General features: G+C 73.8%; 57 protein-coding genes (1 of these 57 only partly in view). 31 read left to right on the forward strand and 26 right to left on the reverse strand.

The features are described from left to right. From ACGIF2_RS13990 to ACGIF2_RS14000, 3 genes are all read left to right on the forward strand, one after another. Positions 1-1,085, forward strand: partial view of a heavy metal translocating P-type ATPase gene (locus ACGIF2_RS13990; protein WP_396047628.1) — the 3' portion only. Its footprint begins 856 nt before the window's first position; only the last 1,085 of its 1,941 coding nucleotides appear in the window; its start codon lies beyond the left edge, outside the window; the stop codon is at positions 1,083-1,085. Between the two features lie 139 nt (positions 1,086-1,224). Then, positions 1,225-1,542 carry a type B 50S ribosomal protein L31 gene (locus tag ACGIF2_RS13995; protein ID WP_396047630.1) on the forward strand — a complete coding sequence of 106 codons (318 nt, stop codon included), beginning with the start codon at positions 1,225-1,227 and terminating at the stop codon, positions 1,540-1,542. Positions 1,543-1,682: 140 nt separating this feature from the next. Further along, complete coding sequence (locus ACGIF2_RS14000) at positions 1,683-2,630, forward strand: phosphodiesterase (protein WP_396047632.1); 948 nt, start codon at positions 1,683-1,685, stop codon at positions 2,628-2,630. Here the strand turns inward: ACGIF2_RS14000 and ACGIF2_RS14005 are convergent. The 3 genes from ACGIF2_RS14005 to ACGIF2_RS14015 form a co-directional block, all read right to left on the reverse strand. Then, the gene (locus ACGIF2_RS14005) at positions 2,617-4,272 is read right to left on the reverse strand and encodes a stealth family protein (protein ID WP_396047634.1); all 1,656 of its coding nucleotides are present in this window, start codon (positions 4,270-4,272) and stop codon (positions 2,617-2,619) included. The genes ACGIF2_RS14000 and ACGIF2_RS14005 overlap by 14 nt on opposite strands. Positions 4,273-4,376: 104 nt before the next feature. After that, positions 4,377-5,369 carry an ornithine cyclodeaminase family protein gene (locus ACGIF2_RS14010; protein WP_396047636.1) on the reverse strand — a complete coding sequence of 331 codons (993 nt, stop codon included), beginning with the start codon at positions 5,367-5,369 and terminating at the stop codon, positions 4,377-4,379. 87 nt (positions 5,370-5,456) lie between these two features. Then, the gene (locus ACGIF2_RS14015; protein WP_396047638.1) at positions 5,457-6,401 is read right to left on the reverse strand and encodes a LysR family transcriptional regulator; all 945 of its coding nucleotides are present in this window, start codon (positions 6,399-6,401) and stop codon (positions 5,457-5,459) included. Between the two features lie 102 nt (positions 6,402-6,503). On the opposite strand from ACGIF2_RS14015, the gene ACGIF2_RS14020 reads away from it, so the two are divergent. The 3 genes from ACGIF2_RS14020 (at position 6,504) to ACGIF2_RS14030 (ending at position 10,704) form a co-directional block, all read left to right on the forward strand. Then, the gene (locus ACGIF2_RS14020) at positions 6,504-7,679 is read left to right on the forward strand and encodes an NAD(P)/FAD-dependent oxidoreductase (protein ID WP_396047640.1); all 1,176 of its coding nucleotides are present in this window, start codon (positions 6,504-6,506) and stop codon (positions 7,677-7,679) included. Between the two features lie 89 nt (positions 7,680-7,768). Next, complete coding sequence (locus ACGIF2_RS14025) at positions 7,769-9,130, forward strand: 2-oxoadipate dioxygenase/decarboxylase family protein (protein ID WP_396047642.1); 1,362 nt, start codon at positions 7,769-7,771, stop codon at positions 9,128-9,130. Continuing rightward, the gene (locus tag ACGIF2_RS14030) at positions 9,127-10,704 is read left to right on the forward strand and encodes an aldehyde dehydrogenase family protein (RefSeq protein ID WP_396047644.1); all 1,578 of its coding nucleotides are present in this window, start codon (positions 9,127-9,129) and stop codon (positions 10,702-10,704) included. The genes ACGIF2_RS14025 and ACGIF2_RS14030 overlap by 4 nt, the downstream gene beginning before the upstream one ends. Before the next feature lie 20 nt (positions 10,705-10,724). On the opposite strand, the gene ACGIF2_RS14035 is transcribed toward ACGIF2_RS14030, so the two are convergent. From ACGIF2_RS14035 to purT, 3 genes are all read right to left on the reverse strand, one after another. Then, positions 10,725-11,129 (reverse strand): carboxymuconolactone decarboxylase family protein, encoded by a 405-nt coding sequence (locus ACGIF2_RS14035; RefSeq protein WP_396047646.1) that lies wholly within the window; start codon positions 11,127-11,129, stop codon positions 10,725-10,727. Continuing rightward, positions 11,122-11,559, reverse strand: coding sequence for a MerR family transcriptional regulator (locus ACGIF2_RS14040; protein ID WP_396047648.1), 438 nt, complete (start codon positions 11,557-11,559; stop codon positions 11,122-11,124). The genes ACGIF2_RS14035 and ACGIF2_RS14040 overlap by 8 nt, the downstream gene beginning before the upstream one ends. Positions 11,560-11,652: 93 nt before the next feature. Beyond that, positions 11,653-12,852 (reverse strand): formate-dependent phosphoribosylglycinamide formyltransferase, encoded by a 1,200-nt coding sequence (gene purT, locus ACGIF2_RS14045; RefSeq protein WP_396047650.1) that lies wholly within the window; start codon positions 12,850-12,852, stop codon positions 11,653-11,655. Positions 12,853-13,051: 199 nt separating this feature from the next. Here purT and ACGIF2_RS14050 point away from each other — a divergent pair, with 199 nt between their 5' ends. From ACGIF2_RS14050 to ACGIF2_RS14065, 4 genes are read left to right on the forward strand one after another with little or no spacing between them, the layout of a single operon-like run. Continuing rightward, on the forward strand, positions 13,052-14,395 hold the full coding sequence (locus tag ACGIF2_RS14050) for an ABC transporter substrate-binding protein (protein ID WP_396047652.1): 1,344 nt from the start codon (positions 13,052-13,054) through the stop codon (positions 14,393-14,395). A gap of 33 nt (positions 14,396-14,428) precedes the next feature. Continuing rightward, positions 14,429-15,403, forward strand: a complete 975-nt coding sequence (locus ACGIF2_RS14055; RefSeq protein ID WP_396047654.1) for a carbohydrate ABC transporter permease — start codon at positions 14,429-14,431, stop codon at positions 15,401-15,403. After that, positions 15,396-16,235 carry a carbohydrate ABC transporter permease gene (locus ACGIF2_RS14060; RefSeq protein ID WP_396047656.1) on the forward strand — a complete coding sequence of 280 codons (840 nt, stop codon included), beginning with the start codon at positions 15,396-15,398 and terminating at the stop codon, positions 16,233-16,235. The genes ACGIF2_RS14055 and ACGIF2_RS14060 overlap by 8 nt, the downstream gene beginning before the upstream one ends. Positions 16,236-16,263: 28 nt before the next feature. Then, positions 16,264-17,535: an MFS transporter gene (locus ACGIF2_RS14065; RefSeq protein ID WP_396047658.1), complete on the forward strand. Its 1,272-nt coding sequence runs from the start codon at positions 16,264-16,266 to the stop codon at positions 17,533-17,535. Positions 17,536-17,577: 42 nt separating this feature from the next. Here ACGIF2_RS14065 and ligD read toward each other — a convergent pair whose 3' ends face one another. The 4 genes from ligD to ACGIF2_RS14085 all read right to left on the reverse strand — a co-directional run bounded on the left by ligD (position 17,578) and on the right by ACGIF2_RS14085 (position 22,715). After that, positions 17,578-18,648, reverse strand: coding sequence for a non-homologous end-joining DNA ligase (gene ligD, locus ACGIF2_RS14070; RefSeq protein WP_396047660.1), 1,071 nt, complete (start codon positions 18,646-18,648; stop codon positions 17,578-17,580). Between the two features lie 63 nt (positions 18,649-18,711). Then, complete coding sequence (locus ACGIF2_RS14075; RefSeq protein WP_396047662.1) at positions 18,712-19,428, reverse strand: head GIN domain-containing protein; 717 nt, start codon at positions 19,426-19,428, stop codon at positions 18,712-18,714. 253 nt (positions 19,429-19,681) lie between these two features. Further along, positions 19,682-22,108: a hypothetical protein gene (locus ACGIF2_RS14080; protein ID WP_396047664.1), complete on the reverse strand. Its 2,427-nt coding sequence runs from the start codon at positions 22,106-22,108 to the stop codon at positions 19,682-19,684. Between the two features lies 1 nt (position 22,109). After that, on the reverse strand, positions 22,110-22,715 hold the full coding sequence (locus ACGIF2_RS14085; protein ID WP_396047666.1) for a hypothetical protein: 606 nt from the start codon (positions 22,713-22,715) through the stop codon (positions 22,110-22,112). 365 nt (positions 22,716-23,080) lie between these two features. Between ACGIF2_RS14085 and ACGIF2_RS14090 the strand changes: the two genes are divergently transcribed. The 6 genes from ACGIF2_RS14090 to ACGIF2_RS14115 are packed head-to-tail and all read left to right on the forward strand — an operon-like array spanning position 23,081 to position 25,619. Further along, positions 23,081-23,560, forward strand: coding sequence for an Asp23/Gls24 family envelope stress response protein (locus tag ACGIF2_RS14090; protein WP_396047668.1), 480 nt, complete (start codon positions 23,081-23,083; stop codon positions 23,558-23,560). Then, positions 23,557-23,898, forward strand: coding sequence for a hypothetical protein (locus ACGIF2_RS14095; protein WP_396047670.1), 342 nt, complete (start codon positions 23,557-23,559; stop codon positions 23,896-23,898). Before ACGIF2_RS14090 ends, ACGIF2_RS14095 begins: the two co-directional genes overlap by 4 nt. A gap of 24 nt (positions 23,899-23,922) precedes the next feature. Then, positions 23,923-24,102, forward strand: a complete 180-nt coding sequence (locus ACGIF2_RS14100) for a DUF2273 domain-containing protein (protein ID WP_396047672.1) — start codon at positions 23,923-23,925, stop codon at positions 24,100-24,102. Next, entirely contained in the window at positions 24,095-24,469 is a 375-nt protein-coding gene (locus ACGIF2_RS14105; RefSeq protein WP_396047674.1) for an Asp23/Gls24 family envelope stress response protein, read from the forward strand. Before ACGIF2_RS14100 ends, ACGIF2_RS14105 begins: the two co-directional genes overlap by 8 nt. Continuing rightward, complete coding sequence (locus tag ACGIF2_RS14110; RefSeq protein WP_396047676.1) at positions 24,466-25,044, forward strand: DUF6286 domain-containing protein; 579 nt, start codon at positions 24,466-24,468, stop codon at positions 25,042-25,044. The genes ACGIF2_RS14105 and ACGIF2_RS14110 overlap by 4 nt, the downstream gene beginning before the upstream one ends. Next, positions 25,041-25,619: a hypothetical protein gene (locus ACGIF2_RS14115; RefSeq protein WP_396047678.1), complete on the forward strand. Its 579-nt coding sequence runs from the start codon at positions 25,041-25,043 to the stop codon at positions 25,617-25,619. Before ACGIF2_RS14110 ends, ACGIF2_RS14115 begins: the two co-directional genes overlap by 4 nt. Before the next feature lie 38 nt (positions 25,620-25,657). On the opposite strand, the gene ACGIF2_RS14120 is transcribed toward ACGIF2_RS14115, so the two are convergent. Then, the gene (locus tag ACGIF2_RS14120) at positions 25,658-27,349 is read right to left on the reverse strand and encodes a DUF885 domain-containing protein (protein WP_396047680.1); all 1,692 of its coding nucleotides are present in this window, start codon (positions 27,347-27,349) and stop codon (positions 25,658-25,660) included. A 43-nt stretch (positions 27,350-27,392) separates the two neighbouring features. Further along, the gene (locus ACGIF2_RS14125) at positions 27,393-28,130 is read right to left on the reverse strand and encodes a YoaK family protein (protein ID WP_396047682.1); all 738 of its coding nucleotides are present in this window, start codon (positions 28,128-28,130) and stop codon (positions 27,393-27,395) included. Positions 28,131-28,405: 275 nt separating this feature from the next. On the opposite strand from ACGIF2_RS14125, the gene ACGIF2_RS14130 reads away from it, so the two are divergent. Then, complete coding sequence (locus tag ACGIF2_RS14130; protein ID WP_396047755.1) at positions 28,406-29,548, forward strand: LLM class flavin-dependent oxidoreductase; 1,143 nt, start codon at positions 28,406-28,408, stop codon at positions 29,546-29,548. Further along, positions 29,545-30,177, forward strand: coding sequence for an FMN reductase (locus ACGIF2_RS14135; RefSeq protein ID WP_396047684.1), 633 nt, complete (start codon positions 29,545-29,547; stop codon positions 30,175-30,177). The genes ACGIF2_RS14130 and ACGIF2_RS14135 overlap by 4 nt, the downstream gene beginning before the upstream one ends. Before the next feature lie 65 nt (positions 30,178-30,242). On the opposite strand, the gene ACGIF2_RS14140 is transcribed toward ACGIF2_RS14135, so the two are convergent. Then, the gene (locus ACGIF2_RS14140) at positions 30,243-31,070 is read right to left on the reverse strand and encodes an SGNH/GDSL hydrolase family protein (protein ID WP_396047686.1); all 828 of its coding nucleotides are present in this window, start codon (positions 31,068-31,070) and stop codon (positions 30,243-30,245) included. A gap of 146 nt (positions 31,071-31,216) precedes the next feature. On the opposite strand from ACGIF2_RS14140, the gene ACGIF2_RS14145 reads away from it, so the two are divergent. Together ACGIF2_RS14145 and ACGIF2_RS14150 are read left to right on the forward strand one after the other, a co-directional pair. Then, complete coding sequence (locus ACGIF2_RS14145; RefSeq protein ID WP_396047688.1) at positions 31,217-31,921, forward strand: YoaK family protein; 705 nt, start codon at positions 31,217-31,219, stop codon at positions 31,919-31,921. Then, on the forward strand, positions 31,918-32,658 hold the full coding sequence (locus tag ACGIF2_RS14150; protein ID WP_396047690.1) for a YoaK family protein: 741 nt from the start codon (positions 31,918-31,920) through the stop codon (positions 32,656-32,658). Before ACGIF2_RS14145 ends, ACGIF2_RS14150 begins: the two co-directional genes overlap by 4 nt. A gap of 3 nt (positions 32,659-32,661) precedes the next feature. Here the strand turns inward: ACGIF2_RS14150 and mqo are convergent, their stop codons facing one another. Further along, a complete protein-coding gene (gene mqo, locus ACGIF2_RS14155; RefSeq protein WP_396047692.1) occupies positions 32,662-34,149 on the reverse strand; it encodes a malate dehydrogenase (quinone) in 1,488 nt (495 codons plus the stop codon). Positions 34,150-34,284: 135 nt separating this feature from the next. Between mqo and ACGIF2_RS14160 the strand changes: the two genes are divergently transcribed. The 4 genes from ACGIF2_RS14160 to ACGIF2_RS14175 all read left to right on the forward strand — a co-directional run bounded on the left by ACGIF2_RS14160 (position 34,285) and on the right by ACGIF2_RS14175 (position 36,876). Then, entirely contained in the window at positions 34,285-34,488 is a 204-nt protein-coding gene (locus ACGIF2_RS14160; RefSeq protein WP_396047694.1) for a hypothetical protein, read from the forward strand. Positions 34,489-34,558: 70 nt separating this feature from the next. Then, positions 34,559-35,800: a gephyrin-like molybdotransferase Glp gene (gene glp / locus ACGIF2_RS14165; RefSeq protein WP_396047696.1), complete on the forward strand. Its 1,242-nt coding sequence runs from the start codon at positions 34,559-34,561 to the stop codon at positions 35,798-35,800. Then, positions 35,797-36,432, forward strand: coding sequence for a molybdenum cofactor guanylyltransferase (locus ACGIF2_RS14170; protein ID WP_396047698.1), 636 nt, complete (start codon positions 35,797-35,799; stop codon positions 36,430-36,432). The genes glp and ACGIF2_RS14170 overlap by 4 nt, the downstream gene beginning before the upstream one ends. 99 nt (positions 36,433-36,531) lie before the next feature. Continuing rightward, positions 36,532-36,876: a DUF6457 domain-containing protein gene (locus ACGIF2_RS14175; RefSeq protein WP_396047700.1), complete on the forward strand. Its 345-nt coding sequence runs from the start codon at positions 36,532-36,534 to the stop codon at positions 36,874-36,876. Between the two features lie 4 nt (positions 36,877-36,880). On the opposite strand, the gene moaA is transcribed toward ACGIF2_RS14175, so the two are convergent. Both moaA and ACGIF2_RS14185 read right to left on the reverse strand, forming a co-directional pair. Further along, positions 36,881-37,981, reverse strand: a complete 1,101-nt coding sequence (gene moaA / locus ACGIF2_RS14180) for a GTP 3',8-cyclase MoaA (RefSeq protein ID WP_396047702.1) — start codon at positions 37,979-37,981, stop codon at positions 36,881-36,883. Continuing rightward, complete coding sequence (locus tag ACGIF2_RS14185; RefSeq protein ID WP_396047704.1) at positions 37,978-38,460, reverse strand: molybdenum cofactor biosynthesis protein B; 483 nt, start codon at positions 38,458-38,460, stop codon at positions 37,978-37,980. The genes moaA and ACGIF2_RS14185 overlap by 4 nt, the downstream gene beginning before the upstream one ends. Before the next feature lie 62 nt (positions 38,461-38,522). Between ACGIF2_RS14185 and ACGIF2_RS14190 the strand changes: the two genes are divergently transcribed. Then, entirely contained in the window at positions 38,523-39,320 is a 798-nt protein-coding gene (locus ACGIF2_RS14190) for a helix-turn-helix transcriptional regulator (RefSeq protein WP_396047706.1), read from the forward strand. Here the strand turns inward: ACGIF2_RS14190 and ACGIF2_RS14195 are convergent. Beyond that, complete coding sequence (locus ACGIF2_RS14195) at positions 39,311-40,018, reverse strand: alpha/beta fold hydrolase (protein ID WP_396047708.1); 708 nt, start codon at positions 40,016-40,018, stop codon at positions 39,311-39,313. The two genes, ACGIF2_RS14190 and ACGIF2_RS14195, sit on opposite strands and share 10 nt — an antisense overlap. 129 nt (positions 40,019-40,147) lie before the next feature. Between ACGIF2_RS14195 and ACGIF2_RS14200 the strand changes: the two genes are divergently transcribed. Then, positions 40,148-40,639, forward strand: coding sequence for a DsbA family protein (locus ACGIF2_RS14200; RefSeq protein WP_396047710.1), 492 nt, complete (start codon positions 40,148-40,150; stop codon positions 40,637-40,639). Positions 40,640-40,660: 21 nt separating this feature from the next. Here the strand turns inward: ACGIF2_RS14200 and nhaA are convergent, their stop codons facing one another. Beyond that, complete coding sequence (nhaA, locus tag ACGIF2_RS14205; RefSeq protein ID WP_396047712.1) at positions 40,661-42,028, reverse strand: Na+/H+ antiporter NhaA; 1,368 nt, start codon at positions 42,026-42,028, stop codon at positions 40,661-40,663. A 102-nt stretch (positions 42,029-42,130) separates the two neighbouring features. Here nhaA and ACGIF2_RS14210 point away from each other — a divergent pair, with 102 nt between their 5' ends. Continuing rightward, on the forward strand, positions 42,131-42,934 hold the full coding sequence (locus ACGIF2_RS14210; RefSeq protein WP_396047714.1) for an SDR family NAD(P)-dependent oxidoreductase: 804 nt from the start codon (positions 42,131-42,133) through the stop codon (positions 42,932-42,934). Positions 42,935-42,953: 19 nt separating this feature from the next. Here the strand turns inward: ACGIF2_RS14210 and ACGIF2_RS14215 are convergent, their stop codons facing one another. Further along, the gene (locus ACGIF2_RS14215) at positions 42,954-43,397 is read right to left on the reverse strand and encodes an HIT family protein (RefSeq protein WP_396047716.1); all 444 of its coding nucleotides are present in this window, start codon (positions 43,395-43,397) and stop codon (positions 42,954-42,956) included. 26 nt (positions 43,398-43,423) lie between these two features. Beyond that, positions 43,424-43,984, reverse strand: coding sequence for a DUF1697 domain-containing protein (locus ACGIF2_RS14220; protein WP_396047718.1), 561 nt, complete (start codon positions 43,982-43,984; stop codon positions 43,424-43,426). A 183-nt stretch (positions 43,985-44,167) separates the two neighbouring features. Between ACGIF2_RS14220 and ACGIF2_RS14225 the strand changes: the two genes are divergently transcribed. Beyond that, the gene (locus tag ACGIF2_RS14225; protein ID WP_396047720.1) at positions 44,168-44,881 is read left to right on the forward strand and encodes an alpha/beta hydrolase; all 714 of its coding nucleotides are present in this window, start codon (positions 44,168-44,170) and stop codon (positions 44,879-44,881) included. 55 nt (positions 44,882-44,936) lie between these two features. Here the strand turns inward: ACGIF2_RS14225 and ACGIF2_RS14230 are convergent, their stop codons facing one another. Continuing rightward, positions 44,937-45,506 carry an NYN domain-containing protein gene (locus ACGIF2_RS14230; RefSeq protein WP_396047757.1) on the reverse strand — a complete coding sequence of 190 codons (570 nt, stop codon included), beginning with the start codon at positions 45,504-45,506 and terminating at the stop codon, positions 44,937-44,939. A 241-nt stretch (positions 45,507-45,747) separates the two neighbouring features. Here ACGIF2_RS14230 and ACGIF2_RS14235 point away from each other — a divergent pair, with 241 nt between their 5' ends. Next, positions 45,748-46,266, forward strand: coding sequence for a flavodoxin domain-containing protein (locus tag ACGIF2_RS14235; RefSeq protein ID WP_396047722.1), 519 nt, complete (start codon positions 45,748-45,750; stop codon positions 46,264-46,266). A 41-nt stretch (positions 46,267-46,307) separates the two neighbouring features. On the opposite strand, the gene ACGIF2_RS14240 is transcribed toward ACGIF2_RS14235, so the two are convergent. Then, entirely contained in the window at positions 46,308-47,213 is a 906-nt protein-coding gene (locus tag ACGIF2_RS14240) for a serine/threonine-protein kinase (protein WP_396047724.1), read from the reverse strand. Positions 47,214-47,475: 262 nt separating this feature from the next. Between ACGIF2_RS14240 and ACGIF2_RS14245 the strand changes: the two genes are divergently transcribed. Continuing rightward, on the forward strand, positions 47,476-48,642 hold the full coding sequence (locus ACGIF2_RS14245; protein WP_396047759.1) for a ferrochelatase: 1,167 nt from the start codon (positions 47,476-47,478) through the stop codon (positions 48,640-48,642). Further along, on the forward strand, positions 48,639-49,388 hold the full coding sequence (hemQ, locus tag ACGIF2_RS14250) for a hydrogen peroxide-dependent heme synthase (RefSeq protein WP_396047726.1): 750 nt from the start codon (positions 48,639-48,641) through the stop codon (positions 49,386-49,388). Before ACGIF2_RS14245 ends, hemQ begins: the two co-directional genes overlap by 4 nt. Here hemQ and ACGIF2_RS14255 read toward each other — a convergent pair. The 4 genes from ACGIF2_RS14255 to ACGIF2_RS14270 all read right to left on the reverse strand — a co-directional run bounded on the left by ACGIF2_RS14255 (position 49,370) and on the right by ACGIF2_RS14270 (position 53,605). After that, complete coding sequence (locus ACGIF2_RS14255) at positions 49,370-50,467, reverse strand: LLM class flavin-dependent oxidoreductase (RefSeq protein ID WP_396047728.1); 1,098 nt, start codon at positions 50,465-50,467, stop codon at positions 49,370-49,372. The two genes, hemQ and ACGIF2_RS14255, sit on opposite strands and share 19 nt — an antisense overlap. A gap of 77 nt (positions 50,468-50,544) precedes the next feature. Continuing rightward, positions 50,545-51,819 carry a Glu/Leu/Phe/Val dehydrogenase gene (locus ACGIF2_RS14260; RefSeq protein ID WP_396047730.1) on the reverse strand — a complete coding sequence of 425 codons (1,275 nt, stop codon included), beginning with the start codon at positions 51,817-51,819 and terminating at the stop codon, positions 50,545-50,547. Positions 51,820-51,950: 131 nt separating this feature from the next. Then, positions 51,951-52,742, reverse strand: a complete 792-nt coding sequence (locus ACGIF2_RS14265) for an aldo/keto reductase (RefSeq protein ID WP_396047732.1) — start codon at positions 52,740-52,742, stop codon at positions 51,951-51,953. A gap of 83 nt (positions 52,743-52,825) precedes the next feature. After that, positions 52,826-53,605, reverse strand: coding sequence for a helix-turn-helix domain-containing protein (locus ACGIF2_RS14270; RefSeq protein WP_396047734.1), 780 nt, complete (start codon positions 53,603-53,605; stop codon positions 52,826-52,828). Positions 53,606-53,737: the final 132 nt, after the last annotated feature.

Consider the following 53,737-nt stretch of genomic DNA (forward strand, 5'->3'; position numbering starts at 1 on the left):
CGGCCAAGGACGGCATCTTGATCAAGGGCGGGGAGCACCTGGAGCGGGCGGCGAAGATCACGGCGGTCGCCGTCGACAAGACCGGCACGCTGACGCGTGGTCGCCCGCTCCTGACCGACGTCGTCGTGCTCGCCACGGGGGCGGACCGCGCCGCCGTCCTACGCTGGGCTGCGCTGGCCGAGGCCGGCTCCGAGCACCCCTTGGCACGCCCGGTGCTGGACGCCGCCCGCGCCGAAGGGCTGCCCGTCGGTCAGCTCCCGGAGGTCGCTGAGTCCATTCCTGGGAAGGGCATCACCGCGACGAGCGGGGGGCATCGCGTCCTCGTCGGCAACGTCGCCCTGCTGTCCCAGTTCGGCATCGCCGATGCCCTGGGGAGCGATCGGGTCGCTGACGAGCTCGCTGCTGCGGGGCGCACACCGATGATCGTGGCGGTCGATGGCGTCGTCCTCGGCGTGCTCGCCGTCGCCGACGAGGTGCGGCCCGACGCCGCGGAGATGGTCGCCGAGCTGCACCGTGCGGGCGTGCGCACCGTCGTCATGCTCACGGGGGACGCCCTCCCGGTCGCCCTCGCCGTGGGCGAGGCGACCGGCGTCGACGAGGTGCGGGCCGGGCTGCTGCCGCAGGACAAGCACGACGCCGTCCGGGAGCTGCAGCGCGAGGGGTACGTCGTGGCCATGGTGGGCGACGGCGTCAACGACGCCCCCGCGCTGGCCGTCGCGGACCTCGGGGTGGCGATGGGCGCGGCTGGATCGGCCGTCGCCCTCGAGACGGCCGACATCGCGCTGATGGCCGACGACCTGCGGAAGCTGCCCCAGGCCATCCGGCTGGCGCGCCGCACCGTCGCGACCATGCGGCAGAACATCGCCGTCGCGCTTGTCACGGTGGCGCTGCTCCTGCTCGGCGTGCTGCTCGGCGGGGTGACCATGTCCGTGGGGATGCTCGTGCACGAGGTGTCGGTGCTGGTCGTCATCCTCAACGCCATGCGACTGCTGCGCAGGCGGGCACGGTCCTCCGCGGCTCCCGGCACCGCGGCGGTCGGCCCGCACCACGGCGCCGAGCGCGTGGCGGAACCCGCTCTGCTCTGACACGACGACGCCGGCCCGCGCCCCACCAGCGGCTGGAGGCGCCAGGCCGTCGCGGAGGGGAAGCACGTCCTCGGCCGGGGCGGGAGAGGTGACGCGCGCACCGGCTGCGCCTCTCAGCGTCCCGGCACATGCTGGAGGCATGAAGAAGGACATCCACCCCGACTACCACCCGGTCGTCTTCCGCGACGTGTCAGGCGAGTTCGCCTTCCTCACGCGGTCCACGGCCACCCCGTCGAAGACCGTCGTCTGGGAGGACGGCAACACCTACCCGGTGGTCGACATCGAGATCTCGAGTGCGACGCACCCGTTCTATACAGGGCAGTCGCGTGTGGTCGACACCGCCGGGCGCGTGGAGAAGTTCCGGCAGCGCTACGGCGACCGGGGCAGCAAGGGTGCCGAGAAGAAGGCGGCCCCCGAGCCGCCGGCCCCCGAGGCGTCCGACTCCGGCGAGGCCTGAGAGCCGTTCCCCGCGGTCGCGCGGGCACCGCTGTGTCCGGACGCTCCCGGTTCGACGCCTCACCGACGCCTGGAGGTCGCCGGGTGTTGGGTTGGGGGTGGTGAGATCGACGCAGGACGGCGAACCCAGGACGGGGAACGATGAACCACCGCGTAGCCGAGCACCCTCGTCCGCACCATGTGCTCTGGCACCTGAGCGACACCCACCTGGTCGGTGACGGCCCGCTGTACGGCGCCGTCGACGCGACCGCGCGGCTGCGGCAGGTGCTGGCCGAGGCCGAGGCGTCGGGGGCGCGCCCGGACGCGATCGTCGTCACGGGTGACCTGGCGGACAAGGGCGAGCCCGACGCGTACGCGCTGCTGCGGGCCGTCATGGAACCCGTCGCCGAGCGGCTGGGTGCCCTCGTCGTGTGGGCCATGGGCAACCACGACGACCGTGCTAGTCTCCGCCGCGAGCTGCTGGGGGAGCCGGCCTCGGACGAACCTGTCGACCGGGTGGACGACGTGGACGGGCTGCGCATCGTCACCCTCGACACCAGCGTGCCGGGCCATCACCACGGCGAGGTGAGCGAGGCGCAGCTGCGCTGGCTCGCTGGGGTGCTGGCCGAGCCTGCCCCGCACGGCACCGTCCTCGCGCTGCACCATCCGCCGGTGCCGAGCGTGCTGGACCTCGCCGTGCTCGTCGAGCTGCGCGACCAGCACCGCCTGGCCGACGTGCTGCGCGGCACCGACGTGCGCACGGTGCTCGCGGGGCACCTGCACTACTCGACGACCGCGATGTTCGCGGGCATCCCCGTCTCGGTCGCCTCGGCCACCTGCTACACGCAGGACCTCAACGTCGCGGCGGGCGGTCTGCGGGGGCGCGACGGCGCGCAGGGCTTCAACCTGGTCCACGTGTACGACGACACGATCGTGCACTCGGTCGTCCCGCTCGGCGCGGGCCTGACGGTGGGGGAGCCCGTGACGCCCGCGGAGGCGACCCTGCGTCTGGCCGCCGCCGGTGTGGTGATCCCCGAGTCGCTCACCGAGCGGCCCCTGGCGGGAGCGGGTGACCGCCCCCGCGCAGGGGCGGCCGTCAGGCGAGGCTGACGCCCGGTCCGCTCTCCGTCGGCTTCTCCCACGGTGCGGGGATCGGGTAGTACTGCTCGAGGAACTCGGTCACGGCGCGCGTGCGCAGGTCCGCGTCGATCTCGGGGAAGCTGCCGTCGTTGAGGCAGAAGAAGTCCATCGCCCGCGAGGCCAGCAGCGACGTCATGTCCGCGAGGCCGGCCCGTGAGGTGGTGTCGACGTACTTCACGCGCGCGTTCTCCTGCGCGACGGCACGCCCCGAGAGCAGCGCGTAGTAGTGGTAGAGCGAGTTCGTCACCGAGATGTTCGAGCTCGCCCGGAAGGGGCTGGCCGCGGTGGCGGCGAACTCGTCCGGGAACTCGGCCTCGAGCTCGGCCATCACGCTGCGGCGCAGCGGGGTCGCGGCGTGCTCGAGGTGGCGGGTCGTGACGCGGCCGAACCGCTCGTTCAGCAGCCGCCGGTTGACGCGGGCGGCGTTCTCGAAGCCGCTGCGGACCTCGTTGTTCTCCCCGAGCCCGATGCGGGTGCTGGCCTCGATGAACTTGGTGATGCCGCCCGGGGAGAAGAACATCGCCGGGCTGACGGCACGGCCGAAGAACATGTCGTCGTTCGAGTACAGGAAGTGCTCGGCGAGCCCGGGGATGTGGTGCAGCTGGGACTCGACGGCCTGCGAGTTGTGCGTGGGCAGCACCGACGGGTCGGTGAAGAACTCCTCGCTGCGCACGAACGTCACCGACGGGTGGTCGGCGAGCCAGGCCGGCTTCGGGGAGTCGCTCGCCACGAAGATCCGCCGCACCCACGGGGCGAACATGTGCACCGAGCGCAGCGCGTACCGCAGCTCGTCGATCTGCCGGAACCGGGCCTCGGAGTCGTCGCCCTCGCCCACCACGTAGCTCTGCATGCGCGCGGCCCGGGCCTTCTGCCAGGCGCTGTCGGTGCCGTCGACCCAGGAGAACACCAGGTCGATGTCGAACGCGATGTCCGCCGCGTGCTCGGCGAACATGTTCTCGATCGTGGGCCAGCTGCGCCCGTACCGCTCGACCGTGCCGCGCACCGCCTCGTCGCGGTGGATCACGCGGCGGGTGAGCGAGTTCTCGACCGGCAGCACGATCTCGTCCTCGCTGAACGCCCACAGCTCGATCTGCACGCCGGTCGCCGCGCCGTACCGCAGCCCGCCGACCGGGCACACGCGGGGCCGGTAGAGCCGGAACGCGCGCGCCTTGGTCGTGGTGGACAGCGCGCCGTCGGCGACCAGCAGGGTCGGGGCCTTCGCGTCGAGCGACTTGACGTAGAACGGCTCGTCCGCACAGGCACGCGCGAGTGCGGCGCGCAGCGCCTTGCGCTCGGCCCGGTCTACTGCGATCACCGGGCGCTCGTCGTTGCCCCGCACCAGGAGGTAGCCCACGCCCGCATCGTCGAGCGCGGCCCGCACGAACAGCAGGTCCTCGACCATCGCGTCCTGCGGGGTCAGGCTCTCGTTGACCAGGCAGTAGCGGCCCTTGACCAGCAGCACGTCGGCGCGGTCGCGCAGGCGTGCCCGGGAGGCCGCGGTGGCGGGCAGCGCGGGCTCGAGATCGGTCTCGGGGGGTGCGAGGTAGACGTCGCGCGGGGCGGGGGAAGAGGAGATAGCAGGTCCGATGGTCGAAGGGGGGATGCGGGACACCGCGGCCTGAGCGAACGGCTCACCACGAGACGACCACTCCGGTGAGGCAGGCAGTGCGAGCGTACCCGGCGGTGGGCCCGGCGTCCCTGTGCGGTGGTCGGCGCTCACAGCGGGACGCGTCGGCCCAGGCCCTGCTCGACGGCGGCCGTCCAGGCGGCCCACGCCGCCTCGGCGTCCTGCACCCCGACCCCCATGCTGTGGAACACGAGGACCTGCGCGTCGTCGGTGCGGCCGGGGTGCGTGCCGACCAGCACGTCGCCGAGCGTGGTGGTGCGTGCCGGGTCGAGCACCCCGGCCTCGTCGGCCTCGACCACGCAGCCGCCGTGGGTCAGGGCCTTCGCGGCGTCGTCGAGCACCAGGAGGTCGGCCCGCGCGGTCACGTCGAGCGCGAGCTCGCGCCGGTCGGGCGCGTACGAGCCGAGGGTCAGCACCGTCGCCCCCGGGGCGATCCAGGCGGCGTGCACGATCGGCGTGCGGCTGAGCGTGCAGGTCGCCACGACGTCGGCCCCGCGCACCGCGTCCTGCGCTTCGCCCACCGCCCGCGCGGGGAGCCCGGCGGCGACCAGGTCGTCGGCCATCGCCTGGGCATGGGCGCGGGTGGGGCTCCAGACGCGGACGTCCGCGAGGGCGCGCAGCGAGGCCAGCGCCAGGGCGACCTCGCGTGCCTGCACCCCGGAGCCCAGCACGCCGACCACGCGGGCGTCGGGCACCGCGAGCACGTCCGCCGCCGCGGCGAGGCCGTGCGCGGTGCGCATCGTGGTGATCGTCGCGCCGTCGAGCACGGCCAGCGGCGTGCCGTCGTCCGGGTCGAGGATCGTCACGAGGCCCTGGACGGTCGGCAGGCCGCGCGCTGTGTTCCCGGGCACCTGCATGCCGAACTTGACCACGACCCCCGTTCGCCCGGGCACGGCGCCCGTCAGCGCGAACACGAGCTGGTCCGGTGCGGGGCCCGGGTGGTAGACGCTGCCGCCGAGTGCGTGGCCACCCGTGGCGAGGGAGGCGAACGCGGACTTCTGGGCGGCGACCGACGCGGCGAGCGGCAGCGCCGCCCGGATGTCGGCGGCGGACAGGACGAGCAGGGTGGCCACGGTCCTCACGACCTCTCGCTGGTCGACGTCACATCGGGTCGGGGTACGCACTGCCGTGAGGTGGAATCTCAGCGTCGGGGCACGGCGCCGCACAAGTCACGATTCGTGCGGTCGACCATGCAGCGTTCCTGAAAGGTTGTCGTGCGCGTGCCCCACGACGTCCTCGATCACCTCGACCACGGCCTGCACCGCGGGCCTCTCGACGCCCGCGCGCGTCCCCACGAGCACGACCTGGCGGTGCACCGGGACGGTGAGCGTGCTGGTGCGCAGCGTCCCGGGGGCGGCGAAGCGCAGCATCAAGGGCGTCGCCAGCGTGGCCCCCAGGCCGTGCGCGGCGAGGGCCAGGGACGTGGCGGTGTCGTTGACCTCGTGCACAGCGCGCGGCTCGAAGCCGGCGGTACGGCACGCGGTGCGCACCGCGACGCCGAAGTGGGTCGACGCGGGCGGGAGCACCCAGTCGAGGTCGGCCGCGTCCCCGAGGGTCAGGGTGGGCGGCAGGTCCCACCCGGGAGCCGACATCAGGGCCAGGTCCTCGCGCAGCAGGGTGCGGTGGGTCGCGCCGTCCTCACGCGGGATGGGGGCATCCGGGTAGTCGAGCCCGAGCCCGAGGTCGACGTCGCCGCGGCGCACGGCGACCGCCACGTCGTCGACCGCGAGCTCACGGCTGCGCAGCTGCACGAGCGGGTGGCGGGCGGCCAGCGCCGCGACGACGGGAGCCAGCAGCGAGGCCGCGACGGTCGCGAAGATGGCGAGCCGCACCGTGCCGACGGCCTCACGCGTGGTGGTGCGCACCGCGTCGCGTGCCTCGTCCTGCGCGGCGAGGAGCAGGGTCGCGCGCTCGGCGAGCACCTGCCCCGCGTCGGTCAGGCGCACGGTGCGGCCCACCCGGCGCAGCAACGGCACCCCGACGGTGGCCTCGAGCGTCGAGAGCTGCTGGGAGATCGCCCCGGTGCTGTAGCCGAGCGCCTGCGCCGCGGCCGACATGGTGCCGCGCTCGGCCAGCGCCTGCAGCGCCCGAAGGCCCGTCCAGGGAAGGTCCATGCACCAGATCTAAACGGTTCGCACGAGTATCTGTCGATAGACGTGAAAGATCCGGGTCCCGAGACTGAGGGGATCCGTGACCGTCCCCCCGGTGGAGGTGGCATGAGCCTGTCCGAGCACCACCGCGGCCCCGTCCCCCGCGCAGCCGAGGTCGTCGTGGTCGGCGGGGGAGTGATGGGGGCCGCCGTCGCGTTCCACCTGGCCGAGGCAGGTGTCGACGTGCTGCTCGTCGAGCGCGACGAGCTCGCCTCGGGCTCCTCGGGCAAGCCCCTCGGCGGTGTCCGCGCGCAGTTCTCCGACCCGCTCAACGTCGCGCTCGGCGCGCACAGCCTGCGGGCCTACCAGGACTTCGGGGTGCGGCCGGGCGCCGACATCGGGCTCGAGCAGGTCGGCTACCTGTTCCTGCTGCGCACCGACGCCGAGGTCGAGCTCTTCACGGCGAGCGTCGCGATGCAGAACGTGCTCGGCGTGCCCAGCCGGATCATCGGGCCCGACGAGGTGCAGCGGCTGTGCCCGTACGTCGACCCCACGCGCTACGTGGCAGCGGCGTACTCGCCCGAGGACGGCTTCGCGCGCCCCGCGGCGGTGGTCGAGGGCTACGTCACGGCGGCCGAGCGGCTCGGCGCGCAGGTGCGCACCGGGTGCGACGTGACCCGCATCGGCACCTCGGGAACGCGCATCACCGACGTGCAGACCACCCGCGGCGTCGTCCGGACGGGCACCGTGGTCTGCTGCGCCGGGGCGTGGTCCCGGGGGGTGGGTGCGCTCGTCGGCGTGGACCTGCCCGTGGAGCCGCTGCGTCGGCAGATCGCGTTCAGCCCCGCGCTCGAGCCCGCGCCGCCACGCATCCCGTTCACGATCGACTACGGCACCACGTTCTACTTCCACAACGCGGGCGACGGGCTCGCCGTGGGTATCGCCGAACCCGACCAGGACGTGGGGTTCGGCGTGGCCTACGACGACGAGCCGCTGCTCGCCGCGCTGCGCGACGCGGCCGCGACCTGCGCCCCCGCACTGCAGGGCGTCCCGCTCGACCACGGGTGGGCCGGGCTGTACGAGATGACCCCCGACCACAACGCGCTGATCGGCGAGGCCCGGGGCGTGAGCCGCTTCCTGTACGCCACGGGCTTCTCGGGGCACGGCTTCCTGCAGGCCCCCGCGGTGGGGGAGGTGGTCCGCGACCTGGTCCTGGAGCGCACCCCGTTCCTGGACGTCGCGGCGTTCCGGGCCGAGCGGTTCGCCCAGGCGGCGCTCCTGACCGAGGCGAACATCATCTGACCCGGCGCACCCGCCCCGGCCCCGACCCGCACCCGACCCCACCCGCACCCCACCCGCCCCGACCCGCACCCGACCCGCGAGGAGCGCCCATGAGGCTCGTCGAACCCTGGGAGCTGCGCGCCGCGTTCGCCCGCAGCCTCTCGGACATGTACGGCACCGAGGTGCCCGCGTACACGACCCTGCTCGACGTCGCGCACGAGGTGAACCGTGACGTCCTCGCCGCGCGCGGCGCCGACGCCGAGCGGCTCGGCAGCATCGACCGGGTCACGGCCGAGCGGCACGGCGCGATCCGGCTCGGCACCCCGCGCGAGATGGCCCAGGTCGCGAGCATCTTCGGCGCGATGGGCATGCACCCCGTGGGCTTCTACGACCTGCGCGAGGCCGCCACGAGCGCCGTGCCCGTCGTCTCGACAGCGTTCCGCCCGATCGCCGCCGACGAGCTCGCGCGCAACCCGTTCCGGGTGTTCACCTCGGTGCTCACGCCGGCCGACCGCCGCTTCTTCTCCCCGGACCTCGCGCGGCGGCTCGACGCGTTCCTGGCCGACCGCGAGGTCTTCGCCCCCGAGCTGCTCGAGCTGGCGGCCCGCGCCGAGGCCGACGGCGGCCTGGTCCGCGCCGACGCCGACCGGTTCCTCGCGCTCGCCACCGCCGCGTTCGAGCTCTCGCGCGAGCCCGTCGACCGCGCCTGGTACGACGAGCTCGAGCGGGTGTCGGCCGTCGCGGCGGACATCGGCGGGGTGCGCAGCACGCACGTCAACCACCTCACCCCGCGGGTGCTCGACATCGACGACCTGTACGCCCGCATGCAGGACCGCGGCATCACGATGATCGACGACATCCAGGGACCGCCGCGCTGGGAGGGGCCGGACGTGCTGCTGCGCCAGACGTCCTTCCGGGCGCTCGCCGAGCCGCGGGCGTTCCGAGGGCCCGACGGCGCCGTCACCACCGACACCCTGCGGGTGCGGTTCGGCGAGGTCGAGGCCCGCGGCATCGCCCTGACCCGCGCCGGGCGGGCGATCTACGACGCGGCGATCGCCGAGGTCCGCACCGCGACCGCCGGCCTCGGCGCCGCCCAGGGGCAGCACGTGGCCCGCGAGATCTGGCGCCGCGACTTCCCCGCGACCGAGCACGAGCTCGCCGAGCGCCGGCTCGGGTACTTCACGTACCGCGCGGTGGCCGGACGCGTCGTCGCCGACCCCATCGTGTACGAGGACTTCCTGCCGATGTCCGCCGCGGGCATCTTCCAGTCCAACCTGACCGCCGACGGGTCCAAGGACGTGACCCAGGAGGGCGTCGCGCTCGACGCCGACTGGATGGCCGGCGTCGTCGGGCGCACGCTGCACGACCCGTTCGACCTGTACGCCGCCCAGAGCGAGGCCTCGGCCGCGCAGGTCTGCGCGGACCTCGACCTCGACCCCGCGACCCTGAGCCCGATCGGAGCGAGACGATGACGACCTCGACCGGAACGACCCCCGACTCCCGCACGTCCCCCTCGCAGGACCCCGACCCGGCCGACCTGCGCTCCGCGGCCCTCGCGGCCCTCGCCCGCCTCGGGGCGCGCGTGCCTGCGGTCACCCCCGGCGCGGCGACGAGCTGGGCGCGGTCGCCGCTCACGGGGGAGGACCTGCTCGAGCTGCCCGTCGCGTCGCCCGCCGACGTCGAGACCGCCCTGGCCGCGGCCCGCGAGGCGTTCGTCGCCTGGCGGACCGTGCCCGCCCCCGTGCGCGGCCGGCTCGTGAAGCGTTGGGCCGAGCTGCTCGCCACGCACCAGGACGACCTCGCCACGCTCGTCACCCTCGAGGTCGGCAAGATCACCGCTGAGGCGCGCGGCGAGGTGCAGGAGATGATCGACGTGTGCGACCTCGCGGTCGGCCTCTCGCGCCAGCTCGAGGGGCGCACGATGCCCTCCGAACGGCCGGGTCACCGGCTGATGGAGACCTGGCACCCGCTGGGTGTCGTCGCGGCCATCAGCGCGTTCAACTTCCCCGTGGCCGTGTGGTCGTGGAACACGGCGATCGCGCTCGTGTGCGGGGACACCGTGGTGTGGAAGCCCTCCGAGCTGGCCCCGCTCAGCGCGCTCGGCGCCGCGGCGCTGCTGGACCGGGCCGCGGCCGAGGTCGGGGCGCCAGCCGGGGTGAGCAGCGTGGTGCTGGGCGGTCGCGAGGTGGGTGACCTGCTGGTGCGCGACCCGCGGGTGGTCCTCGTCGCCGCGACCGGGTCCGAGCGGATGGGGGCCGAGGTAGGCCCCGTCGTCGCGGCCCGCTTCGGGCGCACGCTGCTCGAGCTGGGCGGCAACAACGCGGCGGTCGTCGCACCGTCGGCCGACCTCGACCTCGCGGTGCGCGGCGTGGTGTTCGCCGCGGTGGGCACCGCAGGGCAGCGCTGCACGTCGATGCGCCGGCTCATCGTGCACGAGGACGTCGTCGAGGAGGTCCTGGCCCGGCTCGTGACCGCGTACTCCCACCTGCCCGTGGGCGACCCGCGCGAGCCCGGCACCCTCGTCGGGCCGCTCGTGAGCACAGCCGCGCGCGACGCCATGCTGGCCGCGCTCGCCGAGGCGGTGGCGGACGGCGGCACCGTGCTGGTGGGCGGTGAGCCGCACCCCGTCGAGGGGGCGCCCGGGGCCGCGTACGTCACGCCCGCGCTCGTGCGGATGCCCGCGCAGACGGCGGTCGTCCGCCGCGAGACCTTCGCCCCGATCCTGTACGTGCTGACCTACCGCGACCTCGACGAGGCCGTCGCGCTGCACAACGACGTGCCGCAGGGCCTGTCGTCGGCGATCTTCACGCGGGACCAGCGTGAGGCCGAGCGGTTCATGGCGGCCGACGGCTCCGACTGCGGGATCGTCAACGTCAACATCGGCACGTCGGGCGCCGAGATCGGTGGCGCCTTCGGCGGCGAGAAGAGCACGGGCGGGGGACGGCAGTCGGGGTCGGACGCGTGGCGCGCCTACATGCGCCGCGCGACCAACACCGTCAACTACTCGGACGAGCTGCCGCTCGCGCAGGGCGTCAGCTTCGGCTGAGCACGCACGGCGAGCGGTGGTCACTCGAGCGGCAGCAGTCCCCGCTCCGCGAAGACCTTCTTCGCGGCGAACGTCGCGTTCAGGGCTCGGGGGAAACCGCAGTAGACCGCGGAGTGCAGGAACGCCTCGATGATCTGCTCCGGGGTCAGCCCGACGTTCAGGGCAGCGTTGATGTGGACGTCGAGCTGCGGCTCGCAGCCGCCGAGCGCTGTCAGCATCCCGAGCGTCACCAGCTGCCGATCCCGCGGAGCGAGCGCGGGACGGGCGTAGATGTCGCCGAACCCCCAGGCGACGACCTGATGTCCGAGCTCCGGGGAGATGTCCTTGAGCGAGTCGATGACGTTCGTGCCGGCCGTGCCGTCGATCGCGTCGAGCACCTTCCGGCCGCGCTCGTAGCGTTCCTCGCGCGTCGTCGATTCACTCATGGGTGTGTGCTCCTTGGGTCGGGTCGTCGCTCGCGCGGAGGTCGGCGAGGTCGGCGAGGTCGTGGCGGTAGGTCGCGATCTTGGCGTCGAGCGTCTTCTCATGGCTGAGGAGCAGCGCGATCTGCTCGTGCAGTCCGGTGCGGTGCGCTTCCAGGAGCGCGAGGCGCGCCTCGGTCGTCGGCGTGCCCTCGGCCCGCAGCTCGGCGTACTTCCGCATCTGCGCGATCGGCATCCCGGTCTCGCGGAGACGCAACAGGAACCGCAGCCACTCGATGTCCGACGCCGAGTAGCGGCGCTGGTTCCCCGCGCTGCGGGCGACCGATCGGATCAGGCCCGCACGCTCGTAGTACCGAAGCGTGTGCGCCGACAGCCCGGTCGCAGCCGCCATCTGCGCGACCGTCAGGCCCGGTGTCTCGAACTCGTCTGTCACACCGAGCAGGCTAGAAGTTCGAGCGCGCTCGAAGTCAATCCCTCGGCGCCGACGTCCTCCCAGCGGCGCGGCCACAGACCAGCGGATCAGCGGTCAGGCGGGGCGCGGACGCACCAGGCTCGCGGCGAGCGCCGCCTGCGCGCGGGCGGTGTCCACGTCCTCGTCGTGGACGAGTGCGACGCCCATCCGGCGGTGCACCCGGCTGTCGGCCTTGCCGAACAGCCGCAGGTCGCTGTGCGGCACCCGCAGGGCCTCGTCGACGCCTTCGAACACGACCGCGGCCGCGTCGACCCCGCCGTGCACCACGGCGCTCGCCCCCGGGCTCAGCAGCGTGGTGTCCACGGGCAGCCCCAGGATGGCCCGCGCGTGCAGCTCGAACTCGCTCTGCCGCTGCGTGGTCATCGTGACCATGCCCGTGTCGTGCGGGCGCGGGCTGACCTCGCTGAACCAGACCTGGTCGCCGCGCACGAACAGCTCGACGCCGAACACGCCCAGCCCGCCCAGGTCGTCCGTCACGGCCCGCGCGATCTCCTGCGAGCGGCGGAGCGCGACGGGGGACATGGGCTGCGGCTGCCAGCTCTCGACGTAGTCGCCCGCGACCTGCCGGTGACCCACCGGCTCGCAGAAGTGCGTCCCCACGGTCCCGTCGGTCTCGACCGCGCGGACCGTGAGCAGCGTGATCTCGTAGTCGAAGTCGACGAAGCCCTCGACGATCACGCGACCGCCCTGGACGCGACCACCCTCCTGCGCGTGCTCCCAGGCCGGGGTCAGGTCGGCCGGGCCGTCGAGCCGGCTCTGGCCCTTGCCTGAGCTGCTCATCACCGGCTTGACGACGCACGGGTAGCCGATGCCGTCGACCGCCGCGCGCAGCTCGTCCAGCGAGTCGCAGAACCGGTACGGGCTGGTCGGCAGCCCCAGCGTCTCGGCCGCGAGGCGCCGGATGCCCTCGCGGTCCATCGTCAGCCGGGTCGCGCGCGCCGTCGGGACCACGCGCACCGCACCCTCGGCCTCGAGGTCCACCAGCACCGACGTCGCGATGGCCTCGATCTCGGGCACCACCACGTCCGGCCGCTCGGCTTCGACGAGGGCGCGCAGCGCCTGCGGGTCGGTCATGTCGATCGTGTGCGCGCGGTGCGCGACCTGGTGTCCCGGCGCCCCGGGGTACCGGTCCACGGCGATGGTCTCGACGCCCAGCCGCTGCAGCGCGATCAGCACCTCCTTGCCGAGCTCACCCGAGCCCAGGAGCATCACGCGGGTCGCGGAGGGCGTGCAGGGGGTGCCGAGCGGGGTCATGGCGGGTCCTTCGGGCGGCGGGCGGGTGCCCCGCATTCTGCCGCGCCGCCCGGCGCCGGTGCCACGCGGTGACCTTCTCGACGAGCCGGGACGTACCGGGACGCATACGATCAAAAGGGTCGGGTGTGAGAGCTCGGCGCACAGGTGGGCCGGCCCGTTCCGGACGCCGGCCCCCGTCTCGGTCAGGGGGGACCATCTCGTGAAGACACGCACACTCACCGCCTCCGTCGCCGCCGCAGCGTTGCTGCTCGGCATGACGGCATGCTCGAGCTCCGACGACTCCGCCGACGACGCATCCGGCTCCGCGTCGGACGGCGGGTCGTCGAGCGGGGCCACGCTCACCTACTGGGCCAGCAACCAGGGCACGAGCCTGGACAACGACAAAGAGGTCCTGACGCCCGTCCTGGCCGCGTTCACCGAGCAGACCGGCATCCCGGTCGACCTCGAGGTCATCGGGTGGAACGACCTGCAGACCCGCATCCAGACGGCGGTGACCTCGGGCCAGGGGCCCGACGTCGTCAACATCGGGAACACCTGGGCGGCCTCGCTGCAGGCCACCAACGCGTTCATGCCGTTCGGCTCGGAGGAGATGGACGCGATCGGCGGTGCCGACAAGTTCGTGGAGACGGCGCTCGCGACCGGTGGCGTCGAGGGGCAGGACCCGACGTCGGTGCCGCTCTACGGGCTGGCGTACGGGCTCTACTACAACAAGGCGATGTTCGAGCAGGCCGGTCTGCAGCCGCCCACGACGTGGGAGGAGATGGTGACCGCAGCACAGACGCTGACGGACCCGAGCACCGGGGTCTCGGGCATGGTGCTCGCCGCGGGCAGCTACACCGAGAACAGCCACTTCGCGTTCATCAACGCCACCCAGAACGGCGAGGAGCTGTTCGACAGCGACGGCGCCGCGACGTTCACCTCGGACGGGGTCGTGGACGGGATCTTGCGCTACGTCGACCTGATGCAGTCGGACAAGGTCGTGAACCCCTCGAACGCGCAGTACGACAACGGCGCACTGGCGGTCGCGGACTTCGCGAACGGCAAGGCCGCCATGATCCTCACGCAGAACAACGCCGGTGCGACGCTGAGCGCCAACGGCATGACGGACGACCAGTACGGGGTCGTCGCCTACCCCGCACCGGAGGGCGCCGAGTCCGACGTCGCGAGCCACGTCGCGGGCATCAACCTCTCGATCTTCGACAACACCGACGCCAAGGACGAGGCGCTGCAGTTCGTGAAGTACATGACCAGCCCCGAGGTGCAGAGCACGCTCGGTCGGCCGTTCTCCACGCTGCCCGTGCTGAACGACGCGGAGGCGACGTTCACCGACAACGCCGAGCAGGCGCAGACCTTCATCGACATCTACAACACCCGCTCCGCCCCGCTGCCGCTGGTCCCGTCCGAGGACCAGTTCGAGAGCACGGTGGGCAAGGCTATGAACCAGATGTTCGCGACGGTCGCCACGGGAGGCAGCGTGAGCGCCTCCGACGTGAAGGCCGCACTGCAGACCGCCCAGGACCAGGTCGCCGCCACAGCCGGCTGACGTCCGGAACTCGTCTGACATAGGAGGCGCACGGTGGCCACCACCTCGGTCTCGGAGCGGGACGACGCGGAGAAAGGTGTCCCGCCGCGTCCGGTCCGGCGACGTCGACGCCAGGGGTGGTGGCTGCCGTACGCCATCCTGGCGCCGGCGGTCCTGTTCGAGCTCGTGATCCACGTCGTGCCGATGATCACCGGCCTCTGGATGAGCTTTCGCGGGCTGACGAAGTTCTTCATCAGCGACTGGACGGCAGCCCCGTTCACCGGGCTGCGCAACTACCGGCTCGCGGTCGACGTGAACGGGGCCGTGGGGGAGGCCCTGTTCAAGTCGTTCCTGGTGACCTGCGGGTTCACCGTGCTCGTCGTCGCGTTCTCCTGGGCGTTCGGGATGGCGGCGGCGGTCGTGCTGCAACGCTCGTTCCGGGGGCGGTCCGGCTGGCGCACGCTGTTCCTGGTGCCCTACGCGCTCCCCGTGTACGCGGGGGTGCTGACGTGGAACTTCATGCTGCAGCGGGACACGGGGATGGTGAACCACCTGCTGGTCGAGGACCTGGGGCTGCTGACCGAGAAGCCGTTCTGGCTGATCGGGTCCAACGCGTTCGTCTCGGTGGTGGTCGTGGCGATCTGGCGCATGTGGCCGTTCGCCTTCCTCATGCTCATGGCCGGGCTGCAGTCGGTGCCGCAGGACGTCTACGAGGCGGCGGCCGTCGACGGCGCGCACGCGTTCCGCACGTGGCGCTCGATCACGGTGCCGATGCTGCGGCCTGTGAACACGGTGCTCGTGCTCGTGATGTTCCTGTGGGTGTTCAACGACTTCAACACCCCGTACGTGCTGTTCGGGACCGCGCAGCCGACCTCGGGCGACCTCATCTCGTTCCACATCTACAACGCCACGTTCCTCACCTGGAACTTCGGCCTCGGCGCAGCCATGTCGGTGCTGCTGCTGCTCTTCCTGCTGCTCGTGGCGGGCATCTACCTGCTCGTCCTGAACCGGAGGTCCCGCCGTGCATGACACCACCGCGTTCAAGGTGTTCCGGGTCGTGGTCGTGGTGGTGCTGGCGACGTTCACGATCCTGCCGCTGTGGGTCATGGTGGGGTCGTCGGTCAAGCCGTTGGCCGACGTGCGGGGCACGTTCACGTGGTGGCCCACCGAGTTCACGCTCCAGCCGTTCGTGGACATGTGGAGCACCATCCCGCTGGCCCGCTACTTCATGAACAGCGTGATCGTCTCGACCGCGGCGACTCTCGCCAGCGTCGCGATCGCGATCTTCGCGGCGTACGCCGTCTCCCGGTACCGGTTCCGCGGGCGGACGGCGTTCACGACCACGGTGCTCTCGACGCAGATGTTCCCGGGGGTGCTGTTCCTGCTGCCGCTGTTCGTCATCTTCGTCAACATCTCGCAGACGTTCGGCGTGCAGCTCATCGGCAGCCGGATCGGCCTGATCATCACCTACCTGACGTTCTCGCTGCCGTTCGCGATCTGGATGCTCGCCGGGTACTTCGACGGCATCCCGCGCGAGCTCGACGAGGCCGCGCGGGTCGACGGGTGCTCACCGCTCGGCGCGCTGTTCCGCGTCGTGCTGCCTGCCGCGCGGCCCGGGGTCATCGCGGTGGCGATCTACGCGTTCATGACCGCGTGGGGCGAGGTGCTGTTCGCGTCCGTGCTCACGTCGCAGAGCAACCGCACCCTGTCGATCGGGCTGCGCGAGTACTCGACCCAGATCAACGTCTACTGGAACCAGGTCATGGCCGCCTCGCTCGTCGTGAGCGTGCCCGTCGTGATCGGGTTCCTGCTGCTCCAGCGCCAGTTCGTCGCGGGCCTGACCAGCGGATCGGTCAAGTAGCCGCAACACTGTTGTGCTACAAAGCCGGGTGACCGAACGCTCTGGCGCCCCCGCGGCTGCCGCACGCCCCCGCACCACGACGACCGCCGGCCCCGCCGCGGGCCGACCCCCGCGTCCCACCGCGGGTGTCGTGCACCTGCTGGCCCTGGTGCTCGTGAGCCTCAACCTGCGCGGTGCGATCGCCGCGGTCTCGCCGGTGCTCGACGACATCCGGGCCGACCTCGGGCTGGGTGCCGGGACCGCCGCGCTGCTCACCACGCTGCCCGTGCTGTGCTTCGCGCTCGGCTCGCTCCTTGTGCCTGGCATAGCGCGCCGGTGGGGCGTCGACCGGGCCGTGATCACCGCGCTGCTGGTCATCGCCGCGGGCATCGCGCTGCGGCCGTGGGGTGGTGCGGTGCCGCTGCTCGTGGGCACCGTCGTGATCGGGGCCGGCATCACGATCGGCAACGTCCTGATCCCCGTGCTGGTCAAGCGGGACTTCTCGCGCCGGCTCAACACCGTGACGGCGGTGAGCACCGCCTCGCTCACCACGGGGGCCGCGATCACAGCCGTGCTCATGACCCCGCTCGCGCACGTCCTGGGTTGGCGTGCCGCGACAGCCGTGTGGGCGGTCATGGCCGCCGGCGGGGCGGCGCTGTGGTGGCGCTCGTCGCAGGGCCGGGGCGAGGTGGAGCTGCCGCGCACGCGAGGGCGCTCGCCCGTGTGGCGCGCCGGCGGGGCCTGGGCGCTCGCGGTCTACTTCGGGACGCAGTCCGGCTCGTACTACGCGGTCACCGCGTGGCTGCCCGGGATGCTGCGCGACATGAGCGGCCTGAGCGCCGACGCTGCCGCGCTCGCGATGTCCACGTTCCAGGTGCTCGGGATCGTGGGCGCGCTGGCCACGCCCGTGCTCGTCGCACGCACCCGGTCGCCCCGCGTGCCGGCGGTGATGTTCGGGCTCCTCTGGGCCGCGACGTTCGTCGGGCTCCTGCTGGCTCCCGGACTGTGGGCCGTGTGGATCCTGCTCGGGGGAGCCGTGCAGGGCGGTGGGATCTCCGTCGCGTTCATCCTCATCGCCCGTCGCGCGGTCGACGCGGACGTCGCGCGCTCGCTGTCGGCGATGGTGCAGGCCGTCGGATACAGCCTGGGCGCCGGGCTGCCCGTGCTCGTGGGGGTGCTCTCGGGGGCCGGGTGGACGATCCCGCTGGGCGTGATGGCGCTCGTGGCGCTGGTCATGGCCGGCAGCGGGTTCGCCGCCGGCAGCTCGGGGACGATCGGCCACGCCGCGCCCCGAGCGGCTGAGGTGCCGGTCGCGGTCTGACGGCGTTCGCGGCTCGCGCGGCGGTCCGCGCGCGGCTGCGGGTCAGTGCGCCCGGTCGCGGTCCTTGCTCGGCTGCACGCGCTTGGGCTCGCCCGGCATCTTCGGGTACTCGGGCGGGTAGGGCAGGTCCTCGTGCCCGTGGTCGCGCTCGTCCCGGTCGGCCATGTCCAGCAACGGCTGGATCGAGTACCCGGGGCCGTCGACGGCACTCAGCGGTGCGAACAGGTCGCCGACGTCGGCGAAGCGCCCCGGCATGGTCGTCACGTCGAAGTCGTCGGGGGCCACGACCGTGAGCTCGTCCCAGGCGAGCGGTGCGGAGACCGTGGCCCGGGGGTTGGCGCGCACCGAGTACGCCGAGGCGATGGTGCGGTCCCGGGCCATCTGGTTGTAGTCGATGAAGATCCGCCGCCCGCGCTCCTCCTTCCACCAGTGCACGGTCACCAGGTCCGGCAGGCGGCGCTCGACCTCGCGGCCCAGCGCGATCGTCGCGCGCCGGGCCTGGGTGAACGTCCACCGCGGCGCGATCGGCACGAACACGTGCAGCCCGCGTCCGCCCGAGGTCTTGGGCCAGCCCTCCATGCCGCACTCGTGCAGCACCTCGCGCACCACGGGGGCGACCCGCACAGCGTCGGAGAAGTCCGTGCCCGGCTGCGGGTCCAGGTCGATGCGCAGCTGGTCGGGTGCCTCGACGTCGTCGCGGCGCACCGGCCACGGGTGGAACGTCAGCGTGCCGAGGTTCGCGGCCCACGCCACGACCGCCAGCTCGGTGGGGCACACCTCGTCGGCCGTGCGCCCGCTCGGGAACGCGATCCGCGCCGTCTCGACGTACGGGGGAGCGCCCTGTGGGATGCGCTTCTGGTAGAACGCGTCGCCCGACGAGTCGGTCCGCGTCGCGAGCCGCGCACCCTCGAACACCCCTTTGGGCCAGCGCTCGAGCGTCGTCGGCCGGTCGAGGAGCGCCGCGAGGATGCCGTCACCCACCGACAGGAAGTACTCGACCACGTCGAGCTTGGTGATCCCGCGCGCGGGGAAGACGACACGGTCGGGACTGCTCACGCGGACGGTGCGACCTCGCACGTCGAGCTCGACCGCCGGCGTCTTCGTGGGCGCCATGGGAGCCAACCTAGACGCGCGCGGCGAGCCCGTCGCGGCGACGCCCGCCCGGCCGCCGTGCGTTCACTGCTTCTCGACGCGGCCCGTCCCGTCGACCGTGCTCGTGACCTGCGGGTCACCGGTGTAGCGGACCGACCCGGTGCCCGAGACGTGCGCGTCGAGGGTGCCGGTCGCGTTGACGTCCGCGCTGCCCGTGCCGGAGATCTCCACGGTGGTGTCCTCGGTCACCAGACCGGGGGCGTCGTAGGACCCGGTGCCCTCGACCGAGACGTCCTGACGGGCCGCCGTGCCCTCGAGGCGCACGTCGCCCGTGCCCGCGATCCGCACGTCGAGGCTGTCGACCTCGATCGGTTCGAGCCGCACCGAACCGCTGCCCTCGGCCCGGATCGTCAGCCCGGCCTGCGCCGCGATCTGCCCTTCGATGCTCCCCGACCCGCTGAGCGTGAGCTGGTCGACGTCCGGCAGCACGAGGTCGTACTGCACGTCCCCGAGGTCCCCGAGGGCCGACGAGACCCCCAGCGTGAGCTCGCCGTCTTCCGTCACCGCCGTGAGGTCGTCGATGACGTTCTCTCCCGCCGTGACGGTGAGAGAGGCGGTGGGACCGACGCCGATCACGAGCCGGCCCGGGGTCTTCAGGTGCACCCGCGTCGGGTCGTCGATCTCGCGCTGCTCGCTCGTGCTCGGCCCGGGGTCCAGCACCACGCGTGAGCAGCCGCCGGTGGCCACCACCAGGCAGGCGACGGCCACGCCCGCCAGCGCGACGATCCTTCGACGGTTCATGACCTCGTCCTCTCGATCCCCGCAGGCGGCCGCGAGCGGCAGACCGTCCTCGTGTGTTCGCCCTGGCCGCGGCGTCTGTTGTCCGCGCTGGGTGGGTGGCGTCGATCCTCCCACCAGGACGCCGCAGGTCGCATGGTCGATCCCGACGGCCACGGCCTCGTCGGGACAGAACGGCGACGGGCGCCGCACGGGGGCCGGAGCCTCCCGCGCGACGCCCGTCGTCGTCCCGACCGTGTGTGCGGTCGACCGGGGGTCAGGCGAACCGGCGCCGCGCGAACGCGGCCAGTGCCCCACCCAGACCGAACAGCGCGATCGCCGCGGTGCCGCGCCCGAGCGAGCTCGCCCCTGCACCGTCCGCCCCCGCGATGTCGATCGAGTACGCCGTGACGGACTCCGCACCCTTGGGGCCGCCGTAGGCCATCGACTCGTCGGCCGCCCGCGCCGCACCCGCCTCGATCACGGCGTACTTCACGCCGTAGTCGGCGGCCGTGGCCGCGCCGGTCTCGACCAGCACCGAGGTGCCCTGCTCGGAGAGCTGCTCGGCGCCGTCGACGAGGGCCGGTGCGCCGCCCGCCGCCGTGCCGAGACCCTCGGCCAGGGTCTGCGAGCCGTCCGCCGCGGTGCGCAGACCCGCGGAGAGCTGGTTCGCGCCGACCGAGAGCTGCCCGGTGCCGGCTGCCAGCTTCGAGGACCCGGCAGCGAGCTGGCTCGTCCCACCGGCGAGCTGCGACGAGCCGGACTTGAGAGCCGTGGCGCCGGCGGACAGCTGCCCGAGTCCGCCGACGAGCGTCTTCCCGCCCGCGGACAGCTGCCCGACGCCCGCGCTCAACGACCCGACACCGCCGCGCAGCGTCCCGTCGGCCTTGGTCTGGCCTGCGACTCCGACACCTGCTCGCACCTTGGCGACCACGCCCGCCGTGAGCGCATCGACGCCGCCCGCGGCGAGGTCGAGTCCTTCCTTCAGCCCGGGCGCCTTCGGGTCGCAGGCGCCGCTGGCGGCGTTGGACAGGCCGCACCGGGCGCCCTGCACCTTGGCGACGATCGAGCTCGTCAGGCCGGTGAGGCCCTTGAACGCCGAGGCCAAGGAGACGGGTGTCGTGGGCGCTGCGGCGTACGTCGCCGGGTCGTACAGGGTTGCTAGGCCTTGGAACTGGGCCTGCTGGGTGGGGTCCGTGGTCTGCGCGGCGAGCCCCTGGAACAGCTGGTGGAGCGCCCCCATCTGCGTGGCGTCGGTCGCCACGCTCACGGTCGCGGTGGTCGAGGAGAGGACTCCGAAGACCGTCGCGAGACTCGACTGGACGGCCTGCAGGGCGGTCAGCCCGTCGAGCAGGGACGTCACCCCGTTCTTCAGCGTCGTGATGCCGTCCTGGATCGGCTTGGCCTGGGCGGGGACGCCACCGATGTCGTCGTACATCTTCGCGAGCCCCTGGTCCATGGTCGTGAGCCCGTCGCTGACCGCCGTGAGGCCGCCCAGGAGCTCGGGCACCTTGGCACCGGCCGAGGACAGGCCGGTGTCGAGCGCGGCGGCGCCGGTCGCGAGCTGCTGCGCGCCGGCATCGGCCGAGCGGGCCCCGGTCGCGAGCGCGGCAGCGCCGTCGTCGGCCGTCGCGGCGCCCGCGGCGAGCTTGGCGGCTCCCGGGGCGGCGGTGTCGTTGAGGCCGGCCGAGAGCTTGTCGGCGCCCGCCTGGAGCTGGAGCAGCCCGTCGAGGAGCGTCGCGGCGCCGTCGCGCAGCTTGAGCAGGTTCGCGTCGATCTCGGTGGCGCCTGCGGTGAGGGCGACACCGCTCGCGGCGCCGCCGGCGTAGCTGGCCGACCCGCCCTTGAAGGACGGGCTGGTGAGCGGCGAGACGGGCAGCACCGAGACGTTCGCGGGCGGGATCTCGCCGCGCGTGATCTGGGCGGTGTAGCCGAACTCGGCCGTCGGGGAGCCGATGGGCGGGAACAGCGTCATGGTGTAGCTCATCTTGGTGCCGCCGCGGCCGTCGCCGGCCATGTTGGCCTCGTCGGACGTGACGGCGGTGAAGGTGGACGGCAGCGTGGTGGTGAGCTGGCCGACCACGGGGACGACGGTCTCGGCGGTCGCGGTGACCTGCTTGCCGGTGCCGTCGTCGTACGTGACCTCGTCCTGCCGGGTGGTCAGGTTGGTCACCGTGTAGCGGACCTCGAGCGTGCCGGACCTGCCGACGACCGCGCCCGGGCTGACCTTCTCGCCGTCGAGGAGATACTCGACGGCGACGCGGACGGGCAGCTCGCCGGTGAAGTCGCTCACTGTGCGCAGCCGCTTCTCGCCGTCGACGGTGACGGTGGTCTGCATCGCGCCGTCCTCGAGCGTGAAACCGCCGAAGCCATCGAGGTTGCGCAGCCCCTTGGTCGAGACGGGGTTGCTCACGGTCGTGGTGCCGTGGCCGGTGAACGCGAGCTGTTCGTAGACGCGCGCGACCTGGAGCCTGCCGTTGGCGTCGAGCCGGGCCTGGACGGTCTCGGTGTTGGTCACCACGACGTCCGCGTCTGACGCGGCGCGCACGGCACCGGCCGCGGTGGCGGGTGCGGCGGCGACGAGCAGCGCGAGCGGGAGCCCGAGCGTCGCGACGCCGGCCCGGCGCAGGGTGGTGCGGCGCAGCGAGGTACGGCGCAGGGCGGTGCGGCGCAGCGTGGCGCGGTGCGGGTGGGGTGCGGTCATGTCAGGCCTCCGGGGCGGGCTCGAAGGGGCGGTACGCGGCGGGCTCGGAGGTGCGGGTCGAGGGGCGTGCGCGCGTGGCGTCCGGCGGGGGAGCGTCGTCGTGCTCCACCGCGCGGTCGTGCTCGACGGTGGGCCCGAGCAGCGCGGTCGCGAAGAAGCCCGCGCCTGCGGTGAGGAGCACGGCGGTCGCGGCGACGGGGGAGGTCGTGACGAAGCCGGACGGGTCGGCCGCGTACGCGGCCTCGTACGAGCCGGCCATGGCGGCGGCCCCGAGCAGCGCGGCCCACAGCGGCAGACGTCCCCGGGTGCCGGCGCCGACGGCGAGGCACACGAGCAGCACGACGAGCACCGCGACGGCCCGGCCGCTGGGTGCGTCGGGCAGTGCAGAGGCGCGCAGCAGGTAGCCGAGCCACGCGGCGGCGAAACCGACCGCGAAGGCCGCGGCACGCTGGCCGGGCGTGCGGTCGGGCACGAGCCCGAGCGCACCGCCGAGTGCCGCCCCGAGCAGTGCGACCCCTTGGACCTCGGGGCCGAGCACGCCGGACAGCAGGACGGTGAGGGTCGCGAGCACGGCGAGGAAAGCCCCCGCGAGCACGTGTCTGGTCATGACCACCTCGTTGTGGTGTGAGTCGTGGAGGCAGGGCCGGGAGCGAGGACGACCGGGTCCGACCTGGGACCTAGGTCCCGCCGGACCGAGCAGCCACTGTCTAGCAGCGCCTGACGTGGGTGGAACAGTGAGTACTAGGTACTTCCCCGGCGCGGCGGCAGATCGTTATCGGCCCGTGACCTCTGGGGGGAGGGGAGCGGTATGTCCCTCTCTGCCCCACCAGTCCGACCTGCGAGGTGCGGAGAGCGGGGGGCGGTGCTCCACTGGAAGTCGTCACATACGTGACACCCGACGTCGGGCGCCTCGCGTCTGCGGGGAACGTCGTCGCCACGGAACCCTGCGGGGGCAGAGGGAAGAGGCACATCGTGAGCGAGCAGTCCGGAACGAGCAGCACCAGCACGAGCAGCACCAGCAAGAGCCACAGCGCGCTCGACAGCGCGCAGGGCATGACCACGATCGCGGACACCGTGGTGAGCACCATCGCCGGCCTGGCGACCAAGGAGATCCAGGGTGTGCACGGGCTCGGCAGCGGTGCCTCACGCACCGTCGGGGCCCTGCGCGACCGGATCCCCGGCACGCACCCCAACTACTCGCAGGGAGTGGGCGTCGAGGTCGGCGAGAAGCAGGCCGCCGTGGACGTCTCGGTGATCGTCGAGTACGGCGTGGCCATCGCCGACGTCGCGTCGGCGATCCGCCAGAACGTCATCTCGTCGGTCGAGCGGATGACGGGCCTGGAGGTCTCCGAGGTGAACATCACCGTGGTCGACATCCACCTCCCCGACGAGGACGACAGCGGCGACTCGGGCGGCAAGGACAGCAGCCAGCAAGGGTCGCGCGTGCAATGAGCGACCCCGCACCGTCCCCCGGGGCGCACGTCCCGAAGGACCCCAGCCCGGCGGACGACCTCGCGCCCGTCGGGTCGGTCGAGCCCGCGGACATCGTGGAGGCCGCGGTGCTGGCCGTGCCCGGCGTGGCGCGACTGTCCGGCGGGGCCGCCACCTACCTCCCCGGCCGACGCGTCGCCGGCGTCCGGCTCGATCCCGGACGCACCGAGGTGCACGTGGTCGTGACGCTCGATCGGCCGGTCCCCGACGTCGCCGACGCGGTGCGCGCCGCGGTCCAGCAGGTGCGCCCCGCGCCGGTCGACGTCCACGTCGACGACCTCGAGGTCCCCGACACCTGATCTCTTCCGACACCTGGAGCTGACATGTCCATCTCCGTCATCGGTCTGTTCGTCGGCATCCTGCTGGCGATCGCCGCCACGTTCGGCGGCTTCGGAGGCTTCCTGCTCGCGGTCGTCCTCGGAGCCATCGGTCTGCTCATCGGCATGCAGATCGAGGGTCGGCTCGACATCGGGTCGATGATCCAGGGCCGCCGTCGTGGCTGACGTCGCCGACGAGCCCGGCAGCCGCGGCACGACCCACGTCGAGGACCGTGCCGTGACCCACCTGGCCGCCCGCTCCGCGCTCGAGGTCGACGGCGTGGCGAACGCACGCGACGTCTCGGGGCGGGTGTCCCACCTGCTCGGGCGGGACTACCCACGCACCACAGTGACGACGGCGGGGCAGCGTGCGCGGCTCACGCTCGAGATCGCACTGCTGTGGCCGCGCTCCGCGTCCGAGGTCGCGGCGGCCGTGCGGGACCGGGTGCGCGAGCAGCTCGGGTCGCTGCTCGACATCCAGGCCGACTCGGTGGCCGTCGAGGTGCGGCGCGTCGTGTCGGTGCCCCCCCGCGAAGGGGCCCGGGTCCGATGAGCGCGCAGCACCTGGCCCCCGGGTCGACCCCGCTGCGGCCGGCCCGCGAGCTCACGGGCTCCGGGGTGATCGGCGTGGTGGGCGTCGTGCTCGCGGTGCTGACGGTGGCCCTCGGCGTCGCCCTCGTGCGCGACGCGCTCGTCGCCGCCGGCGTCCTGTCGGGAACGACCTGGTACAGCTCGGCGGTCGACGCGCTCGACGGGCTCGAGCCGACCACGGGCGTGCTGATCGCGGGCATCGTGCTCGCGCTCGTGGGCCTGTGGCTCGTGGTCGTCGCGTTCCGCCGGCGTCGGCGCAAGACCCTGCAGCTGCAGTCGGCCGCGGGGGTGGGGCTGCGCCCCAAGGCCCTGGCCCGCCTGGCCAAGGCCGCCGCCGCCGACGTCGACGGGGTGCTCGAGGCCCGCGCGGGTGCGAGCCGCTCGACGGTCGACGTCGAGATCCTCACGACCGGTGACCGGAACACCGCGCTGCGGGTGCGGGACGTCGTCGCGGCACGGCTCGCGCCGCTCAAGCGCCCACCGCGCGTCAACGTCCGCGCGCGTGCCTCGCACGCCCACGAAGGGACAACCCCATGAGCCGCTCCGTGCTCGGCTGGGACCGGGCCGTGGCCTGCGTGCTGGGCATCGTGCTCCTGGTCGCAGGTCTCCTGGCCATCGCCTGGTGGGGCGGCTACCTCGACTCGTGGTGGACCCCTCCCGACCAGCTCGCGACGGGCGGTGCGGCCGACCAGGTCGACCAGTCGTGGTGGCCGTGGGCGGCGGGCGTGCTCGGTCTGCTGCTCGTGCTGCTGGGCCTGCGCTGGCTGTGGGGGCACGTCCCGCGTCGCGGGGCGGGACCGCTCCGGCTCGAGGGGTCGAGCCCGTCGGGTGCGCTGAGCATCGACGCGAACGAGGCCACCCGCGCCGCCGCCGACGTCCTCGCCGGGACGCCGGGCGTGCGGTCCGCGAGCGGTTCGTTCATCCGGGACCGTGGCGAGCTCGTCGCGGGGCTCGTGGTCACGGTCGACCCGACCGCCGATCTCGACGGCGTCGGGTCCGCGATCGAGGTCGCGAGCGCTGACCTGCACCGGGTGCTGGGCCGTGACGACGTGCACCTGCGGGCGCAGGTGCACGTCGCCAAGGACGAGCAGCGGGGATCGCGCGTCACCTGACGGGTGCGCGCCGATGCCCCGGGGTCAGAGCGCCGCCGTCAGAGGACGCTGAGCTCGCGCTCGAGGTCGTCGAGCCCGAGCGCACCGATCGACAGCGCAGCGGTGTGCCAGGCACGCAGGTCGAAGACCTCCCCGACCGCTTCCCGACGGGCACGGGCCGCCGCCCTGCCCGCGAGCCAGGCCCGCTCGCCGAGCTTGTAGCTGATGGCCTGCCCGGGCCAGCCCAGGTAGCGCACGACCTCGCTCGCCACGAACTCGGCGGGCGAGCCCGAGCGGGCCGCGAAGAACTCCTCGCCCAGCTCGGCGGTCCAGACCTCGCCCGGGTGGAACGGCGAGGACGCGGGGATCTCGAGGCCCAGGTGCATGCCGATGTCGATGATCACGCGCACGGCGCGCATCCGCTGACCGTCGAGGTAGCCCAGGCGGGCGCCCGGGTCCTTGAGGTAACCGAGCTCGTCCATGAGCCGCTCGGCGTACAGGGCCCAGCCCTCGGTGGTGGCCGAGACCGAACCGACGCTCACCTGGAAGCGCGAGAGCTCGCCCGCGCGGTAGGCCCACTGGCCGAGCTGCAGGTGATGGCCGGGCACGCCCTCGTGGTACCAGGTGCTGATGAGGTCCCAGGTGGGGAACCGGGTGCGCCCCAGCGTCGGCAGCCAGGTGCGGCCCGGACGCGCGAAGTCGAGCGACGGGCGCGTGTAGTAGGGCGCGGCGGCGGCGCCGGGCGGGGCGATCATGGCCTCGACGCGGCGCACCGGCTCGGCCACGTCGACCACTGTGCCGTCGAGCTCGGCGATCGCGGTGTCCATCATGCGCTGCAGCCAGGCACGGACCTCCTCGACGCCCTCGACCGCCTCGCCGTGCACGTCGAGGTGCGCGAGCGCCTGCGCGGGGGTCGCACCCGGCAGCACGCGATCGGCCTCGGCGAGCATCTGCTCCTCGATCCGGGCGAGCTCCTCCCAGCCCCACGCGTACGCGTCCTCGGGGTCGAGCGTCGCACCGATGCTGGCGCGGGCCGAGACCAGGTAGCGCTCGCGGCCGACCCCGTCCGGGGTGCCCTCGACCGCCGGCAGGTACTCGGTCGCGATCCACGCGCGCAGCTCGTCGACGCCGTCCGCGGCGGACCGGGCCGCCGCGTCGAGCTCGGCGCGCAGCGAGGCCGGTCCCGCGGCGACGAAGCCCGCGTGCCAGCCCGGCTCCTCGCCGCGCGGCAGCCACGCGGCGAGCTGGTCGACCACCGCGGCGGCCTGGCGCGGTGCGCTCACGTGGCCGCGGCGCAGCCCCTCGGCGAGCGAGCGGCGGTACGACCGGGCGGACTCGGGCACGCGGGCCATGCGGCGGGCCACGACGGCCCAGTCCTCGTCGGTGGCCGTCGGCATCATGAGGAAGATCGACTGGAGCTGGTGCACGGGCGAGCCGATGGGGCGCAGGCTCACGAGCAGCTCGCCCGTGTCGTGCGCCGCGAGCCGGGCGCCGATGCGTTCGCGCAGCAGCGTCGCGCAGCGCCGGTCGTCGTCGTTCTCGAGCCGCGCCGTGTCGAGCCTGCCGAGCACGTCGCACGCGGCTCGGGCCCAGGCCGCGTCGGCCTCGGGGGAGAGGTCGGGCATGCGGTCGTCGCCGGGGCGGATGCCCAGCGCGGTCCCGACACCGGGATCGAGGTCGGCGAGCGTCTCGACCCACTGGTCGGCGAGCTCGCGGGCGGTGGGCGTGGTCGGTGCGGAGAGCTGTGTCACTGCCCCACCGTATCCGGGGCCGTGGCCGCGCCCGGTCGGGTCATCAGCCGGCGAGGTCGGGCGCGGGGGGCGGGGTCGGGGCCTGGGTCACCGGGGCGCCGTGGTGCTGCGCGCGGTTCCCGGCCACCAGCGTGAGCGTGCCGAGGGCGAAGACGCCGCCCGAGACGAGCAGCGCGACCGGGCCGTCGCCCACCTTGAGGCACGTCGCGCCGAGCCCGGCGCCGGCGCCCATCGCGACGACCGCCAGGAAGCGGTGGCGCCACTGGTGCGGGGTCTGGCTGCCGCCGCCCAACCGCGACTCGCGCGTGAGGTTGGCGAGGGTGTTGGTGACGACCACGGTGGTGATGTCGGTGTTGCCGACGGGCTTGACCGCCGCGACCTGCGCACCCATCAGCGCGGCGAGGAGCGCGGTCAGCGTGGCCTCGGCGGTGCCGCCGATGTCGCCGGCCAGCACCCACCAGCCGGTCAGGGCGAGGATCAGGGCGGTGCCCGACACGAGCAACCAGACGCTGCGTCGCGGCAGCCCCACGGGGTGCCCGCGCCCGACGACCCGGCCGCCGAGCACCGACCCGAGGGCGAAGCCGACCAGCGCGAGCGCGTTGTTGAGCAGCGGTATGCCGTCCACCCCGACGAACGCGAAGGCCACGAACAGCACGTTGCCGGTCATGTTGCCGGTGAACACCCGGTCCAGGGCGAGGTAGCTGACGGCGTCGATCGCACCGGTCGCGGCGGTGAGGAGGAGCAGACCCGTGGTGAACAGGCCGGCGGCGGAGCGGGGCATCAGGAGTCCTCCAGCAGGGTGTCAGCAGGTGGAACTCGAGGTCGAGCTCGACCGAGCGGGCCGCGGTCAGCGGGCCCGAGGCGTCGAGCACGTCCTGGTGGGCAACCTAGCCCCTCTGCGGTCGGATGGCCTGACACGGTCGGCCGGGTCGTCAGCGGCCGACCGTGACGCAGCCGACGGCGGAATATCGGCTGCGGGGTTGGGGTTCCAGCGCACAAGTGGTTGAATGTTTGACAACCTCGGAGTCGCAGGAGCAGGAGCACCACATGCCTCAGATGCAGTTCGGCATCTTCACCGTCGGCGACGTCACGACCGACCCCACCACCGGTCGCACGCCGACCGAGCACGAACGGATCAAGGCGACGGTCACGATCGCCAAGCACGCCGAGGACGTCGGCCTCGACGTCTTCGCGACGGGCGAGCACCACAACCCGCCGTTCGTGCCCTCGTCGCCCACCACGCTGCTCGGGTACGTCGCCGCGCAGACCGAGCGCATCCTGCTGTCGACCTCGACCACGCTCATCACGACGAACGACCCGGTCAAGATCGCCGAGGACTACGCCTACCTCCAGCACCTCACCGACGGGCGCATGGACCTCATGATGGGCCGCGGCAACACCGGCCCCGTGTACCCGTGGTTCGGCAAGGACATCCGCCAGGGCATCAACCTGGCCGTCGAGAACTACGCGCTGCTGCACCGGCTGTGGCGCGAGGACGTGGTCGACTGGGAGGGCAAGCACCGCACGCCCCTGCAGTCGTTCACCGCGACGCCCCGCCCGCTCGACGGCGTGCCGCCGTTCGTGTGGCACGGCTCGATCCGCAGCCCCGAGATCGCCGAGCAGGCCGCCTACTACGGCGACGGCTTCTTCCACAACAACATCTTCTGGCCCATCGAGCACACCCGGCAGATGGTCGAGCTCTACCGCCGCCGCTTCGAGCACTACGGCCACGGCAGCGCCGACCAGGCCATCGTCGGGCTCGGAGGCCAGGTGTTCATGCGGGCCAGCAGCCAGGACGCCAAGCGCGAGTTCCGGCCCTACTTCGACAACGCCCCCGTCTACGGCCACGGCCCGACGATGGAGGAGTTCACCGCGCAGACCCCGCTCACGGTCGGCAGCCCGCAGGAGGTCATCGACCGCTACGCCACGATGCGCGAGCACGTCGGGGACTACCAGCGCCAGCTGTTCCTCATGGACCACGCGGGCCTGCCCCTCAAGACCGTGCTCGAGCAGCTGGACCTGCTCGGCGGCGAGGTCGTGCCCGCGCTGCGCAAGGAGTTCGCCGCCGGACGTCCCGCCCATGTGCCCGACGCGCCCACGCACGCCGCCCGGGTCGCCGCGGCGGGCGACCGCCCGGCACCGACCCTCGTCCACGCGGTCGACGACGTCACCGGCGCCTCCCCGGAGGCCTCCCGATGACGCGCCGGACGCTTGCCGTCGTCACGTCGGGCCTGCGTGAGCCGTCCTCGACCCGCCTGCTCGCCGACCGGCTCGCCGCGGCGACGGTGCGGGAGCTCGAGGCCCAGCGCATCGAGGTGGACGTCGAGGTGATCGAGCTGCGGCTGCTCGCGCACGACCTGACCAACATGCTCCTGACGGGCTTCGCGGCCGGTGAGCTGCGCGCCGCGCTCGACACGGTGGCCCGCGCCGACGGGGTGATCGCGGTGACGCCGATCTTCTCGGGCTCGTACTCGGGGCTGTTCAAGAACTTCTTCGACGTGACCGAGCAGGGCGCGCTCGCTGGCACCCCGGTGCTGCTGGGCGCGACCGCGGGCACCGCCCGGCACTCGCTGGCGCTCGACCACGCCCTGCGGCCGCTGTTCGCCTACCTGCGCGCGCTCGTGGTGCCCACGGGAGTGTTCGCGGCGACCGAGGACTTCGGCGCCACGGCACGCCAGGACGTCTCGGACGACGCGGGTGCCCTCGACCAGCGTGTGGACCGGGCCGGGCGCGAGCTCGCCGGGCTCGTGGCCGCCCGGGCCCCGCACGAGGTCGCGGACCCGTTCGCGAACCCCACGTCGTTCGAGGACCTCCTCGCCGGGGGCTGACCTGCGTCTCGGCCGTGCCGGCGTCGTCGGCACGGCCTGACCGGTCGGCCGTCGGGGCAGGTCGGTCAGCGCGTGACGCCGAGCGCGTCGAGCACCAGGTCCGACATCGCGAGGTGCCCGGCCTCGTCGGGGTGGTAGGGCGGCAGGTTCAGCCCGGGGAAGAAGCCGGTGACCCACGGCTCGGGCGCTCCTGCATGGTGCTCGCGGCTCGCGGCCGACGCTCGCACGAGCGTCGCGCCGTGGTCGTGCGCGACCTTCGCCGTCGAGTCCTCGAGCGCGTGCGCGACGTGCCACAGGAACTCCTGCTCGTCGGCGGTCAGCGGGACCTCGGGCACGGCGGTGCCGAGCGGTGGCAGCACGGTGAGGTAGTCCACCAGCACGATGCGCGCGTCGGGCGCGTGCGACCGCACGGCGTTGACCACGTCCCCGAGCCGGGGCCCGATGCCGCGCAGACCCTCCTCGACGCGTGCCCGGTCCACGGGCTGCGCGGGGGGTGACGTGATGCTGCCCGGGCCGTGCGGCAGCTGCCCGCGCTCGGCGGCGTGCACGGCCGACCACGAGCGCAGCGCGGCGACGAACCCCACGTCGTTGCCACCTGCCGTGAGCGTCACGAGCGCGGTGTCGGGCAGCAGCGCGTCGACCTGCCGAGGGAGCGGTGGTCCTTTGACCCCCGCGGACTCGGGGATGCTCAGGATGTCGTCGAGGGAGGCGCCCCGGCACGTCCTGTCGCCGAGCGCCAGCTCGAGCATCGCCGCGACCTGGTGCGGGTAGTTCCCGTCCGAACGCGCGCACTCGACGTCGACGGTCACCGGGATGCCCGGCCCGGCCGCATACGAGTCGCCGAGCGCCACGTAGCCGCTGCCGACGGGCAGCCAGTCGGGTCGGGTCGTCATCTGCTCAGGTCTACCCCCGGCCTGTGCCGGACGCACCCGCAGCGCGGCCCCGCCGCACCCCACCTAGCCTGGAAGGCCTCGGTGGTCCCGCGCGCGAGGCACCGCACCCGTGGGCCGGTGATCGGGGCCAGTGATCGGGAGGGCCGATGGTCTTCGAGGCGCTGCGTCGCGACACCCGCCGTCATGAGGTGGTCCTCCTCCTCGTGCTGACGTTCGGCACGGGCGTGGTCGACGCGGTGAGCTACCTCGCGCTGGACCGGGTCATCGCGGGCAACATGTCGGGCAACATGCTGCTGCTCGGCATGGCCCTCGCCGGTGGGGCGCACCTGCAGGTGGTCGGCCCGGTGGTCGCGTTCGCCGCGTTCTGGGTCGGAGCCCAGCTGTGCGGCGTCGCGCTGCGCTCCACGCCAGACGGGTGGACGAGGCGCACGTCGGCCCTGGTCGCGACCTCGGGGGCGACGGTCGGCCTGGTCGGGGTCGGCCTGGTCGTGGTGCCGCCTGCGACGAGCCGTCCCGCGGCGCTCGGGGCCGCGGCCGTGCTCGGCGCCTGCATGGGGCTGCAGGCCGCGGCGGCGCGCGCGACCGGTATCCCCGAGGTGCCCACCGACGTGGTGACCACCGCGATCGTGGACCTGGGCCTCACCTTCCATCGGCACGTGGACCGCTCCCCGGGGTGGGGCCGACGGATGGGCAGCTTCGTGCTCATCGGCGCGGGCGCGCTCGTCGGGGCGCTGCTCATCAGCGTGCACCCCGCCCTCGCACTCGGGCTCGTGGCCGCGCTGAGCCTGGGCGTCGCCGTCGCGGGGCGGGTGCGGCTCGAGCAGGGACGGACCACGGCGGTGGCGCCGTGACGCGCGCCCGAGGGCCCGCGACCCTGGCCGGTCGCGACGTGCTGCGACGCGAGGCGGGACTGCTCCTGGTGCTGACCTTCGCGACCGGCATCGTCGACGCCGTGGGGTACCTCGTGCTCGCCCGGGTGTTCACGGGCAACATGACGGGGAACACGGCCCTGCTCGGCATGTCCCTCACCGGGGCGGCGGGGCTGGGGACCGTCGGGCTCGCCCTCGCCCTGTCGACGTTCTGGGTGGGGGCTGTGCTGTCCGGGCGGGCGCTGCGCGGGGGCGAGCGGGTGTGGACCGGGCACACCACGGCGCTGCTCGGCGCGACGGGCCTGGGGGTCGGGGTCGTCGCGCTCGCGCTCGCGCGGTCGTCGGCCCAGCCACCGCGGCCGGTCGCTCTCGCGTCGGCCGCCGTGCTCGGCGCGTGCATGGGGCTGCAGGCCGCGACAGTTCGCCAGCTGGGCGTGGCGGACGTGCCGACGGTCATCGTCGACGAGCAGGTCACGGGCCTGGCCGGGGACCTCGGGCGACGTCGGCCCCAACCGTGGGTGCGGCGCTCGGGCAGCATCGTGATGCTGGTGGGCGGCGCCCTGGTCGGGACGCTGCTGATCCGGGTGCACGCCGGGCTCGCGCTGGGGGTTGCCGGGGGGCTGGCCGTGACGGTGGCGCTGGTCGGGTACGTGACGCTGGCGCGAACCCGGCCGTCGGGGGCCGTCGGGTCGGGCGACCCGGTCCGGGGGGACGGCTGAGGGTCAGGGCTCGACGTCGACCTGGTCGCCGTCGACGAGCTGGTCCAGCGCGAACGCGTCGTCCCAGTCGTCGCTGCCCAGGCTCGGCATCATGGCATGCAGCTTCGGGCCCCACACGTCGACCCGGTCGGGGAAGCAGCGCTCGAGCAGGTCGAGCATCGTGGCGACGGCGGTCGAGGCGCCCGGCGAGGCGCCGAGCAGGCCCGCGATGGTCCCGTCGGCGGCCGTGACGAGCTCGGTGCCGAACTCGAGCACCCCACCCTGGGTCGGGTGCTTCTTGATGACCTGGACGCGCTGGCCCGCGGTGATGAGCTCCCAGTCGCGCAGGTCGGCGGTGGGCACGAACGCCCGCAGGGTGCGCAGGCGACGCGTCTCGGACGCCGTGAGCTCGCTGACGAGGTACTTCAGCAGGTCCATGTTGTGCAGGCCCACGGCCAGCATGGGGACGACGTTCGCGGGCCGGATCGAGCGGAGGAGGTCGAACGGCGAGCCGTGCTTGAGGAACTTCATGCTCCAGCCGGCGTAGGGGCCGAACAGCAGCGCCGTCTGCCCGTCGACCACCCGCGTGTCGAGGTGCGGCACCGACATGGGCGGGGAGCCGACGTCAGCCATTCCGTACACCTTCGCCAGGTGCTGACGCACGAGGCCGGGGTCGGTGGTGCGCAGGAACTGCCCGCTGATGGGGAAGCCGCCGTAGCCCTTGGCCTCGGGGATGCCCGAGCGCTGCAGCAGGTTGAGCGCCCCGCCCCCGGCGCCGATGAACACGAAGCGCGCGGTGACGGTGCGGTGCCGTGGCGTCGCGTTCCAGCGGCGGTCCTTGACGCGCAGCCGCCACGTCCCGTCGGGGAGCTGGCGCAGCCGGCGCACCTCGTGCTCGAGGTGGACGGTCGCGCCGCGCCGGGTGACGTCGGCGACGAGCGCGTGGGTCAGCGCGCCGAAGTCGACGTCGGTGCCCTCGGAGGCCCGTGTCGCGGCGACGGGCTCGTCGGGGTCGCGCTCGAGAAGGAGGAGCGGTGCCCAGGCCCGGATCGTCTCGGGGTCGGTCGTGAACTCGATGTCCGCGAACAGCGGGTGGCTGCGCAGCGCGTCGGCGCGTCGGCGCAGGTGGTCGACGTTGGCGGCGCCGCGCACGAACGTCATGTGGGGTGCGGGGGAGACGAACTCCGTGCCGTCGGGCAGCCGGCCGCTCGTCAGCAGGTGGCTCCACAGCTCGCGGGACAGCTCGAACTGCTCGTTGATGGTCACCGCCTTGGCGATGTCGATCGTGCCGTCGGGCCGCTCGTGCGTGTAGTTCAGCTCGCACAGCGCGGCGTGGCCGGTGCCGGCGTTGTTCCAGGCGTTCGAGCTCTCCTGGGCGAGGCCGGGCCGACGCTCGTAGATCTCGATCGTCCACGTCGGCTCGAGCGTCGAGATCAGCGCGGCGAGCGTCGCGCTCATGATCCCGCCGCCGACGAGGACGACGTCCACGGGCTGCTGAGAGCTGTCAGGCACCGACGAATCATAGGATGACTCTCGAACCGGACGCGGTGGCTGTCCGGAGTGCGGTCACCAGCCGCGCGGGGGACTGGCGCGGGGAGCAGCGGGACCGCGGATGCGGCCACGCCCGAGCGGTGGCAGCGTGGACGGATGGAGCAGACACCCGGCGAGCCGCACGAGGACCCGTCCGACGTCGACGCCGCGGACTACGACACCGACGCCGACCCGGACAACCTGAACCCGCGATCGGGGGCGAACGCCGCGGGCGACCCCACGGACGACCCCGACGCCGACACCGACGCGGACCCGCACAACCTCAACCCGCGGCACGACCGCGGCTCGCAGCAGCACTGACCCGCTCCGCCGGTGCCCTCGGCGCGGGGTCCTAGGAGGTGCTCCCGGGACTGCGGATAGCGTGGGGGCCATGACGACGCACCAGGCCCCCCGGACGGTCGCCGAGCACCTGCAGGCCGTGCTCTCGCTGGTCACCGCGCTGCCGCCGGTCACGGTCACCCTCGAGGACGCGGCGGGCATGGTGCTGGCCCACGACGTCACGAGCCCGGACGCCCTGCCCCGGTTCACCAACTCCGCGATGGACGGCTACGCGGTCCGCGCGCAGGACGTGGCCGCGGCAACTCCTGAGAACCCCGTGACGCTGCGGGTCGTCTCCGACCTGCCCGCCGGGGTCGACCCCGACCGCGCGGTCGAGCCGGGCACCGCGGCGCGCATCATGACGGGAGCGCCGGTGCCGCCCGGCGCCGACGCGATCGTCCCGGTCGAGCAGACCGACGCAGGCACCGTCACGGTGAGCATCCGGGCCGCCGCCCGCCCGGGTGCGCACGTGCGCCGCGCGGGGGAGGACGTCGCCGCCGGCACCGTGGTGCTGAGCGCCGGCCAGGAGCTCACCCCCTACCGGGTCGCGACGGTCGCCGCGCTCGGGCGCCCCGAGGTCGTGGTGCACCGGCGCCCGCACGTCGTCGTGCTCTCCACCGGCTCCGAGCTCGTGACGCCCGGCACCGCCCTGCGCCCCGGGCAGATCCCTGACTCCAACTCCTACCTGCTGGCCGCCGCGGCGCACTCCGCAGGCGCGAGCGTCCACCGCCTCGGTGCTGTGCCCGACGACGCCGACTCGCTGCGGGCCGTGCTCGAGGCGCAGCACCCGACGGCCGACCTGATCGTGACCTCGGGCGGGGTGAGCCAGGGCGCGTACGACGTGGTCAAGGAGGTGCTCGCCCCGCTGCCCGGCATGGAGTTCGTGCCCGTCGCGATGCAGCCCGGCAAGCCGCAGGGCCTCGGCAGGCTCAACGACGGCACGCCCGTGATCGCGCTGCCCGGCAACCCCGTGAGCGCGTACGTGTCGTTCGAGGCGTTCGTGCGCCCGGCGCTGCACGCGATGCGGGGCCTGACCGGTGCCGCCCTGCACCGCCCGCGCCTGCGTGCCCGCGCGAGCGAAGGCTGGTCCTCGCCCGTGGGTCGCGAGCAGCACATCCCGCTCGCCCTGACCGACGGGCCCGACGGCGTCGAGGTGCGTCCGTCGGCCGTGCGCGGCTCGGGATCGCACCTCGTGGCCAGCCTCGCGCTCGCGGACGCCCTGGGGATCGTGCCGGCGGACGTGACCGCGGTCGAGCCGGGCGACGAGGTGACGGTCGTGCGGATCGCCCCGTGACCGGGTCCGGCGTCCCGACGGAGACGCCCGACGCCGGGCGGCTCACGTCGTTCGACGCCGTGGTGCTCGCGGGCGGCCGGGCCAGCCGCCTCGGTGGGGTCTCCAAGCCCGACGTCCGCGTGCGCGGGCGGCGCATGCTCGAGCACGTGCTCGACGCGGTCGCGGTCGCGGGTGCGCGTCGCGTCGCGGTCGTCGGGCCGCCCACGCTCGACGTGCCGGGCGGCGTGCTGCTCACGCTCGAGGACCCGCCCGACGGCGGACCTGCCGCGGGCGTCGCCGCCGGCCTCGTCGCGCTCGACGCGGGGACCGACCGAGCCGCGGCGTGGGTGCTGCTGCTCGCGTGCGACCTGCCGCTCGTCGGCGGCGCCGTGCCGCTGCTCCTCGGTGCGGGCGCCCAGGGGCCCGACGGCGCGATGCTGGTCGACGCGGACGGCCGCGACCAGCCGCTCGTCGGCATCTACCGCCGGGCGGCCCTCGACGAGAGCGTCGAGCGCCTCGAGCGCGGGCGCGGGGTGCGTGGGGCCCCGGTGCGCGCCGTGCTCGGTGACCTCGACGTGCGACGCCTCGCCGACGCGGACGGTGCCGCGGTCGACGTCGACACCTGGGAGGCCGTGCGCCTCCTGGACGGCTGACGGGCGCCTCGACCCGCGTCTTGGACCGCTGTCCGGGCGCCCTGCCCCGTCCCGTGGCACGATGGAAGGACGCGGCTTGTGCGACAGGGGAGGCGCGGCATGACCGACAGCTCACCCCGACCGGTGCTCCCGGTCGGCCGGCTCATCGAGGCGCCGGGGACACCGCTCGACGTCTGGTTCCACACGCTCGCGCGTGACCTCGGGGTCGACGCCGACGTCGTCGACGAACAGACGCTGCTGGCGGTCGTGCAGCACGCGGCACGCAGCGTGGGCAAGCCCGCCGCGTCACCGCTCACGGCATTCCTGGTCGGGTACGCCGCCGGCATCGGTGCCGGACCGCTGGCCGACGCGATGCACCGCGCCGACGACCTCGCGACCGACTGGTACGCCCGGTGGATGGCCATGGGCGGCCCGCACGACTGGTCCCGCGCCGAACCCGTCTGAGCCGTCAGCCGCCGATCGCGCTCATGGGGCGGTCGGGCTGCAGGAACGCGGGGTCGTCGATGCCGTGGCCGGGCTGCTTGCCCGCGACACAGGTGCGGAAGGCCGCCACGAGCGCGCCGTCGTCGGCGCCCGAGCGCAGCAGGGCGCGCAGGTCGGTCTCGGTGCGGGCGAACAGGCATGAGCGCAGCTGGCCGTCGGCCGTGAGCCGCAGCCGGTCGCACGCCCCGCAGAACGGCTGCGACACCGAGGCGATGACCCCGACCCTGCCGGGACCGCCGTCGACGAGCCAGCGCTCGGCGGGGGCGGCGCCGCGCCCGGGCACCGGGGTCAGCGTGAACGCCCCGGCGAGCCGCTCGAGGATCTCGGCGCCGGTGACCATGGTGGTGCGCCGCCACGAGTGGCCCGCGTCGAGCGGCATCTGCTCGATGAACCGCATCTCGTAGTCGCGCTCGGTGGCGAACCGCACCAGGTTCACCAGCTCGTCGTCGTTGACGCCGCGCATCGCGACCGCGTTGAGCTTGACCGGGTGCAGCCCGGCCGCGTCGGCCGCCGCGATGCCCGCGAGGGTGTCCGCGAGCCGGTCCCGGCGGGTCAGCGCGAGGAACCGGTCGGCCCGCAACGTGTCGATGCTGATGTTGACGCGCGTGAGCCCCGCGTCCGCGAGGCGACTGGCGAGCTGGGGCAGGCGCAGCGCGTTGGTGGTGAGCGAGACCTCGGGGGCCCCGTGCGGTCCGCGCAGCGCGCTCAGCGCGGCGACCACGTCCACGACGTCCGCTCGCAGCAGCGGCTCACCGCCCGTCAGGCGCAGCTCGTCGATCCCCGCCTGCTCGACCGCCACCGTGGCGATCCGCACCAGCTCGGCGGTGGTCAGCAGGTCGGTGCCCGGGATCCAGGGCACCCCCTCGGCGGGCATGCAGTACGTGCAGCGCAGCGAGCACCGGTCGGTCAGCGAGATGCGCAGGTCGCGGTGCACCCGCCCGAACCGGTCGGTGAGCGGCCCGGTGGTGGTGACCCGGGCGTCGGCCACCGGCGCGTCGGCGACCGGCCCCGGCGTGGTCGCGGCGGGGCGCAGCACCGGGAGGGGGAGCGGGACCGGGCTGCTCAATGGTCTCCGCCCACGAGCTGGTCGAGCAGGTGCGGCAGCAGCGGCGCGAGCACAGCGATCCCCTGCTCGACCGCACGCGTGGACCCGGGCAGGTTGACCACCACGGCGCCGCCCGCGGTGACCCCCGCGAGCCCGCGCGAGAGCACGGCGCTCGCGACGTGCGTCTGGCCTTCGCGGCGCAGCGCCTCGGCGAGGCCCGGCAGCTCGCGGTCGATCACCCCACGCGTCCCCTCGGGCGTCTGGTCGCGCGGCGTCACGCCCGTGCCACCGCTCGTCACCACGACCCGGGCCCCCGACGCGAGGACCTCGGCGAGGGCGGCGGCCACCGAGGCGGCGCCGTCGGGCACCACGACGGGCGCGCCGACGGTGAGCCCCGCGGCCTGCAGGAGCTCGACGGCGCGAGGCCCGGAGCGGTCCTCGCGCTCACCCCGGGAGCACCGGTCGGAGACGACGACGACTGTCGCGAGCACTGAGTTCATCGGGCAACCGTAGCGACCGATGGTCCTACGACCTCGCTGACCAGGTGGTTCACACTGGTGGCATGCCTTCTCAGCCGGTCAACGCGCACCGCGCGCTCGCATCGGACAAGCGGATGGCGATGGTGCATCTGCTCCAGCGCCAGGCCGGACCGATGAGCGCGGACGAGATCGCCAGCGGCGTCGGCCTGCACGTCAACACCGTCCGTGAGCACCTCGAGCGCCTCATGGACTCGGGCCTGGTCACGAGCGAGGTCGAGCGCCGGCACACCCGCGGACGCCCGCGCATCCTCTACAGCGCCGCGCCCGACATCGAGGCGCCGGGCGACGCGCGGGCCCGCGACCAGCTGGTCCGTGCGCTGCTCGCCGGCCTCGGCACCTCGGAGCCAGCGGCGCCCGCCTGCCCGGTGCGCCTGCCGGTGCAGGCCCCGCACCCCGGCGGCCAGGCCGAGGAGTGCGGCCGCACCTGGGCGCGGCTGCTCGACTCGCCGGTGCCCCCGGCGGACCACGCCGAGCTGGTGTCGCGCCCCGAGGCGCAGGCACAGCTGGCCGAGCTGCGCCACCAGCTGCACAGCCTGGGCTTCGAGCCCGAGACGGACCCCGAGGGCATGGAGGTGCACCTGCACCGGTGCCCGTTCGTCGACCTCGTCGCCCAGTCGCCCGACATCGTGTGCCAGGTGCACCTGGGCCTGAGCCAGGGCCTGCTCGAGAGCCACGACGGTCCCCTCGTCGCGACGTGGCTCGAGCGGTTCGTCGGGCCGCACCACTGCATCCTGCACCTGGGCGAGCGGGAGCCCGCCCCGGTCGACGACGACCCGCCGTACCCGGCCGACCCCGAGCACGGCGGCCCGGCTCAGGACTGAGCCCGGACCGCCGCGAGCACGAGTGCCGCGACGGCGTCCGGCTGCGAGAGCGCGATCGCGTGCGACCCCTCGATCTCGACCGTGGTCGCCCCGAGGCGCACGGCCGCCGCGCGCTGCGCGTCGGGGTCGATCGCGTGGTCCTGGGTGGCCACCGCGAACCACGTCGGCAGCGTCTTCCACGCGGGCGGCACCTCCAGCACCTGCTCGAGCCCTGCGAGGGCGAGCGGGCGCTGGCTCACGGCGAGCAGCGCTGTCTCCTCGTCGGGCAGGTCCGCGGCGAAGACCGAGCGGAACTTCTCGCGCTGGATGTACAGCTCGGGGCTGTCGCCGCCGGGGAACGTGTGCGGCTCGAGCGCGTCGTTGAGCTCGGGCTCGGCGAAGCCCGCGACCGACCCGACCGCGGACTGCCCGTGGTCGACGCCGAACGAGGCCACGAGCACGAGCGCCGTCACGTTGGGCGCCTTGCTGCCCGCGTAGGTGATGACCGGGCCGCCGTACGAGTGCCCCACGAGCACCACGGGGCCGTCGACCTGCGACGCGGCGTCGGCGACGTACTCGCCGTCGTGCGTCAGGCCGCGCAGGGGGTTGGCGAGGGCCTGCGCCGTCACGCCCTCGGCCTGCAGGCGCGCGATGACGCGCGACCAGCTCGACCCGTCGGCGAAGGCGCCGTGCACCAGCAGGACGGTGGGAGTCGACATGGGGTTCCCCTCTGGACAAATCGGACAGTCGTCATGCGACAGCAGACCAGCACCTGGGTCGCACGGCAAGGCGGAAGGCCCGTGCGTCCCCATGGCGCCGGTGCGATGCTGGGGGGCGAGGAGGCGCCCATGTCGCAAGGAGACGTCCGCGGTGACCCGAACGCGCCGGTCACGGTGGTCGAGTACGGCGACTTCGAGTGCCCCTACTGCCGCGCTGCGGTGCCGGTGCTCCGCGAGCTCGTCGACAGCTCGGGCGGGCAGGTCCGGCTCGTGTGGCGGAGCTTCCCGCTCTTCGAGATCCACCCGCACGCCCTCGCCGCGGCGCTCGCGGCCGCGGCGGCCGGGGCGCAGGGCCGGTTCTGGCCGATGCACGACCTGCTCTTCGCGCACCACGACGCGCTCGACGACGCGAGCCTGGGCCGGTACGCGCAGTCGCTCGGCCTCGACCCGTCGAGCGTCGTCGGCCCGGCCGCGCAGGCGTACTCCGACGTGGTCCGGCGCGAGTACCAGGCGGGAGTCGACGCGGGTGTGCAGGGCACGCCGACGCTGTTCATCGACGGCGAGCGGTACGTGGGGCGGATCGAGCTCCCGGACCTGCGCGCAGCCGTCGGCCTGGGCTGAACCCGGCCCGCCGCAGCGCGGTCAGGCGTTGCGCCAGGGGAGCGGCGGCAGCGGCGGCGGGGTGTCCGACTCCGGGGAGCACAGCGGCAGGCGCTGGCCGAGCAGGCGCAGCAGCAGGGTGCCGAGCACGGCCGCCGCGAGCGAGCCCGCGAGCACGCCGATCTTCGCCTGCTCGCGCAGCGCGGCGTCGTCGAAGGCCAGCTCGGTGATGAACAGTGCGATGGTGAAGCCGATGCCGGCGAGCACGGCGCCGCCGAGCAGGTGCCCGTAGCGCACCCGCCCGGGCAGGTCGCCGAGGCCGAGCCGGATCGCGAGGGTCGAGGCGCCGAAGATCCCGACCGCGTCACCCACGACGAGCGCCACGATGATGCCGAGGGTCACGGGCGAGCGTGCGGCCTGCGAGAGCGCCTCCGCATCGAGCCGTACCCCGGCGTTCGCGAGCCCGAAGACCGGCACCACCACGTACGCGCTCCACGGGTGCAGCATCCGCTGCAGGCGTTCGTTCGCGGGGACCGCGGCGCGGGCGGCGAGCTCGGTGAGGTGCTCACGGTCGGCCGTGGTGTCCTGGGCGAGGTGGTCGGCGTAGCGGGCGACGACGTCCACGTGCTCCCGGGCCGACGGCCGAGCGGGCACCAGGAGGCCCAGCAGGACGCCCGCGAGCGTCGGGTGCACGCCCGAGGCCTGCACCGCCACCCACAGCACCAGGCCCGCCGCGACGTACGGCGCGAGGCGCCACACGCGCATCCACCGCATCACGAGGACCGCGACGATCACCAGCGCGGCCAGCCCGAGCGCCGCGAGGTCGACCGAGTCGGTGTAGAACACGGCCATCACCGTGATCGCGCCGATGTCGTCGACGATCGCCAGGGTCAGCAGGAACAGCCGCAGCCGGTCGGGGCACGCCGGCCCGAACAGCGCCAGGATGCCGATGAGGAACGCGGTGTCGGTCGACATGACGATGCCCCACCCGTGCGCCGCCTCGGTGCCCGCGGTGAACGCGAGGTAGACGAGCGCCGGGACCACCATGCCGCCCAGTGCGCCGAGGGCGGGCACCGCGACCGTGCGCCGGTCACGCAGCTCGCCGCTCGTGGCCTCCCGGCTGATCTCGAGCCCGACGACCAGGAAGAACACAGCCATCGCGAGGTCGTTGACCCAGTGGTGCAGGTCGAGCTCGAGCCCGAACCCGCCCACGAACACCCCGGCGGGGGTCGACCAGAGCGTCTCGTAGGCCGCGGCCCACGGGGAGTTCGCCCAGACCAGCGCGACCACCGTCGCCACGAGCAGGAAGACCGCGCTGCCCGCCTCGTCCTCGAGGAAGTCCACGACGCCCGGGTTGAGGCTCGGCAGCCGGACCCGCAGCGGGGGGCCCGGCCTGGGGCGTTGCGGCATCTCGGCCCTCCGTCGTCGTGCGATCCCCCCCAAACTTCCAGGCCAGCGGCGCCCGCGCAACGAGGACCTCCCCGCCCGGGCCGGTGAGCGAGGATGGGGGGCATGACCGACGCACCCCGGACCGCACTCGTCACCGGAGCCGGACGGGGGATCGGCCGCGGCATCGCCCACGGGCTCGCCGGTGCCGGCTGGTCGCTGGCCCTCGTGGGTCGCACCCGCGCGCACCTCGACCAGGTCGCGGACGAGTGCCGGGCGCTCGGCGCCGACGTGAGCGTCGCGACGGCCGACCTGGTGGACCCGGCCGCGGTCGAGACGGCCGTCGGGCACGTGCTCGACGCGTTCGCCCCCGCGGGGGGCCTCGGCCTGCTGGTCAACAACGCGGGCGTCATCGAGCGGACCGAGGTGCCGTTCGCGCAGGACGACCCGGCGGAGACGTGGCGGGTCATCGAGACCAACGTGCGTGGTCCGCTGCTCGTGACGCACGCCGTGCTGCCGGGCATGCTGGCGCGGGGTGCGGGCCGCGTCGTCAACATGAACTCGGGCGCCGGGCACCGCGCGCTCGACGTCTACACCGGCTACGCGATCAGCAAGGGCGCGCTCTCGCGGTTCACGCGTCTGCTCGACGCGCAGTACCGGGACGCGGGCCTGCGCGTGTTCGACCTCGCGCCGGGAGTCGTCGCGACCGACATGACGGGCGCGATGCCGATGCACGACACGCGCGCCGACTGGACGCCCGTCGAGGCCGTGGCCGAGCTCGTGGTCGCGATGGGCGAGGGTGAGCTCGACGTGCTCTCGGGGCGGTTCGTGCGGGCGGGGGCCGACACCCCGGCCTCGCTCCTGGCCGAGGCCGAGCGGGTCGTGGCGGCCGATGCGCGCGTGCTGCGCCTCGCCGAGATCGGCGACTAGGGCCGCCGGCGGGTCGGTGTCAGGCGGGCGAGCCGAGGGTCGCCGGCACGTGGTCGCCGTGGCCCTGCGCGCGCAGCGTCTCGCGCACCCGCTCGGCCGCTGCGTCGAGGTCGGCCGCGGGCACGTCGTGGCGCGCGTTCGCGAACGTCAGGCTCTGCTCGTCCCACGCGGGGAGCACGTGCAGGTGCAGGTGGGGCACCTCGAACCCGGCGGTGAGCAGCGCGACGCGCGGGGCGTCCCACGCCTCCTGCTGCGCCTTGCCGATGGTCTGGGCGACGTGCACGAGGTGCGCCAGGACGTCTGCAGGGGCGTCGGTGATCTGGACGATCTCCTCGCGCGGGACCACGAGCGTGTGCCCGTCGGTGATGGGCGCGATGGTCGTGAAGGCGACGGCGACGTCGTCCGCCCACACGAAGCGGCCCGGGATCGCCCCGGAGATGATCTGCGAGAACACGGTGGCCATGGCGCCCAACCTAGCCCCGACGGCGCTCAGGCACGCGCGCGCAGCAGCTCCTGGACCGCGAGCACTGTGCGCCAGTTGCGGCCGGTGCCGGGCTGGCCCGCGGCGGAGTCGAGCACGTCGCCCGTGAGCCGCGATCGGCCGATGCCGTCCGGGTAGTGCACGTAGGCGTGCGCGCCGTCCCACACGACCTGCTCCCGGCCGTACCGGCTCGTGTCGAGCGCCGGGTCGCCCACCGGGTCCGGGTAGAAGACGACGACCAGGTGGGACGGGTCGGTGCGCGCCGCGTCGTCGAACGGGTTGGCCGCCACCACGGCGTCGACCTGCGTCGCTGTGCGCACCACGACGTCCACGTCGAGGGCGAGCCGCTGGTGCAGGCCGTCGGCGACGGCGGCGGCGAGCGCCGCGGGGTCGGGACCCGCCGGGGGAGCGTCGGACGGTGCCACCGCGAAGACGACGTTGCCGCTGTTGAGGTGGGTCGCGACCTGGGTGTGGCCGAGCTCCTCGACGACCGCTCGCAGGTCGGCCATCGGCACCGTGCGGTGCCCGCCCACGTTGATGCCGCGCAGGAGCGCGGTGGCCGCCGTCATCCCGCGAGCATGACCTCGTCGCGCCGGGGCGACAACCCGCGGCACAGGCAGCCTGCTCGAGGCCCCGCCCGGGCGAGGATCGAACCGGAGGCAAACGGGTGAATCCTCTGGTGCCGCCGACCCGCAAGGTCTACGAATTCACCCATGACCCCCTCTGTGCGACACCAGCCCATCGTTGCGCTCGTGGTAGCGCTCCCACTCATCGCGGCGCTCGCCGGCTGCGATGCCTCGTCCGAACCCGTCGCGGCCACCTCGTCCGCGGCGCCGTCCGCCGCCGCCCCCCGCGCGATCGACACCCCCGACTGCGCCCCCGACGGCACCCGGGCGGTCGTGGCCGGCACCGACGACACCGTCGTCCTCACGCTCGGCGAGGGCGCCAAGGGCATCGTGTTCGCCCCGCAGTCCAACGGGAACTTCTGCCAGTGGTCCGACCAGATGGTGCGGTACGCCGCCGCGGGCTACCGGGTCGCGTCGTTCGGGTGGGGAGCGGACGGCGCCGAGTCCCTCAAGGACGCGGTCGCCGCGATCCGGGACGAGGGGGCGGAGGACGTCGTGCTGGTGGGTGCGTCCAAGGGGGCCGGCGTCGTCGCCGGCGTCGCGGACGACCTCGACCCCGCTCCGGTCGGCGTGATCGCGCTGAGCCCCGGCGTCAAGGTCGACGACCTCGACGCGACCTCGGCCGGCAGCTCGTACACGGGGCCGCTGCTCGTGATCGCGAGCGTGTCCGACGGCACGGTCAACGCCTCCGAGTCGAAGCAGGTCGCCCGCGCCGACGACCCGAGCACCTACGTCGAGCTGCCGGGCGGCGCGCACGGCGTCTCGATCCTGCTCACCGACACCGGCCCCCAGGTCCTCGAGCAGATGGACACGTTCGTCGCTGCCGCGTTCGGGGCGTGACCGGCCGCTGAACCCCGCGCGGACGGCGGTGCGAGCCGCACCGCCGTCCGTCGCGTCAGAGGTAGCGCAGCGGGTCGAACTCGTCGAGCGGGATGATCCGCAGGCGCGGCAGCTGGACGTTGAACGCCTTGACGTCGCTCTCGAGGTCGAAGACCTCCAGGCCGCGTTCCATGAGCTGGGCGAGCCCCGAGTTGGTGAACTCGCGGAACGCGAGCAGCCCGACGCGGCGGTCGTCGCCGAGCAGGTGCTCGACCTCGGGGATGAAGTCACCGTCGTGGCTCGCGAGCAGCACGTCGCCCTCGCGCCCGGCGAGCGCCGTGAGCGTGCGCTTGATGCCGATGTCGACGACCTTCTCGTAGCTCTCCCCGGCCAGGGGGATCGGCTGGAAGCCGATCGCGACGAGGGCCTGCACGAACGACATCGGCATGGTGCCGTTCGAGGCGTTGAGGAAGAACAGCCCCTTGACCGGGTTGCCCCACGTGCGCTGCGCGAAGTCGAGCACGCGCTCCCACCGCGGGCGCTGCTCGGGCGTGGGTCGACCGTTGAGGATCGACGAGCCGAGGGTCGCGTCGATGTTCTCGCCGTCGACCAGGACGTAGGTGGTGCGACCTTCGCCGATCTGCATCGGGCCAGAGTACGGCGTCACGATGCGTGAATCGTCGTGGACGTCGTCGTCGACCGTCGCCACCACGCCGCTCACGCACGGCGACCGCACCGCCACCACAGCCGCCCGCACCCCGTCGCGTGGCGTGCTTAGGCCGAGCGGGGGACCTCTGGCCCAGGTGAGGGCCGCCTCACCGACGGACGATGTTGGTCAGCGCCTGGTCGAGGGGGCACGGCACGACGACGAGCAGGAGGTGCACGCGATGAGGATCTTGGTGACGGTGGCGTCCCGGCACGGGGCGACGCAGGAGATCGGCTCGGTGATCGCTGGGGTGCTTGCGGAGTCCGGCCACGAGGTCGACGAGCTGGACCCGGAGCACGTGACCGATGTACGGGGGTACGACGCGGTGGTGCTCGGCTCCGCCGTGTACACGGCCCACTGGTTGCCGCGTGCCCGTGAGCTGGCCGAGCGCTGCGCTGACGACCTCGCGGAACGGCACGTGTGGCTCCTGTCGTCGGGTCTGGCGACCCAGCCCGCTGCGTCGGCCAACTCCCCGCACGAGGTCGCCGCGCTGCGCGAGCGGCTCGGGGCCCGCGCCCACCGCAGCTTCGCCGGTCGTCTGGTGCGCAGCGAGCTGACGTTCGCCGAGCGTGCGCTCATCTCGGGTGCCCGCGCCCGTGAGGGGGACCACCGGGACATGGAGGCCGTGGCCGGCTGGGCGACAGAGATCGCCGAGACGCTCGCCACCCTCGCCCCCGCACCGGTGCACGCCCACCACTGACCCCGGGACGCCTCGGTCGGCTCCACGGGTCTGCGACCTGGTCAGGTCAGACGTGCCGCGACGCGGTCCCACAGCGCCGGCTGGCGCAGCCCGCGGAGCCGGTCGGCGACCTCGGCTGTGGTCGGGCGCTGGTCGGGCTCCGAGGCCGTCATCGCCCGCAGGAGCGCGGCCCACTGCGGGCCGAACCTGTCGGGCACGACCGGCGCGTCGAGCAGCCGGGCGAGCGAGCTCGACAGGGCCTCGCCCGGGAACGTGCGCTCGCCCGTGAGGCACTCGAGCAGCACCAGGCCCAGCGAGTAGACGTCGGAGCGCGGGCCGAGCGGCCTGCCCAGGGCCTGCTCGGGGCTCAGGTAGTTCGCGGTGCCGAACGTCGGTTCGCCCGCTGTGCCGTTCGTCGTCGGGCCGTGCAGCGGCTGGGCGATGCCGAAGTCGGCCAGCTTGGTCGAGATCGTCGGCGCCTCGGCGTCGCCCGACAGCACCGCCTCGCGCGCGACCAGGACGTTCGCGGGCTTGAGGTCGCGGTGCACCACGCCCGCGGCGTGCGCGTGCCCCAGCGCCTCGGCGAGCTGGCGCCCGATGTCGGCCACCGTGGAGGGGGGCAGCGGGCCGCGGCTGACGAGCTCGCGCAGGGTCGTGCCGTCGACGAGCTCCATGACGAGGAACGCGAACGGCTCCGCGGCGGGCCCCAGGTCGGCGCCGACGTCCAGCAGGGCGACCAGGCCCGGGTGCGAGAGCGCACCCAGCAGCCGGGCCTCGTCCGCGTACCGGCGGATCTCGCGGGGCGCGACCCCGTCGAGCGAGAAGAGCTTGAGTGCGACCGAGCGGGTCAGGCGCACGTCCGTCGCGCGGAACACCGTGCTCATCCCCCCGTGCCCGAGAGGCGTCCCGAGGTCGTAGCGGTGACCGAGCACCCATCCGACCAGCGCGTTCGGGTCGATCGTCTCCACGCCGGCTGCGCTCCCTCGTTCGTCGTGCTCCCGTCCGAGGGATCTGCCTCGGGACGGCGCCGGATCGTCACGACCCACCCTCGACGGTAGAAGTCGCTCGCGGCGTCCGCATCCGGGCGCGACCTGGGCACTCACGGTTCTGACGGTCTGTCGGGACAAGATCACGCGCTCGTGGGGTCCCGCGGCCGCGTCGGGTCTCAGAGCGCAGTGCCATGATGCAGCAGTGGAATCGACGACCTCGACCGCCCCTTACGACGCCCTGATGCTCTACTCGTTCGGCGGCCCGAACGCCCCGGAGGACGTGCTGCCGTTCCTGCGGAACGTGACGCGCGGCAAGAACATCCCGGACGAGCGTCTCGCCGTGGTCGGTGAGCACTACGCCCACTTCGGTGGTCGCAGCCCGATCAACGCGCAGAACCTCGCGCTGGTCGACGCGCTGCGCGCCGAGCTCGCGCGCCGCGGCGTGGACCTGCCCGTCGCGTGGGGCAACCGCAACTGGGAGCCGTACACGATCGACGCGCTGCGCGACCTGCGGGACTCGGGAGCGCGCCGCGTCCTCGCGATCGTGACCAGCGCGTACGGCTCGTACTCGGGCTGCCGCCAGTACCGCGAGAACCTCGCGAAGACACTCGTCGAGCTGGGCGCGAGCACGCCCACCGGCGACGACGGCAGCGCGGGGATCGTCGTGGACAAGCTGCGCCACTACTTCAACCACCCGGGCTTCGTCCGGGCGAACGCCGACGCGGTCGTCGAGGCCTACGAGGAGCTCGCCGAGCGGACCGGCACCGACGTCGGCACGCTCGCGGGCAGCGCCCCGCTCGTGTTCGTCACGCACTCGGTGCCGGACACCATGGAGGAGGCCTCGGGGGCGCAGGCACCGAGCTACCGCACGCAGCACCTCGACGTCGGGGCGCTCGTGGCGGCAGAGGTCGGCGCACGGCTGGGTCGCGAGGTCGAGTGGACGCTCGCGTTCTGCTCGCGCTCGGGCCCGCCCAGCCAGCCGTGGCTCGAGCCCGACGTGAACGACCTGCTCTCCGAGCGGGCCGCGGCGGGTCTGCGGGCCGTCGTGCTCTCCCCGATCGGTTTCGTCTCGGACCACATGGAGGTCGCGTTCGACCTCGACACCGAGGCGCTCGAGACGGCCCGCGAGCTCGGGGTGGTCGCGGTCCGTGCGGGGTCGGTCTCGACGCGCGCGCCGTTCGTCGAGGGCCTCGTCGACCTGGTGCTCGAGCGGGCGGCCGCCGAGCGCGGCGAGGAGGTGGCACGGGCGACCGTCGGCACCCTGGGAGCATGGCCCGACGTCTGCCGTCCCGGCTGCTGCCGGATGCGGTCGGGCGAGGACAGCGGGATCCCTGCCGCGTGCGGCTCGGACCCGGTCGAGCAGGACGTGACGGACATGGACGCGACGACGGGAGCACAGCAGGCATGAGCACGCAGCACACGGGCACGCCCGAGCCGGGCGGTCACACGACCGAGGTCGCCGAGTCGATCAACACGTCGATCCGGTACGCGATGTTCTCGGTCTACGCGCTCGAGGAGTCGCTGCCCGAGGACGACGACGAGCGCGCCCAGCTGGTGCGCGAGGCCGAGGCCGCGATCACGGGCGACGGCTCGCTGGGCGACCTGGTCGTGCGCGGCTGGTACGACGTCGCGGGCCTGCGGGCCGACGCCGACCTGATGGTGTGGTTCCACGGCGACTCGATCGAGGCCGTGCAGGGCGCCTACGAGCGGCTGCGGGCGAGCGCGCTCGGCCGCCACGTGGTGCCCGTGTGGTCGGTCGTCGCGCTGCACCGCCCCGCCGAGTTCAACCGCGGCCACGTCCCGGCGTTCCTCGCGGGCGAGCCCGCGCGCGACTACCTGTCCGTGTACCCGTTCGTGCGCTCGTACGAGTGGTACGTGCTGCCCGACGAGGAGCGCCGCGCGATGCTCGTCGAGCACGGGCGCGCCGCCAAGGACTACCCCGACGTGCGGGCCAACACCCTCGCCGCGTTCGCGCTCGGCGACTACGAGTGGATCCTCGCGTTCGAGGCCGACGAGCTGCACCGCATCGTCGACCTCATGCGTGAGCTGCGCGCGACCCAGGCCCGCCGGCACGTGCGCGAGGAGGTCCCGTTCTACACGGGTCCGCGCGTCACGCTCGCCGAGTGGGCCGACCGTCAGCCCCGCGAGGCCTGACCCGCCAGACCGGCCGGCTCGGCCGTTCCCGGGGCGTCGGGGGCCGTGAGCCCCCACGCCTCGGCGAGCAGCTCGAGCGTGCGCACGCGCGTGCCCACGTCGTGGCTGGTCCCGGTCACGAGCAGCTCGTCGGCGCCCGTGCGGGCCGCCAGATCTCCCAGCGCGGCGACCGCACGCTCGGGGGTGGTCGCGAGCTGCGTGCCGGGGGACTGGGCGAAGAACGCCCGCGCGGTGTCCGGGTCGAGCCCGGCCAGCACCCGCTCGGCGTCGTCGGGGGACACGATCGGTCCGAGCCGGCCGCCGCCGCGCAGGCTGAGCGCCATGACGCGGCTCGGCCCGGCGAGGTGGTGCGCCTCGGCCTCGGTCTCGGCGAGCAGCACCGACGCCGACACCATGAGGTGCGGCTCCGCGAGGACCTCCGAGGGGCGGAACGCCGCCCGGTAGGCGTCAGCGGCCTGCTCGGTGCGGCCCGTGGCGAAGTGGTTCGCGTAGCTGAACGCCAGCCCCAGCTCGCCCGCGAGGGTCGCGCTGAACAGGCTCGACCCGAGCAGCCACACCTGCGGCGTCGACCCCTGCACGGGGGTCGCGCTGAGCCTGCGGGCGCGCGCCGACGGTGCCCGGCCCGGGGGCGTCTGGCCCAGGAGCGCGAGCACGTCGATCAGCTCGGCCGGGAAGTCCTCGGCACCGAGCCCCTCGACGGTGCGGCGGAGCGCGGCGGCGGTCATCGGGTCGGCGCCGGGAGCGCGGCCGATCCCCAGGTCGATGCGGCCGGGGTGCAGGGCCTCGAGCATCGCGAACTGCTCGGCGACGACGAGCGAGGGGTGGTTGGGCAGCATCACGCCGCCCGATCCGATCCGCAGGTGGTGCGTCACGCCGGCCAGGTGCGCGATCAGCACCGCGGGCGCGGTCGAGGCGACAGCGGGCATCGCGTGGTGCTCGGCGACCCAGAACCGGCGGTAGCCGAGCGCGTCGGCGCGCCGGGCGAGCGTCGTGGTGTCGAGCAGAGCGGTGCGGCTCGACGAGCCCTCGCTCACGGTGGCCAGGTCGAGCACGGACAGGGGCAGGGGGTTCGTGGTCACCCCAGGCCAACGCCGCCGGGAGCCGAACGCTTCCCGGCGGCGTCGTGACGGATCAGACAGTGCCGTTCACCGTGGCGTCACGGGTAGAGGCCGCGGATCTGGTGGGCCTCCGCGACCCGCCGCACCCCGATCGTCAGCGCGGCGTCACGCAGGCTCAGCCCTTCGACGCGCGCGACCTGGGCCACGTTCGCGTAGGACGCGAGCATGCGCTGCTCGAGCCGCTCCTCGATCTCGCGCTCGGTCCACCAGTACGCCTGGTTGGCCTGCACCCACTCGAAGTACGAGACGACCACGCCGCCCGCGTTGGCCAGGATGTCCGGCACCACGATGATGCCGCGGTCCCCCAGCACCCGGTCGCCGGCCTCGGTGGTGGGCCCGTTGGCGCCCTCGACCACCCAGCGCGCCTTGACCGACGCCGCTGTGTCCTCGTCGAGCACGCCCTCGACGGCGGCCGGGACCAGCACGTCGACGTCGAGCGCGAGCAGCGCGGTGTTGTCGATCGGGTCGGCGCCCGCGAAGCCCACCACCGAGCCGGTCGCCGCCACGTGGTCGAGCAGCGCCGGCACGTCCAGGCCGTCGACCGACAGCACCCCGCCGTACTGGTCGGACACGGCCACGACTCGCGCACCGGCCTCGGCGAAGAAGCGCGTCGCGTGCGAGCCGACCTTGCCGAAGCCCTGCACCGCGACGCTCACGTCCCGCAGGTCGACGCCCGAGTCGGCCAGGCACGCGCGTGCGGCGTGCAGCACGCCGCGCGAGGTGGCTGTGGCCCGGCCGAGCGAGCCGCCCATCGCGAGCGGCTTGCCCGTGGCGACCGCGGGGATCGTGTAGCCCTGGTTGACCGAGTAGGTGTCCATGACCCACGCCATGGTCTGCTCGTCGGTGCCGATGTCGGGCGCCATGATGTCCCGCTCCGGGCCGATCATCGGCATGATCTCGCTCGTGTAGCGCCGCGTGACCCGCTCGAGCTCGGCCCTCGAGTACTGCCGGGGGTCGATCGCCACACCGCCCTTCGCGCCGCCGTACGGCAGGTCGACCACGGCGCACTTCCAGGTCATCCACATCGCGAGGGCCCGCACCTCGTCGGGGTCGACCCCCGGCGCGTAGCGCAGGCCGCCCTTGCCGGGGCCGCGCGAGATGTTGTGCTGGACGCGGTAGCCCGTGAAGAGCTCGGTGCTCCCGTCGTCACGACGCAGGGGGATGGCCACGTTGATCTCTCGCCGGGGTGTGGCGAGCATCCGGTGGAGGCCCTCGTCGTATCCCAGGATCTCGACGACCGTCGAGAGCTGGGCGTGGGCCGTGGCCAGCGGAGAGGGGTGGGTGCTCGTGATCGACGAACCGGTCACCGTCATGCTCGTGTGCCTCCTGGGCTGCGCATTCGTGGTGGAGCGCGTCGTCAGCACCCTCGCCGACGGGGGACGCCTCCGCCCCCACCCTGCCACCGTGAAGGCCGCCGTGTCGCCGAACCTCCCGCGTCAGCGCCTCATGCGTCGGCCGTGGGCGGCAGCGAGTCGATGCGGGCGACCTCGTCGGCGTCGAGCGTGAAGCCCAGCACGTCCAGGTTGGCGGCGATGCGCTCGCGGCGCGTCGACTTCGGGATGACCACGACCTGGTGCTCGAGGTGCCAGCGCAGCACGACCTGGCGCGTGCTCACGCCGTGCGCCGCGGCGATCTCGACCAGCACGGGCGAGTCGAGGTCGGTGCGCTTGAACGGGCTGTACCCCTCGAGCGCGACCCCGCGTGCCGCGTGCGCGGCGACGAGCTCGGCGTCGAAGTCGCCCGGGCTCCACGGGACCTGGTTGATCGCGGGGGCTTCGCCCGTGGCGGCGACGAGCTCGTCGATCTGCGCGACCGAGTAGTTCGAGACGCCGATGGCACGGGTCAGTCCCGCGTCACGCAGCTCGATGAGCCGTTCCCACGTCGCGGGGGTCGCTGCGCCGTTCGGCGGCCAGTGCACGAGCCACAGGTCGAGGTGGTCGGTGCCGAGGTCGGTCAGCGAGCTCTCGATCGTCTCGCGCTCGCGCCCGGCGGCGCTCGGCGGCAGCTTGGTCGTCAGGAAGACGTCCTCGCGGGCGACGCCCGAGTCGGCGAGGCCACGGCCGACCTGCGCCTCGTTGCCGTAGCCGGTGGCGGTGTCCACGTGGCGGTAGCCGAGCTCGAGCGCGGCCCGCACGGCGTGGCGGGCGTCGTCACCCTCGGACTGCCAGGTGCCGAGCCCGAGCAGCGGGATGTCCGCGCCGCGCAGCGCGAGGGTGGGGAGGGTGGGGCTGTTCATGGCCCCATGATCGCCGGTCGTCGCCGCGGTCGCGTGAGGCGTCCGGCGCGGCGGCCCTTTCGGGGTGGCCGAGCAGGGGGCGATCAGTGCGGGGTGGCGGCCGGGGTGGCCCCGCGCCGGAACTGGGCCGGGGTCTCTCCCGTGAGGCGACCGAAGGTGCGTGTGAACGCGGCCTGGTCGCAGAAGCCGGAGTCCTGCGCGACGCGTGCGATGGGCAGGTCGCCCGTCGTGAGCAGCGTCGTCGCGTGGTCGATGCGCGCCCGCAGCACGAACTGCTGGGGTGAGAGCGAGAAGACCTTGCGCATCCGCCGGTCCAGGGTCGAGGGCGAGCAGCCGGCGGCCTGCGCCATCTCGGCGACCGAGACGCCGTCCGCGAGGCGCTCGGTGACCAGCGCGACGACCCGTGAGAGGGAGCTCACCGCGACGTCGGCCGTGTCGTACGAGCGCAGGTCCTGCGAGACGCTGACCAGACCCAGCAGCCGCCCGTCGGCCCGCACGGGCTGCTTCGAGGTCAGGTACCAGCCGGGTGCCCCGCCGGGCCCCCGGATCAGCTCGAGCACGTGGCGCAAGGGTCGTCCGGTGGCGAGCACAGCGGCGTCCTGCTGGGAGTAGTGCTCCGCGAACGGCGCAGCGAACAGGTCGCCCGCGGCCCGCCCGACCACAGCGCGGCGCGAGCGCTCGACCGTGCGCTCGACGAAGGCCTGGTTGACCGCGACGTAGCGGCCGTCGGTGTCCTTGGCGCAGAACATGGTGGTGGACAGCTCGTCCATCAGCGCGAGCATCGGAGCGCCCAGGGCCGTGACCAGCGCGATCGCGGCTGGCCAGGTGGGCGGCGCGGCGGGGGCCGAGGGCAGGGTGCTCATCTCGCTCGGAGGGTACCGCCCGCGCTGCCGGGTCGGCAGGACGCTCCGCGGGCGGGGGAGCGCGGGCAGCGCGCGGACGTCAGGCAGGTCGCTGGATCGTGACAAGACGCCGGGGCCTCCCGCGTCCGACGA

The organism is Cellulomonas sp. P22 (assembly GCF_044392165.1).

Excerpts from the sequence above, each read along its gene's own strand:
- ACGIF2_RS14020 (WP_396047640.1), top strand. The coding sequence starts at position 6,504 with ATGAGCCTGTCCGAGCACCACCGCGGCCCCGTCCCCCGCGCAGCCGAG.
- ACGIF2_RS14135 (WP_396047684.1), top strand. The coding sequence starts at position 29,545 with ATGACGCGCCGGACGCTTGCCGTCGTCACGTCGGGCCTGCGTGAGCCG.
- ACGIF2_RS14175 (WP_396047700.1), top strand. The coding sequence starts at position 36,532 with ATGACCGACAGCTCACCCCGACCGGTGCTCCCGGTCGGCCGGCTCATC.
- ACGIF2_RS14000 (WP_396047632.1), top strand. The coding sequence starts at position 1,683 with ATGAACCACCGCGTAGCCGAGCACCCTCGTCCGCACCATGTGCTCTGG.
- ACGIF2_RS14140 (WP_396047686.1), bottom strand. The coding sequence starts at position 31,070 with ATGACGACCCGACCCGACTGGCTGCCCGTCGGCAGCGGCTACGTGGCG.
- ACGIF2_RS14260 (WP_396047730.1), bottom strand. The coding sequence starts at position 51,819 with ATGACGGTGACCGGTTCGTCGATCACGAGCACCCACCCCTCTCCGCTG.
- ACGIF2_RS14245 (WP_396047759.1), top strand. The coding sequence starts at position 47,476 with ATGCTCTACTCGTTCGGCGGCCCGAACGCCCCGGAGGACGTGCTGCCG.
- hemQ (WP_396047726.1), top strand. The coding sequence starts at position 48,639 with ATGAGCACGCAGCACACGGGCACGCCCGAGCCGGGCGGTCACACGACC.
- ACGIF2_RS14210 (WP_396047714.1), top strand. The coding sequence starts at position 42,131 with ATGACCGACGCACCCCGGACCGCACTCGTCACCGGAGCCGGACGGGGG.
- ACGIF2_RS14160 (WP_396047694.1), top strand. The coding sequence starts at position 34,285 with ATGGAGCAGACACCCGGCGAGCCGCACGAGGACCCGTCCGACGTCGAC.
- nhaA (WP_396047712.1), bottom strand. The coding sequence starts at position 42,028 with ATGCCGCAACGCCCCAGGCCGGGCCCCCCGCTGCGGGTCCGGCTGCCG.
- ACGIF2_RS14145 (WP_396047688.1), top strand. The coding sequence starts at position 31,217 with ATGGTCTTCGAGGCGCTGCGTCGCGACACCCGCCGTCATGAGGTGGTC.
- ACGIF2_RS14195 (WP_396047708.1), bottom strand. The coding sequence starts at position 40,018 with ATGTCGACTCCCACCGTCCTGCTGGTGCACGGCGCCTTCGCCGACGGG.
- ACGIF2_RS14100 (WP_396047672.1), top strand. The coding sequence starts at position 23,923 with ATGTCCATCTCCGTCATCGGTCTGTTCGTCGGCATCCTGCTGGCGATC.
- ACGIF2_RS14200 (WP_396047710.1), top strand. The coding sequence starts at position 40,148 with ATGTCGCAAGGAGACGTCCGCGGTGACCCGAACGCGCCGGTCACGGTG.
- ACGIF2_RS14130 (WP_396047755.1), top strand. The coding sequence starts at position 28,406 with ATGCAGTTCGGCATCTTCACCGTCGGCGACGTCACGACCGACCCCACC.
- purT (WP_396047650.1), bottom strand. The coding sequence starts at position 12,852 with ATGACCCCGCTCGGCACCCCCTGCACGCCCTCCGCGACCCGCGTGATG.
- ACGIF2_RS14235 (WP_396047722.1), top strand. The coding sequence starts at position 45,748 with ATGAGGATCTTGGTGACGGTGGCGTCCCGGCACGGGGCGACGCAGGAG.
- ACGIF2_RS14115 (WP_396047678.1), top strand. The coding sequence starts at position 25,041 with ATGAGCCGCTCCGTGCTCGGCTGGGACCGGGCCGTGGCCTGCGTGCTG.
- ACGIF2_RS14110 (WP_396047676.1), top strand. The coding sequence starts at position 24,466 with ATGAGCGCGCAGCACCTGGCCCCCGGGTCGACCCCGCTGCGGCCGGCC.
- ACGIF2_RS14125 (WP_396047682.1), bottom strand. The coding sequence starts at position 28,130 with ATGCCCCGCTCCGCCGCCGGCCTGTTCACCACGGGTCTGCTCCTCCTC.
- glp (WP_396047696.1), top strand. The coding sequence starts at position 34,559 with ATGACGACGCACCAGGCCCCCCGGACGGTCGCCGAGCACCTGCAGGCC.
- ACGIF2_RS14095 (WP_396047670.1), top strand. The coding sequence starts at position 23,557 with ATGAGCGACCCCGCACCGTCCCCCGGGGCGCACGTCCCGAAGGACCCC.
- ACGIF2_RS14080 (WP_396047664.1), bottom strand. The coding sequence starts at position 22,108 with ATGACCGCACCCCACCCGCACCGCGCCACGCTGCGCCGCACCGCCCTG.
- ACGIF2_RS14185 (WP_396047704.1), bottom strand. The coding sequence starts at position 38,460 with ATGAACTCAGTGCTCGCGACAGTCGTCGTCGTCTCCGACCGGTGCTCC.
- ACGIF2_RS14190 (WP_396047706.1), top strand. The coding sequence starts at position 38,523 with ATGCCTTCTCAGCCGGTCAACGCGCACCGCGCGCTCGCATCGGACAAG.
- ACGIF2_RS14220 (WP_396047718.1), bottom strand. The coding sequence starts at position 43,984 with ATGACGGCGGCCACCGCGCTCCTGCGCGGCATCAACGTGGGCGGGCAC.
- ACGIF2_RS13995 (WP_396047630.1), top strand. The coding sequence starts at position 1,225 with ATGAAGAAGGACATCCACCCCGACTACCACCCGGTCGTCTTCCGCGAC.
- ACGIF2_RS14030 (WP_396047644.1), top strand. The coding sequence starts at position 9,127 with ATGACGACCTCGACCGGAACGACCCCCGACTCCCGCACGTCCCCCTCG.
- ligD (WP_396047660.1), bottom strand. The coding sequence starts at position 18,648 with ATGGCGCCCACGAAGACGCCGGCGGTCGAGCTCGACGTGCGAGGTCGC.
- ACGIF2_RS14035 (WP_396047646.1), bottom strand. The coding sequence starts at position 11,129 with ATGAGTGAATCGACGACGCGCGAGGAACGCTACGAGCGCGGCCGGAAG.
- ACGIF2_RS14075 (WP_396047662.1), bottom strand. The coding sequence starts at position 19,428 with ATGAACCGTCGAAGGATCGTCGCGCTGGCGGGCGTGGCCGTCGCCTGC.
- ACGIF2_RS14215 (WP_396047716.1), bottom strand. The coding sequence starts at position 43,397 with ATGGCCACCGTGTTCTCGCAGATCATCTCCGGGGCGATCCCGGGCCGC.
- ACGIF2_RS14270 (WP_396047734.1), bottom strand. The coding sequence starts at position 53,605 with ATGAGCACCCTGCCCTCGGCCCCCGCCGCGCCGCCCACCTGGCCAGCC.
- ACGIF2_RS14025 (WP_396047642.1), top strand. The coding sequence starts at position 7,769 with ATGAGGCTCGTCGAACCCTGGGAGCTGCGCGCCGCGTTCGCCCGCAGC.
- ACGIF2_RS14015 (WP_396047638.1), bottom strand. The coding sequence starts at position 6,401 with ATGGACCTTCCCTGGACGGGCCTTCGGGCGCTGCAGGCGCTGGCCGAG.
- ACGIF2_RS14265 (WP_396047732.1), bottom strand. The coding sequence starts at position 52,742 with ATGAACAGCCCCACCCTCCCCACCCTCGCGCTGCGCGGCGCGGACATC.
- ACGIF2_RS14085 (WP_396047666.1), bottom strand. The coding sequence starts at position 22,715 with ATGACCAGACACGTGCTCGCGGGGGCTTTCCTCGCCGTGCTCGCGACC.
- ACGIF2_RS14230 (WP_396047757.1), bottom strand. The coding sequence starts at position 45,506 with ATGCAGATCGGCGAAGGTCGCACCACCTACGTCCTGGTCGACGGCGAG.